Below are 44,120 nucleotides of genomic sequence, written 5' to 3' on the forward strand. Positions count from 1 at the left end.
ATCCCTCATCCCTTCCTCTGATCACCGCTCTCGAAACTCAAATCGACGATCTCAACCCTCAGGCGATCGGTTACTTGTTCGATGTCCTCTTCCAGGCAGGAGCCGTCGATGTCTTTACACAAGCGATCGGTATGAAAAAGTCCCGTCCCGGAATTCTACTGACCGTTCTTTGTCCACCAGAAACGGTTCGGGCGTGCGAAACAGTTTTGTTCCGAGAAACAAGCACTCTAGGAATTCGGCATTCTACCCAGGTGAGATCGATGCTGGATCGAGCGTTTCAGCTTGTGGAAACTGAGTATGGACAAGTGAAGATCAAAGTGGCGTCAAGAGAAGGTGCAATCATCAATGTTCAACCGGAATATGAAGACTGTGCTGCGATCGCCCGTCAGCACGGGTTAGCGTGGCGAGAAGTGCATCGCTTGGCGTTGCAGAACTGGTATGGTCAGCAGCCTCAGTAAATGTTTAGAACATCAAGCAAATAAGGCTCATCGTTACACGGTTACTAAGTTATTTTGCAGAACTTTGCCGCTCTCAAATCTACTTCAGAGTGGCACGCCCTGTTAAATCTACGCACTTTTTTCGTCAACAAAACCGATTCTTAAGAATTCTTTCCGTGGGTTTACTGGCCGATCGCAGTGATACTTCAAAATACGGCTACTTCACCCCAATAAGAGATAATCCGATGATGAGTGATGATCGCTCCACTTTGCCAAATCCTGTGAGGGCGCTTTTCTCCGACTCAACCGTGTGGCAACGTAGAAGAACATGTGCAACTTCCAACCGGGCGGCAACTACTCTAGACAAACCTTACGAGGCCAAAACTTACAGGGAGTCGATCTCACTGATGCTGACTTAAGCGGCACTGATCTTCAGGACGCAAATCTGAGCGATGCCAATTTAGAACGGGCAAATCTCAAAGGAGCAACTCTTACCAATGCAAAATTGCTCCGAGCGAATCTCCAGGAAGCCTCTCTTCAACGCTCTTGCCTTTCTCACGCCGATTTGAGCGACGCCAACTTAGACCAAGCCAAACTCGACCATGCGGTGATGGACTACGCTGTCCTCGATCGCGCCTCACTTCAAAGAGCGAGTCTCAATCATGTCAAACTCGACCACGCGAGTCTTCGTCAGGCGACGCTTTGTGAAGCTTCAATGCGGCTCACAAGTTTAAACCACGCTGTGCTTGAGGAAGCAGATTTAAGCCTAGCGATGATGGCAAACGCCTTTCTGAGAGAGGCGAGTCTCAAGAAGGCAGTTTTACAAAGAGCGAGTCTAACCGAAGCAAATCTCAATCGATCGCACCTGAATGACGCAGATCTATTTAATACGCTGCTAATGGGGGCGAACTTAGAATCTGCCTGTTTAGAAAATGCGAATTTGCAAAATGCAACCTTACACGGTGCGTATCTTAGCCGCGCCAACCTGAGAAGGGCAGACTTGAGCAACGCAGGGTTACGTCGCGCCAAGCTCAGAAGTTCGGATCTGAGTTTTGCAACCCTCAGTCAAGCTGAACTACACGGCGCACATCTCAGCTTTGCCAGATTGCATAAAGCCAATTTGAGCCAAGCTAAACTAGAGGGCGCTGATTTAGCAGGGGCTGACCTTAGGGGTGCTGATCTGCCCAATGCATCTCTTAGTCGAGCAAATTTAACCGCCGTAAACTTGAGCCGAGCCAACCTCACCAAAGCCAGACTCAACAGTGCCAATTTAAGCGAGGCAAATTTGTATCGCGCCACCTTAAGAGAAGTGCATTTTGGCGGAGCAAAACTAGCAGGAGCGAATCTAACCTATACCGATTTGAGTCAAGCGCTACTGCGACGAACCAATTTGAATGACGCTGATCTAAGCGAAGCAAATCTGCAAGAGGCGGATCTCAGCCGTGCTTTTCTGAGCGGAGCACAACTTCATCGCGCTGATTTAAGCCATGCTCGTTTAGGAGGAGCAAACTTGCTCTATGCCAACCTAGAATCGGCAAATTTAACGAGCGCAAATTTAAATCGAGCCTACCTGATTTACAGCAACTTCAGTGGAGCTACCTTAGCAGGGGCGAATCTGCGATCAGCGAACTTAACTGGAACCCGACTCAAGGACGCGAATTTAGAATCAGCAAATTTGCTAGGGGCACTCTGGACGAGCGAAACGGATTGGACAAATGCTCAGATTGGCGATGATCGAGGCTATGCGCGATCGCAAGAGCAATCTCTCTTCGCTCAAGGTGCCCTGCGTCAACTGGCCGAAGCCAGTGTTGCCATCGAAGAAGCAAGAATTGATCTCGACGATCGCTTGTCGTGCCTTGAAGATTTACTAGAACGATCGAAGTATCTGCTCAGGCGGTTAGAGCGTACTGCCGAGAAACTAGATAGCCAGACACAACCAGATCTGATTCGCGCCATTAGGACGCGAATTGTGAACTTTGACGAAAATTACGATCGCGCCGTGAACGAAATTAGAGATTACCAACAGTGCATCGAGGCATTAAATGAGGAAAGCCTTCAGCCAGACATCGTGAGAAACTTACTTTTTAGAATTCACCAAAGCATCACTCAGTTGAATCAATACGCAGAGTTGTTTGAGCGGTTATGGGCCCACCAAATTGAAATCAATCACAACGACATCGTGATTGACCTAATTGTGATTGACCCAACCGATTCCTGTGATGAAGACGAGCCAGAGGATGAAGACGAGGAATGAGGCTGAAATGATCTTTAGATTGCCAGCCTATTTTATTCCTGTGGATGCGATAGGTTCGCGTCGGGACATGGCAGTGCCGTGCCCGTGGGTCTGTAGCGAGTATGTTTGAAATGGCGCTAGTCTCCTTTGCTGGGTGGAAGCAAGTTACGAGTGATGACGTAACAGAGTCCTGCACAACCAGACACTAGCGCCACCAGAAGCGCATTCTCCATCGGTTCTGAATAGGCTTCTCGGATACCAAAGGCGGGCAACGACACTAACGCCATCAGCCAAAACGGCGCGGTTCTTGCGGAGTTGCGCTTTGCGCTAATCGCCATCGCTACAATCAACGACCAGAGCGCGATCACGCGATCGTTCAACGCATATCTGAGCCGACTCCGCGCTTCATCGGCTACAAAATCCGCTCTTCCAATTCCGCGCCGATTTAGGTAGTTCTCAGTCGATTGAACCGAGGACTGGGCTAAATGGGCATGGTGATCAGCCTCAGCTGACGCCATTGGCGCAATTTGAATTGCCATCTCATCAATGTTGTGCCGATTAAGATACTCTCCAGTGGACAAAGCCATAACACCTCAACCTATCCGTAATTTCAGGAAAGTGACTCCTCATTCCACAGGATCAACTCCGTGGGTTAGATTGCTCTAACCATCTCGATAGGTTCGCTGAAGTTAATCACCGTCCTGAAATTACAAGTGGATTTAGAAAGGTTGGATCTGGAAAGCTGAAGTTAGAAAGATGAGCCTGAACGAGATTGAGAAATTGTCTAACAAGGTGTCTAACATACTGAAAATGTAAGTACTGAAAATTAAGTAATGACGATCTCTTTGATCACGCGATCGTCTTGCACAACCCCAAGGCTCCGACCTTTTAGCTTCTCTTCGTGGGCAATGCCGTAAAGAGCTAGACCAGTTCGCAGCACCTCCGCCATGTTCTTATCCTCAGCTTCCGCCAGTTCTTGAAGTAACGTATATGCTTCTTCAGAGAGGTCAAGATTTAGACGCTTTCTGACCTTGGATGCAACATGCGGCTTAGTTTTATGGTTTGCCACAGAAGCGTTTTTGTTATCCGCCATAACTATCCTTTTTCGTCTCGACTATGCGTTCCCAGGCATTTCCCGATTCATTGAATTTGAGGCATGAAACCAGGGCAGTAGGGGGGATCTGACTACGACTGGCGTTTGGCACAAACTCTGACAAGAATCAATTCGAGCATTATTGAGCAATTATTCTGCTAGGTGTAATGCCTGTCCTTGATCTTCCATACAACTCTACTTTGAAGTTCAAAATTTGTATCTGTTAGTAGACAGAACTACACAGAATCTACATAATTATTATATCTCTTGCTTAGTCTTGTTTGTGGGTTAGAACTTAGATAGAACCCTGTTTCCAGCAGTACGATAGAACAATGAAGCCTGCACCAAGCTGGCAATCTAGCTTAGTGCAGGCAAAAGGGGATTTAAGGCTCGATCATCCTACTACAAAAATCTGAGTTGGGAACCTCTTCTCCGTCTTTGCTGGTTTGGGCAAGCTGAACGAAGAGGATAGACGAGGCGCCGAAGGAGCGTGCGATCTGCTGACGAGTCATCTTAGGCTGACGGCGCAGCAAGTGTTGGATGGAAATGCGATCGCGCGGATGCGGCTTAGAGCAAGGCGTTGCCCACCGAGACTTTACCCACTGCGAGCAGAAGCAACCTGTAGAATCAGACCTTCGATTTGAACCCCTAGTGAACCTGCGGTTTTCCATAAGATTCTCCTACAACAATTAGGCTACGTCTGAAGCATTCGTCAAACCATTAAGCGAAACTGGCTCAACTACCAAAGTGATGTTGATCGTTTCGATGACTCGCACTTGGGTTCCGGCGGGCAATACGATGTCATGGGGGCAGACGGCATCCCACCAGGTAGCTCGGTACTCCACGCGACCCGGCTGCTGAGGGTGAATCGTCTTTGACACGGTGCCGATATCGTCCCGCAGGCGGTATTGCGATACTGCTACGGATAGAGTTGCAAATTCTAGAGAATTCTGAGGTTGCTTTGAGCGAAAACGCTTGAACAAATTTAGGAAATTGGGAGCTTTCATTCGTTCCTCCGTGAAGATTTAGTTAGGTTTCACGATGAACTAATCGTTAGCAAGCATAAGAGCGCTCTGAAATAGACTCAATATAAATCGAGCTTGCATTCAGTTTTTCTAACCGTTCCTCACATCGTCTGCACCCTTTCAATGCTGTGGATGTTGCATCATGATGATATAAACCTTGGATGAAAAATCAGCTTTATTGGCGGATTAATTGTAAATATAATCCTATTTTAATGGTGTGTCAATTACCCCAAAAGATACATAAAATTTGTGCAGCATCATTAACCAAAGCGAACGGTCGGTTGCTGCGCTAAAATTGCTCACGAAAAAAGCCAGATATCACATCTGGCTTAACTACCTGGATATTCACTTCTACAGACTGTGCATTAATCCATGTTGCCTAACAGAAATCGCCTTGCCAAGTCTCTTAGCATGTCTTGCTATCAGACGAATGGTCAACTGTAGATTACTACCTACTGGACTGTAGACTGCCTACTAATTAGTCTGCTGCCTTGCCCTTAATGCCTTCGCCAGTGCGTCTTGAGCTAGTAGAAACCGTGTCTCCTGCGCCCACTACATTGTCTTTCACATCGCTAGCACCCTTGCTGATGCGATCGCCCAATTCCTGTGCTTTCTCAACCGCACGCTCACCGCTTCCGACAACGCGATCGCCAGTGGCTTTGAGTTCATCCTTACCATCATCAAGAAAGCGTCCTTTCAGCTTGTCTCCCACCTCTTGCGCCCGTTCTGGGCCACGGCCATTGTCCCAAACCTTCTCCGCGTAGTCTTTCGGGCTCTTTGCCTTCATAGCATCAGCGTTGTCAATCAGCTGCTGTACCCGGCCCTCGGTGCCCTCAACCGCTTTTCCCGAAGGGGCTGCATCGGTGAAGTTGTTCATGCCGCCTTCGTAGGGCTGGTTTTGCCCAGCAGGATTAGGGCCACCATCGCCAGAAGGTGTTTTGACCGAATTAGACATTTTTGCCTGTGCTGGACCGCTACAAGCTGTGTTGAAGAGTAACACCGCGCCCATCAGAAAGGCGGTTAGAACTTGTGTCAGACGAATGGATTTGATGAAAGACATGATTTTGCTCATAAGATTCTCCGTGTAATTTCAAGTGATAGCGGTTTACTGACCGATTGCTGGATTTGCCTTTGCTTCAGGACGAGCGGAACCTTCCTCTGCCGTCTTCTCCAAAAATGTAGAGGCATCTTTGAAGGCTTCATTAACTCGCTCTAAAATTTTTGCATCAGGATTGCTGCGCTCAAGCATAGGTTGCTTGTCGTTTGGCAAATCTGACAAGTTTTTCGGGGTTCTGTAGCCAATATCTGGATTGCTAGCTTCAGAGGTTCGATCTCCCGGATAAAGTAAATCTGAAGAGTTACTCTTAATCGAGGTACTTGCAATCACGCGATCGGAAAGCAAGTTCGATTGAGGCTTACCGTTTACTTTAGGATCAGTAGACATTTTGTAATTTGTATATCCGTCCCCATTCTTGGTGTGAGGGTTGTTGTTGCCCCCCATCTGAACAGGCAGATTGTTTGGACGTGCGCCCTGAGCAGTTTCATTGCTACAAGCCGTGTTTAATAGCAAGATAAATCCTGCGAAAACAGTTACTAAGAACTGTCCTACTCTTAGTTTTTTCAAGAATTCTGCTAGTCTTTGCATACGCTACTCCTGCTAATTTAAGCCTTAGTAATTGGGCTTAAAACTTCCACATAGACAGTGACGGGTCAAATTCCCCTTTCAAGGAAAATTTGGCTCCAACTTAGTAGGCTCAAACAGCCTAGAAGCCGAAACCTGATTTGCGTCAGTTGTCATTCGCGTATCAACAGTACAAAGCCAGAGACAAGGTACGCCTCTAACGTAGGTTCCATTCTCTGAAGGATGGTGGGTAGAGAGATTCTAACTTCGGACAGAGTTTAACGACATCGAAACGGCGGCAACCGGTTTTCCAAGCTTTAGAGAAGTTCGGTTTGCGGAGTCCCGAGGAGGGCATAGCCTGCTGTAAAAGGTTGCCTTTGTGACTTAAGGTTAGATCGGAGCAAACCTGATGGGACGCTATGAAAGATCTGCGATCGCGGCTCGCTTGGGTCAGTCAACCTCGATTCAAGACCGGAATACGCTGGCTAATTATTGGCGCAGTGTTGTATTTCTTAACAAGAACATTACACAATCATTGGCAAGAAGTTGCTCAAATTCGGATTGAAAGAGCTGGCTGGGCGAGTTTAGCGATCGCAACCGGGATTACACTATTTGCTCACATGTTCACTGGCTATGTCTGGACGTGGATTTTGCAGGAACTGAGGCAACCTGTGAGCGGTGCGTGGGGAGTACAGGTTTATCTCAAAACGAATCTTGCTAAATATTTGCCTGGAAATGTCTGGCATTTCTATGGACGAGTTTCGGCGGCTAAGAAAACGGGCATCGCGGTAGAAGTTGCGACGTTGAGTGTCTTGCTAGAGCCTCTGCTGATGGTTGCTGCCGCTTCTACTGTGGGGCTGGTTAGTTTCTCGCAACTCGATATTCATAGATTTGCGCCCCTTGTGCAAGTTGTCCTTTTGATCGGAACTCTGAGCGTGGTGCATCCACGGGTTCTAAACGTCTTGCTCCAACAAGTGGCAAAGCTTAAAAAAACCTCGCTCAATTCTGCTCCAACTCGGATTCGACGCTACCCTATATTGCCATTATTAGGAGAAGTCGGATTTCTGCTCCTACGATCGCTCGGATTTATCGCTACGTTCCTCGCGATCGCGCCTGCTAGAGTAGACCAGTTTCCGCTTCTCGTTGGCTCGTTTACCTGGGCGTGGCTGATGGGGTTCATCATTCCGGGTTTGCCTGGAGGAGTTGGAATTTTTGAAGTAACTGCGATCGCAATCTTAGGACAACATTTCCCACCTGCCCAAGTTCTAAGCACAGTTGCCCTTTACCGTTTAGTTAATACATTAGCCGAAACCCTTGGAGCAGGACTCGTGATCATCGACGAAAGACGGCAACTTTAGCATTCTTACGTTGAGTTCAGAATAGAATCGTTTGAGCTACTGATTGTTTTAGGTTTCTCTTAAAGTTCATCAATAATAATAAAGTTCATCAATAATAACTGCCTTAGAAGAACTTACGATTTATTCGCACTCGTTATTACTTTCTAGAACAGAACTTTCTAGAACAGAACTTTCTAGAACAGGAATTGACTTCGTTTGTGCAAAAATTCGGTAATCATCTAACGCTAGATCTGTCTGAACTGATGGATCTGACTCATCCATCTTAACCAAATTGTAATGAACGTTTTCTGCATAGATGGTGAACGTCACATTGAAGATCTCTAGAAAATTGACAATCCATCGACACTCCTCTTCTGGATAGTCTTCGTAGTATCGAATTAGTTCCGCAACCCTTGCTTCAAGGTGATTTCGAGAATTTCTACAAATTAGAATAAGCTTGAGAAGCAAAATCACCAAGGTCATCGGATTGCCTGGAGAAAGCAAAAGAATAAAGAGTGAAGATGGGTCTTGCTTATTTTCAGTGGTAAGGTATTCAATAATTCGATTGCACGTTCTAAGAATTAACGCGTCATTAATTAATTCTTCATCATAGTCTGAATAAAGTGCACTGAGTTTCTCTGCCAATCTACTTTGTAATGCTTCTGCAAATGCGCTTTTTTCGGTTGAAAAAATTAGGTACTTCTGTAGGCTTTTTTTAAACTCTTGATAGCTTAAGTACTGAGTTTGTTTAAGAAAAATATTTGCCAAATTAGCATAGCTAAATCGTCCTCGCTTGGCAACAATTGTTTTTATTAAGAGCAGAGCATTTTCACCTAATTCGGTAGGATTTTTAGGAACTTTTTCAGGACTTCTTGCCGTTTGAGACTTAACAATATACATTGCTAAATCAAACTTAAATCGCTCTTTTAGACGTTTTGCTAATGCTCTTGCTGCTTCTCGTTGCTCAACTGGATTCTGTGGATCAACAAATTGAGGAACTAATAGATATGATACATATCGATTTGTCCAACGTTTCTGAGTATTTTGCTGCTCATCATATCTTGAAGCAAATAACTTTAAATCCTCGTAATCTTTACTTTGACTAAAATTGGTAACCCAGGCCTTTAACCGTCTTAAGGTTGGAGAAATCGTTTGCTGTTGAAGCGTAGAAGCCGTGAAAAGTTGAACCAAGTCTTGAATTGACTTGTAATGGCGTGCTGCATCCCAGTTGTTTACTAGAATGTAACAACAGCGCTTTAGCGTATTTCTAAACTCCGTTTCGTCGTTCTTAAGAACAAGCTCGTATACTGCCTGAACTGTGTGTGAACTTGTCGAGCCAACCTGACAGAAAAAGAGCCGCTTAAACTCTAATAAAACTTCTTCAGGAGGCCATTTTTTAACAATCTCTAGTAAGAATTGATAGAGAATTTCTTGCGAGGGTTGAGCCTTTTGTTCAAGGTCAGAGCGTTGCGAAATAGAACTGTTTTCCAATTCAGTTTCGACAGAATTGCTCTGTGCCCCATGCTCAGGCGGTTTAGCCTCCTTTGGTAGCGACTGCATGCCCCTTGCGTCAGCCGGATAGTTGCTCTGATTGTCTGACGTTGTACTCATGTCTATCTCAGCATCAGTTTATGAGGTGTGCCGACCGTTTTGTCCTGTAAGATGAGCAAAACTAACCTGGAGTATTGCCCATCGGACTGCTCTGACTTTACGCCTACGCGGATCTTGTCTCCTACCCTTCAGTAATGCCCACAGAGGTCGCGATCGCATCACTTACAGCCAAATCAAAAAAGCTGAGATTTTATGAAAAGATGTAGGTTTCAATCTAGATCAACCTTAAAAGGATGGGGAACCGTACCCTTCTTCAGCCGTCTAACCGATTTCTAAAAAACTTCTCGTGCGCTTATGTCTCGTTCAAGCTCCCTCCGTTACTATATTTTGACGCGCCTGATGCTGGCTCCGCTGATGCTGTGGCTGATCACCACACTGGTGTTCTTGTTGCTCAGAGCGACACCTGGAGACCCGATCGACGCTCTCTTAGGTCCTCGCGCCCCTCAAGCGGCAAAAGATGCCTTGCGCGAGCAGTTGGGATTAAATAAATCACTGCTATTTCAGTATTTCGACTACATGGGATCGCTGCTGCGTTTCGACTTGGGTAAATCGCTGACAACGCAAGGGCAGAGCGTTTGGGAAATTATTACCAAGTTCTTTCCAGCGACGGTTGAACTCGCGATCGTCAGTATGGCGATCGCGCTGATTGTGGGAATTACCGTTGGCGCTATTTCTGCCTCGCGCCCTAATACGCGGCTCGATGCAGGGGGACGGCTATTCGGAATCGTGACCTATTCTATTCCGATGTTTTGGTTTGGAATGCTGCTACAGTTAGTTTTCTCAGTGCAGTTGGGTTGGTTCCCTTTAGGGACTAGGTTTCCGGTGACCGTTTCTGCACCTGAAGGACTGACAGGACTGTATACGATCGATAGCTTGCTGAGTGGAAACATTGCTGGATTTTTTACTGCACTGTACTATTTGGCGCTTCCAGCCATTACATTAGGCGTTCTGATTAGTGGAATTTTTGAGCGAATTGTTCGGGTTAATTTGAGACAGACTCTGCAAGCAGAATATGTTGAAGCGGCGAGAGCGAGAGGAATTCCTGAATCAAAAATATTGATCAATCATGCGTTAAAGAACGCATTGATTCCGGTCATTACGATTTTAGGATTAACGCTTGCTGCAATGTTGGGCGGCGCCATTCTTACAGAAGTGACATTTTCTTGGCCCGGACTTGCTAATCGGCTCTACCGCGCCATTGCTCAACGGGATTATCCAACCGTTCAAGGAATTGTTGTTTTCTTTGCAGCGATCGTTGCGATCGCAAGTATCGCGATCGACATCATCAACGCTTACATTGATCCACGAATCCGCTACTAATAATTATCTGCTACCCATTAAATGCGGGGAGATGAACCAAAACGATTCATCTCCCCGCTCGCTGTCAGGGTCTTATTTCTCTAAGGTACTACCGGGGCAAGCATTCCGTTGGGATCGGTGCAGCAGCCTGATTAGAGGTCGTCGAATTATTAGACATAGAACTGTTGTTCATCGTAGAACTATTGTTCATCATAGAACTGTTGTTCATTGAGTTGTTCATCGAAGTGTTCATCGAACCTGAGTTCTGATTGCGTCGCAGATTCGCATCAATGTTCAGCGATGCTTCACGCCCTGAGGTTCCAGCAGGACCGTTCGCCCGATACGCAACAGCTGCACTAGGATTATCTCCAGAGAACTGTCTATACTCACCTTGCATCGAGTTGCCTGCCGAAGCACTTCTCATTGAGTTGCCCATCATTGAGTTGCTCATTGAAGTACTTCTCATTGAGTTACTCATCGAACCTGAGTTGCGATCGCGCCTTAGGTTGGCGTCAATATTGGCGCTTATTTCGCGCCCTGAGGTTCCAGCAACACCATTTGCCCGATACGCAACAGCCGCACTGGGATTGTCACCCGAAAACTGTCTGTACTCGCCTCTTGTTGAACCATCCGTCGAGCCGGAAGCCATAGAATTCGACGTGTTATTCGACGTATTGTTAGACTGCTGACTTGAAGAAGTTTGAGCATCAATAGACGTCGTTACTTGGCGTCCTGTCGTCCCTTTCGGACCATCGCCAACAGCCGCACCAGTGCTATTAGCTTGAGTCGATTGCGGTGTAGAAGAATTATCTCCAGTCGTTGAGGAGCCGCTCACAGGTCCGCCAATCCCGCCATTGACATAACCTGCACACCGATCCGACGTTCCATTCGCGGGAGTGCGATTAGAAGGGGCTTCGTTAGGAACAGACTGATTAGGACTGAGAGTGGGGCTTCCTGAGGACTGTGCTAAAACAGGCAGACCTAATAATGCAGAAGCACTTGCTGCTCCTAACAGAGCAATAGCTTGTTTCAGATTAAATGAATTCATCGGACGCTCCAAAATTCTTGGTATGTAATAAGTGAAATGTAATTTTTGTTACTGTTTAAGAGTAAGAGCTACAAGTAGGAAGATTCTCTGTCTTTGGAATCAATTGCTCTCTCTCTTCAGTTGGATTGCGCTTAACAGGTTCTAAAATTTAACTCTAGCTTGATGTTATTTGGTTAATCTAGACTTAGGCTGAAAGCTAGTTACTCTCTTGCAATCTGTACTTGGAGGCTCATAATGATTGAGTTATATCAGTTTGAACTATCGCACTATGTCGAAAAGATCCGGCTGATTCTGGATTACAAAGGGTTGGAATATCGAAAGATTAATGTCACTCCTGGTATTGGGCAGATTGAGTTATTTCAGATGTCAGGTCAGCGTCAGGTTCCGGTGCTAAAAGATGGTAGCGAAATCATTGCAGATTCAACTGCGATCGCAGAATACCTCGATCGGAAATATCCTGAGAAGCCCCTTATTCCCTCTGATCTTAAGCAAAGGGGCTTGTGTTTACAGATGGAGCAGTGGGCAGACGAATCGATCGGGCTAAATGCTCGTAAGGCCCTGATTGGTGCGATTGGCAAAAATCAAAATTTCCGCACTGCCGTTCTTCCCAATTCCACCCCGGATATTCTTAAGACCGTGGTTGGCTCCATTCCAAGCGACTTTTTTAGTGTTCTCGGTCTTGGCGTCGGAATGGGACCCGATGCGGTCAAACAGGCTGAGGCCGAACTGAAACATAGTCTAACGGCGCTGTGTTTTATTTTGCAGGAACAGCCTTATCTCGTGGGCGACGAGCCGACATTGGCAGATTTTGCGGTGGCGGGTTTGACGATGTACATCAAATTCCCGAAGGGTCCTTATCTAGATATTCCCCAGGGGCTAAAAGATCAAGGTGTTCCTGGAATTGCTGATGTGGGAACGTTTGAGCCATTCTTCACATGGCGCGATAAGCTTTACACTGACTTCCGTAAGACGTTTGCTAATACAGGTTATTCGAGTTCTAGTGGCTCTGCTCCAACGTCAATCAATATTGACTAAACAATAACGACAAACAATTTTTATCAATCGTAGAAGCATTCCAAGTAACGTTTCTACGATTGATTTTTGCAAACCCAAACATCATAGAATTCGGTTTGCTCTCGCCGTTCATATTGTTGTCTGAATTCTTGTTTAAATTGATCGCTAAATAGCTTTTGAAGCGGGGGATAGTAGCTGTAAACCTCGAAGGGTTTTTCATTTTTAGGAATTAACCAGCTTTGAATTCGGCATGTTCTAATAGCGTTCAGCGTATTCTCAGGTGTATTGTTGAGTCCTGATGCTTGCATTTCCATTAGTGATGCAGAATCTAACAAATAAGGATTGTTTGCAAACACTAACATAGGTCGGTAAGCCGCTAGAGGGTAACTTGATCCATACCCCATCGCAATTCCATTATCATTAGCCTCACTTTTTCCATAGACTTGCATAACCCGCTTAAGGTCTTGCACAACGCGATTGGCTTTGCCAAGCTCCAAAGGATTACTCGTTCCATTCACCAATCGCAATAACGGCACTTCAGTTGAATATACAGTGAGAGAAATTGATACTATAAATGCCAATGCAGCACTGATACTAAGGAAAGTCACAAATTTAACCCATTGCTTATGGCTGCGCTCATGGGGCTGCGAACTCTTCTCAATCAAATCGCTTAATAAATAAATGAATAGTGGAACAAACGGAAGCATATTATTTTCCAATGCTCCACGCGTTGCACCCGCGATCGCAGTCACTCCAATACAAGGAATAAGAACAAGCAAATATGCTCCGTGCTGCCAGAGCCATTGTTGGAAGTATTGTGCATTTGTGCAGAGCAGTTGCAACGCCGCGATCGCAGTTGGTACACTGATATATCCCATCCACAATAAGTTCTTCGTCACCTGTTCGGGGTTGATCCCTTTGTGTCCGACTTGACGCAGCCAGATTAAATAATTAGTGAGTGAGACATTTGAGCAGAGCATAAAGGGAGCAAGCGCCACGGCTCCAGATCCGATGAACGAAACAAAGGTATAACCAAGTCCGAAGCGTTGGAGTAGCAACACGTAAATCGGTAAGAAATGAAGCAGCGCTGTAATTTTGAGATTAGTGCTGATGCCGAGTGCGATCGCGCTTCCTATAAGAGCGCCCCATTTGTTTCCATAAGCCGCTAAAAATAGTCCCACCGTTGTGCAAAGCAGCAGCAGCGAATCAGGTCTCACCCAAAATGAGGATGTTACAAGTCCTGTTGCCGAGGTTAGAGCGAGAAACCATAAGCTAGTCAATCCACATCCTAAAATTGCCAAACTAAAGTTTAGGCGTTGTTTAAACAGTAGAAAGCTAACAAATAAGCTCAATATTCCTGCTAAACAACCTGCAAGTTTTACACTAAAGAAGCTGGGTTGAAGTACGTTAAGAAATAGCCCTTGAATAATATATAAAGATGAACCGTAATTATTGATATAACGCTCTGCGGCATCAAGGGCAGGATAGAGCGGATGTCCGGTTTGAAAGAGCCAAGATACAGATGCAACATTCGCTTCAGCCGGATCAGCAAATGTAGGAGAAGCAAGATAAGTAATAACGAAACACAAATAATTTAGAATTGGAGCGAATGCAGCGATCACGAAACCAATCTGAACTTTTCGAGACTTAAGATTTAGTCGAGTTTTAATGGGTAGAAGAAGAACCGTAAATATCGCTCCAACCAAACCAAACTGAAGAAACAGTAGCCAAGATTGTTCGATGGGAAGTCTCTGGCTTAAAAATGTTGTTAGGTTTATGAACGGGTTGAACGAATTCATTGTCAGACAGCTTATTTTTCACAAGGCACGTATAGCACAATTTTTAATGTAGAAAGCAAAACAGAAACGATTTGAGATTGGCGTTTTTAGTACATCTGACCCAACATGTTTTAAGATCAACACGTACCTTCTAAACAACACCTCATAATTACGCATTCCAAACTACACATTAGATTATGGATAAGCCATTAGGGTCAGTCATTCAAGGGTCGTTAAGCAAAGGTTTGGAGGTACGGCTTCATCCTGATGTGTCCGTCGAAGAAATGCGAGTTGGTAAGTTTTTGGTAGTTCAGGGAGTGCGATCGCGCTTCTTCTGCATGTTGACGGACGTATCGCTCGGCACTGCAAGTCAACGCATTCTGGCAAATCCTCCCGAACCGAACAATTTCTTTCTACAAGAAGTACTGGCAGGCAGTGGTACTTACGGCACGATCGAACTTTCGCCGATGCTGATGTTCACGCCTCAAGAGGGAACAGAGGTAAAGCCAGCGACGAATGGAAAGAAGAAGACCTCAAAGTTAGCATCGTTCGAGTCCAACACTGGTGAAGCCATAGAATTGCTTCCCGTTAAGACGATTCCAAGCCACTTTAGTCAGGTGTTTGACGCCAGTGAACGTGACTTTCGCGCGGTGTTTGGCTGGGAAGACGACCCCCACCGACGCAACTTTGCGATCGGGCAACCGATTGATATGGAAGTTCCGGTTTGTCTAGACCTCGATCGCTTTGTCGAACGCAGTAACGGCGTTTTTGGTAAATCTGGAACCGGAAAATCCTTTTTGACACGCTTGCTCCTCGCTGGCATTGTTCGCAAACAAGCCGCCGTCAATCTCATTTTTGATATGCACTCCGAATACGGCTGGGAGGCAGCTCGCGAAGGCAAACAGTTCAGCACAGTCAAAGGCTTGCGTCAATTGTTTCCGGGACAAGTTCAAATTTTTACCCTCGATCCGGAATCGACCAAACGCAGAGGCGTTCGAGATGCTCAAGAACTATACGTGAGCTACGACCAAATCGATGTCGAAGATTTGATGCTAGTGCGCGGCGAACTGAATCTTTCGGAAGCGAGTTTAGAAAACGCTGTTATTCTACGAAACGAATTTGGTAAATCGTGGATTAATCGCCTACTGACGATGAGTAACGGCGAAATTCAAGAATTTTGTGAAACTAAGATGGGCAGCAAGTCTTCCATCATGGCATTACAGCGCAAACTGAATCGGTTGGATGACCTCAAATATATTCGCAGCAGTTGTCCTCATAATTACGTCAGTCAGATTCTAGAGGCCATCGAAAGTGGAAAGCATGTGGTGATTGAGTTTGGTTCTCAGTCAAACATGCTGTCGTATATGCTGGCGACAAATATTATTGCCCGCCGAATTCACCAAGCTTACGTGCGGAAAGCAGAGTATTTTTTGCAAACTAAAGACATCAAAGACCGTCCGCAGCAATTGGTAGTCACAATCGAAGAAGCCCATCGATTCCTCGATCCATCTACTGTGGGGCAAACTATTTTTGGTACGATCGCGCGGGAAATGAGAAAGTACTTTGTGACTCTGTTGGTCGTCGATCAGCGTCCATCAGGGATCGATAATGAAGTCATGTCTCAAATCGGAACTCGCATTACTGCTCTGCTCAACGATGAGAAAGACATTGAAGCCATCTTTACAGGCGTTTCCGGCGGGCAGAGTTTGCGATCGGTGTTATCCAAACTCGACTCCAAACAGCAAGCCCTAATTCTAGGTCATGCGGTTCCCATGCCTGTGGTCATCCGCACTCGCCCCTACGACGAAACGTTCTACGCCGAAATTGGCGATACGGCTTGGGAAGAATTGCCCGATGAGAAAGTCCTTCAAGCGGCCCAAGCCGCAAAAGCGGATTTAGGCTTCTAGAATGCGCTGCTCCGTCTTGTCGCGATCGTCGCAGAAATTGGTAATGAGCAATCCTCTGGCGATTGGCAAAGCCAATCGCCGTTTTGTCATGCTGATCATCTCTTGGAGTCCAGTACGAGTAGACATGGATTCCATGCACCGACTTCTGCCCAGACTGATTCAAGAAGTTCCCTTAGATACGGGAGTTTTCCGAGACATCACTATACTTTATATAAATAGAGCTTACATATTTGCGTAAGTTTTGAAACATTTAAATCACAGGCTGAGCGACTTCCGAAGCTCTAGAAACTCGACTATGCAAGCACCACTCAAACGCATCCTGACGGGCGCACTTTTCTTAATTGCTACCGTTATCATTGCCGTTACAGGCTATAGGCTTGCAGGTTGGTCACTACTAGACGCGCTCTACATGGTTGTGATTACCACGTTTGGCGTTGGCTATGGTGAAGTCCGCCCCATCGATACACCGGCGCTCAAAATCTTCACCATGCTCGTGATCGTTGGAGGCACATCTTCAACCATTTACCTCGTAGGCGGCTTCGTACAGATGATCACCGAGGGCGAAATTAATCAAGTATTGGGAACAAGACGCATGACACGTACCATCGAGACCTCAAGGAATCACGTTATCATCTGTGGGTTTGGTCGCATGGGTCAGATTTTGTCGCGCCAACTGATGGAGGCCAAAATTCCCTTTATTGTGATTGACACTAACCCTGAACGGCTCGAAAAAGCAGAAGAGATGGGCTATCTTGTGCGGCTGGGGAATGCTACCGATGAAACGGTGCTGTATGCCGTGGGTATCGATCGCGCCAAAGTATTGGCAACCGTTTTACCGGATGACGCTACTAATGTATTCATCACGCTCACTGCCCGTGAACTCAATCCAAACCTGATGATTCTGGCGCGTGGTGAACTGCCGTCTACTGAGAAAAAACTTCGATTAGCTGGAGCCGATCAAGTTGTACTCCCCGCCACGATTAGTGGGCTGCGAATGGCGCATATGATTACTCATCCCGCAACCCTAGACCTCTTTAATCAAGATGATGGTCAAATGACATTAAATGAATTACTTGCACAGCTAGACATTCAGGTTGATGAAGTTGCGATCGCGCCAAACTCTCCGATGGTCGGAGCAACGATTGGAGACATCGAAGTCCGCAGCAAAGGCACATTTATTATTGTTGCGATTCGTCGTACCGATGGGACAACGCTAACTCACCCTCCTCAGTCCACGGTTCTGACAAAAGACGATGTTGTAATCGTGTTAGGGCATCGTGGCGATACTCCTCAATTTGTCAAAAAATTTGTCGTCAAGCGTAGGATGCTCTACGGCAGTTCTCGTGTTTGGCAGCGCCATTAATAATTTGTGTTGAGTTCCGGAAGGAAGCGTTTTCTATGTACTTGTTGCTCGTTAAACCAGTGATCCCTTCGTAGCTTGTTCAAAACTTTACTAAGCATATTTGTGTATACGGTTATATCAACCTGTTTTCCCAGCGATGCTACTTAGAATAGGAGCCTTCTTCTCCACGAGATTGGGGACTAGCAGCATTGAAATTACGGTACATCCAGCACTTAAAGCAATTTGCAATAAAGAGTCGGGCAAAGCCGCTCTCAGGACTGGCGGTTGAGTAGAAGAATCTGTTAGAAGTGATAGAAGTTACATTGCGCTTTGTAGAACCACTGGTTTAGAGGAATTACTCTAAGAGCGCTGTTGATAGAGTTAGCTGCACTTCACCTTAAATCTTTACCGTCCATGAAAACGCAACTTTTAACCGGTTTGGTAATGGCCACTGCCACGATCGCTGGTACACTTTCTAACACTTCATCTGCGTCTGCCTTCACTTGGAATAGCTCCTGGACACAGCCTACCATCTCTAGCAAAGCACAGTCTGGTTTTGACGATGCACCATACCAAAAATACGTGCAGAAAGAGAGTATTGAAATTCCTAACAGCGGTCAGTATTTGCTCGATCCAACCAAGTTATTTCTGAAGTACGACCACAACGTGACAGTAAGCTTCATCAATGAAGGGGCAGGCTATCGTAACCAGCTTGCCTTCACCTCAACCGGGAAGACAAACACCGCTGGAATGCTGTTTAATGATCTTTCTTGTTCTAATGCCGCAGGTTCAGGCTGCGTTATGGGTTCTAGCGGCGGGAAATTAAAGCTTGGCGATAGCGTCAGTGTAGGGAACATCAAAGGCGGTTCTCAGCTAGATTTCTTCCTGCGAGCAGACGGTGCTAACCGAGGCACCAATGCCAATATTTTCGGCACCCAGACCGGAATGAACGCTGACGGGTTGCAGCATGCTGTCGCTTACGCAGTAGACAAGCGCTATCTCTTGATCGGCTTTGAAGACCTCTATGGTGCTAAAAATGCATCGGGCGGCAAGAACGAAAACTCCGATCGCGACTTTAACGATACCGTTTTTGTCGTTGACATTGGCGAGAAAAACTTTAGGGATCTGACAGGTCAGAGAGTTCCTGAGCCTTCGGTTACGCTGTCTCTTCTAGGTCTAAGTGCAGCTGGTTTAGTAGTGCGTCGCCGTCGCCAGAACAAAGCGGCTGAATAAGCTTTTCTACTCATTTTCACCTCCGTGCGTGGTGGGTAGTCTGTAGCCGAATGCTGCAGGCTACCCTTTTTGTTGGAAAATAGGATTTCGACGTTGTGACTCGCCGACGAGGATAGATCCATGAGCAATACTTCTGCCGCCGAATTCTCTCCATTTAGTATTGGCGGCAGCATTCACGAACACCACTGGAGTTGGAAAGGAAAGCCAGTCACAACAGTCTATGAGGTGTTGGGCGAAGGAAAGCCCATTCTGCTGCTGCCATCCTTGAGTACAGTATCTAGCCGACTTGAAATGAGAGGCTTAGCGGAGCAGTTGGCTCATAAATATCAGGTTTTTGTGCTCGATTGGATAGGATTTGGAGAATCGTCTCGTCCTGCGATCTCGTACACTCCGGTTGTACTAGAAGCTTGTCTACGAGACTTTGTAAGAACTATATTCCAAGAGCCAGTCGTTGTAATTGCGGCTGGACATGCCGCCGGCTATGTTATGCAACTAGCACAGCGGCAACCGATTCCCTGGAAATGGGTCGTGCTTGTCGCTCCAACTTGGCGCGGACCTTTGCCTACCATGATGAACAAGATGATAGGAAATCGCCGTTGGGCGTATCGCTTGGTGCAACGGTTGATCAATGTGCCCATCTTAGGTCAATTCTTGTACTCCCTCACGACCAAACCTGACTTTCTCAAATCAATGTATCGCCGTCACGTTTTTGTTGAGGAAAAGAACCTGACCCCAGATTTTATTGAGCGTAAGTGGCAGGTCACTCAAGCCAATGGAGCGCGATTTGGTCCAGCTGCTTTTGTAACCGGAGGATTGGATCTGGTGAAAAAGCGAGAAGATTGGTTTAACTGGTTTCAGCCTCTTCTAGTGCCTGTCATGATGGTAGTTGGGGAAGACATGCCGCCGAAATCTCGTCAGGAAGTAGAAATTTTGGCGCATTTTTCTAGCGTGCAAGTTCACAGAATGCCTGGTTCATTAGGCTTACACGAGGAGTATCCAGAACAGTTAGCTGAGGGAATTCTACCGTTTTTAGAGAAATATCTTTCTAGGGGGCGTTAATGGTACATAGTTTTGATGTGCCCGAGTGAGAGCCGTCGCAAAAAAGCTCCATCGATAAAACTCTTTAGACGCAACTTTATAATTTATAAACGCAGAGAAAAACAAAGGGGTGGTCATTTTGCCCACCCCACAACCCAATTAAAGGTGAAAGCTGCTCTATTTACTCCGAATCATCTGTTGAACTTGTTGGCGCAACTTTGGATCGTTTCTGACAGCTTGAAAAATCTGACCGAACTGCTGAGGATTCAAGCCTTGATTCTGAACCGCTTTCGATGCTTTAGTTTCGTTGTCCTGTTGGATCTTAACTAATTTCGCGATCGCGCGATCGTAGCTTTGGCGTTCTTTCGGCTGGACAGCCGTTGCTGGCTTCTGCTTTGGCTCATTTTGAGACTTGTAGATCTCATCAAAGCGCTGCTCGGTCAAACCTTCTCCTCGAATGGCTTGCCCTGCTGCCGTTTCTGACGCTTTGCTAATCGTTAAAATTTCCTTCACCGCGTTTGCAAATTTCTGCATATCTGCTGAACTGACAGACGTAGCAGGAGCGGTCTGAGGAGCAGGGGCAGGAGCCTTCTGAGCGCTAGCAGGCAGCGTGCCCACTAGTCCAAGCGCCATGACGCAACCCCCAATCAGAGCACGTTTGAGCATAATTCATCCTCCACATCTGTTTTGACTGAACGGTTTCACTGATCTTAACGGTCGAATTGACATCGGTTTAACTGACATCAAGGTTAACTAAACTCACCCTAGAACTCTCCAACTGTATTTTTTCAACACCCTTCGAGTTCGTTGTGATTTAGCTCTGACCCATGCTACCGATCATTAGTTGTATTCACATCCGTTACAACAAATTGAACGCACGTTCCGAGGCAACTCGATTCCCTCTGTAGATATACCCAGATAACGAGGAAGCCAACTCCCCTGACAGAGATAATTTGACTATGCGATCGCTAAAATTAAAGATCAATCAGCCCACACAGAACCTTCAGTGTGTTTCCCTGTGAGGCAGAAGCTACTGCGTCTATTGTCCTTTTAGTTGAGATGTCTCATGCAGTCTTCTGAGTCAAACTTCTTGCCGCCCGCATCCCACGCGCTGTATGCCCAAACCTCTGTAGGAGATACACCTCCAGAGATTTCTGATTCATCTTCAAATGCAGTCACCTATGACGCGGCCCTTCTGTTGGTTCCCATCGGATTTGTGGCAATCTGGGCAACACTGGTTTGTGTAATTTCTGATACGTGGAAGCTGAATCAAAGAAAACGGAATTCTTTGCCACCAACAGCTCAGCTTCCCTGCAAAAAGTGTAGTTTTTTTCACAATAATCCCTATGTGAAGTGCGCGGTCAGTCCTCATCTTGCGCTGACTAAAGACGCGGTAAATTGCTCAGATTTTCGTCCTCGCGATCGTAAGACCCTCTCTGGCAAGGCAACAGATAATCTTCTTTAGATCTCCTTGTGAATTTTTTCCTGATACTGCCCATACTCAACCTAGAGACATTAGCTAAACGCTCGACGCCGTCTCTCACTGTTTGTATGTGTGGGAAATAATTCAATGAGCCTTGAATACGAGGAAGTTACAAGCGCTCCGACTAGCGCTGATGCCTTGCTAAGTCGAATCACCGATCGCCTGCGCCGCTCTGACGAACTTAGCAGCATTCTAAATGCAGCAGTGGCCGAGATCGGAGTTTTTCTGAGTACCGATCGGGTGAAAATTTATCGGTTTCATCCTGACGGAACTGGTCAGGTGTCTGCCGAATGGTTGCGATCGGAGCGCCTACCATCACTGCTGGGGCTACATTTTCCTGCCGATGATATTCCGCCATCGGCGCGAGAGCTTTTCATTAAGGCGCGGGCACGCTCAATTGTAGATGTTACCAATCACAAGATTGGTCAAAGCGTTGAATGCAAAGCTGGCAATGAGGTGAATTACGAGCAGATTCGCTACCGTGCCGTTGATTCATGTCATGTTGAGTACTTGACGGCAATGGGAGTGAAGTCATCTCTTGTCGTTCCGATTTTGCATCACGATTATTTGTGGGGTCTGCTCGTCTCTCACCATGCAGAACCAAGAGAAATTTTGGAGCCGGATGTACAAACCGTACAGCAGGTGGTTGATTTGCTTTCGGTTGCGATCGCGCAGTCGATGCTGACCACCCAAGCCCGCGAGCAAGCTCACCGAGAAGCATCAATCAATCACATCAACCAATTGCTTCATTCTTTCGCTACGATTCAACCGCAAGCGGCTCTAGAGGCAGCCGTTTCAGCGTTTGGTGGTTCGGGAGGGCGCTTGTGGTTGCATGCAGATGCGTTTGAAGCAAAGGAGATCAAAGTCACCCATTCGCCTAGCCGCTACTTGAGACTTTATCAAACCGGGGTTCAGCCTATTACATCAGAAAATGCGCCCTATCCCTTGATGGAGCAATATAGTGTATGGCAAGAGTATTTTAAGGGGACAGAGGATTCGATTTGGGCGATCGCTGATTTATACAAAGAGCCTAGTTTACGAAATTTACAGCCTGCGTTTCGCCCTACTAAAATTCGCGGGCTGTTAATGATGCCCTTGCGATATCGTCACCGGTTGCTGGGCTACTTGAGTGTGTTTCGAGATGAAGTAGAAGCAGAAATCTTTTGGGCAGGACAGGTTTCGACAGACGAACGACAGACGTTGCCACGCCAGTCCTTTGATGTGTGGAAAGAAACAAAACGCGGACAGTCAGCCGAATGGGCACCTAGTGAGTTGGAGTTAGCTCAAGCATTAGGACAACAATTTGCGACCGCGATTCAGCAGTATGAAACGCATCAGCAATTGCAAATGTTAAATTCTAGTTTGGAAATTCAAGTCGAGGAGCGGACAGCTCAACTGCAACAAGCGACCGAACAGCAGCGAATTCTGTTTGAAGTCGTTGCTAAAATTCGCAAGTCACTTGATTTTCAAACAATCTTTGCAACAGTAACTCAGGAATTGCGTCAGTCACTTAATGCTGATCGCGTAATCGTTTACTGCTTTGATATAGAATCTAAGTTTAACATTGGAGAAGTTGTTGCTGAAGACGTTTTACCTGGATTTCCTGCTGCATTGTCAAATAAAATTCAAGATCAGTGTTTTAGTAAACACTATGCCGTTTCCTATCAACAGGGACGAGTGAGCGCGATCGCAGATATTCACAATTCAGGTCTCAAAGACTGCCACGTTGCTATTCTCGATCAATTTTCTATTAAAGCGAATATTGTTGCACCGTTTATTAAAGGGGGTGAATTGTGGGGGCTGCTGTGCGTTCATCAATGCGACAAGCCACGTCAATGGCAACCGAGTGAAATTCAGTTTGTCACCCAAGTTGCCAGTCAACTCGGAATTGGATTAGAACAGGCTGATTTATTAGCTAAGACTCAACTTCAAACTGAGCAGTTAGCCCTCACGCTTCAAACGTTAAAGAAAACTCAAGGTCAACTCATTCAAACTGAGAAAATGTCTAGTTTGGGTCAGCTTGTAGCCGGTGTTGCTCACGAGATTAATAATCCTGTTAATTTCATTGCTGGCAATCTCAATCACGTCAAACGCTATATTGATGACTTACTCGCTTTGATTCAGACCTATCAAGCTTGCTACTCAAATCCGGCGTCTGATGTTTTGGAACACATTGAAGAGATTGATTTAGAGTTTTTGGTTGAAGATTTGCCTAAAACTGTTGCTTCAATGGAGATTGGAACCGATCGTATTCGTCAGATTGTGCTGTCGCTGCGAAATTTCTCGCGCCTCGACCAATCAGAGGTCAGACCTGTTGATATTCACGAAGGCATTGATAGTACGTTACTGATTCTAAAACATCGGCTCAAAGCAGATGGCGATTATTGCGGTATTAAGCTAGAGAAACAGTACGGCAATTTACCGTTGGTCGAGTGCTATGCCAGCCAGCTAAATCAAGTGTTTATGAATGTTCTCAGTAATGCGATCGATGCATTAGAAGACGCAATCAAAGAAGGTCTCGATCGCGCACCGATCATTTGGATTAGCACAGGATGCCTGAGCGAAGACCGCGTTGTCATCCGTATTAAAGATGATGGATTAGGCATTCCACCGGAGGTAAAAGCGCAAATTTTTGAACCCTTCTTCACAACAAAACCAATTGGTAGAGGAACGGGTATGGGACTTTCGATTAGTCATGAAATTGTGGTTGAAAAACATGGTGGCGTCTTCAAATGTGATTCTAAAGCTGGGGAAGGCACTGAATTTTGGATTGAAGTTCCTGTTAAACAAGCACAATTAGCGCAAAGTGCAGTGCCCTCAGAGCCGCGAAGAATTGTTTGAGTAAGGTCATGTCATTTGAGTGAGGTCAAAGCATAGCAGGTTGTCCGCCCAATACATTGACCTGCTACAGCATCTGCTGCCAATCTAATTTTTGCGTCAATTCGTCTTGCCCCACAACAGTTCTCTTCGACGTTCATCGCATCTCCCCTTGTAAGCAAGCACTCTAAGTTTGTCGCGCCTAACGTGTGTTGCAAACGGCATCTTCCCTCAAACCTTCAATCTTGAATTTTGCAAAAACTGGAAGTACGGAACATGAAGCGGAATCGGGCATGGCTCCTGCTGACGGGACTAGTTGCAGTACTCTGGGGGACTGCGTTAATGGCCGTTAAAGTCCTAACGACGCTACCGACCTTTCATTGTGAAACAGTGGATGAGCACTCATTTCTGACAGCGCGATTGCACTGCGCCCAAAACAAGGCAAATCAACAGTCACCTTCAGGGTTAGCAGCAGCCATTCAACAGGTAGGAGACATTTCGCCTGAGGAGCCGTTACACAGTGTTGGACAGGAGTTGGTGGAGTCTTGGCACGAACAGCTACTCGCGTTAGGAGAAGCCGAATTTCAAGCGGGAAATTTAAAGGAAGCGATTCGGATCGCACAACTAATCACTGAACGTTCGTCCATTTACACTCAAGCTCGCGATCGCATAGCGCATTGGAAGGCGACGGAAGAAACAGCAGCAACGATTACCCAACAAGCTACCCGTCAAATGGAAGAAAGGCAGTGGGGGCGAGCGTTTCAAACGGCGCATCAGTTGCAGCAGATCAAGAGCGACTACTGGGCAAAGCAAAAATATGCGGTATTGGTGCAGCAGATTCAAGCGGATCGCGAAGATCGGGATTGGCAGCTCAAGACTCCTGTAGAACCTAAATTGCCGCTTCGAAACCAACCAGTCCTCCCGTCTGAGGCTGCAATGCAGCGATCGCAGGCTTTGGCTCAGCCGCAACTCCCATTTATGCCTCTAAAGAAACGGCAGACGACTATACCTCCTGGGGCAGTAGAGGCGAAGGGCGATATCAAGCTAGAACGCGATCATTCAGCATTCGATGCAAAGCCTTCTACTGATCTAGAGCCTCAGTTATTTCTTCCAGTAGAGGAATCAAAAACTTTGGAAAGGCTTGAGCTAAGTGCTGTTCAGGCTAGAGAAATTGAAACTAAAGAAAGAAGCGCTCTACAAGCACCTTAAAGTTGAGCAGTTGTGTCAGTCAGACGGTATGCCAAAGTATACGAATGGAGCAAGATCAACCTGTGCCTGACGGTTCCGCTAAAGTTCTCGTGACGCTTAATCAAACGGTAGCCTGAACCTATCTAAGCGATCGAGAAAGGCTGGTAAGTTAGGTGGACGTAAGAAATAGCGTATCAAGAACTCGGAGATTCTGAATAAGCCGTCTTTTAGGTTCACGGACTTAAACTCAATAAGGTCAAAACCTGATTGATCAATTTCCAATTTGACTCAAGAACTGTATTCAGTAGCCACCCTAACCATAGGCCCTCCCAACACACCAATACAATTGTCCAACCGACCTGCGATCGCTCCACCCCATTCGACTCCATCCGAAATCTTGCGCCGCCCACCGCCCATAACCAACACCCAGCAATCGCCAAGCCCAACGCAATCGGCGTTGCAGTTTGCCTTATCGATGCGTTGGCAACTAGACTTACGATCGCGGTAACGCCTGCCAAAATTAACACTCGCAGCCCAAGCATTCCTAAATCGATCGATAGCACGGTCGCGATCGCTCCGCACCCCACGATGACTCCAAGCCAGATCCACCAGAATGCGCTGTAAACGCTCAGCAACCAGCCAAACAAAATGTGAATCACTAATAAAATAATCAAGGATGAGAAGGGTAACCGCCTCACGCTCTCCTTAGAAAATCGCATCACAAAAAAGCCTGTGAGCATGATTCCGAGCATTACCATTAGCACCAGGCGTAACTCCGAAGGAATCGCAACCGCTACTCCGGTCGAACTAATCGGACTTGAAACGGCGGATACATGACGAGTAAGCAACAAAAGAAGTGCGATCGGCATTACCACCAAGTGCACGACCCGCCAATACCTCACTTTCTGCCAAGGATATCGTCGGGCTTGTTTAGAATTAGAGCGTGTTTCGGATAGTCTCAAGGCGTCTTCTCTAACAGATTGGATAACTCAAGGATAAAGGTCTTGTGTTACCTTAGATAAGTTGTCAAATTCACACATCCAGGATTTCGGGTGGTTGGATAGTAGCCAGTGGTCAGTGGGCGGCACGGATTTGATCCCCTAACCCTCTTATCCTTACTTTCTAAACTACTTCTGGATTGAGGATGAACCCGAATAAGGAAATACACAATGCCAGTTGTTTCATTAGCTCAATTGCTTGAGTCAGGCGTTCACTTTGGGCATCAGACCCGGAGATGGAACCCCAAGATGAATCCCTACATCTTTACCGCCCGCAATGGCGTTCACATCATTGACTTGGTGCAAACCGCTCAGTTAATGGACAATGCCTACAACTACGTGCGTACCGCATCCGAACAAGGGAAAAAGTTTCTATTTATTGGAACCAAACGGCAAGCCGCAGGCATCATTGCTCAAGAAGCCTCTCGTTGTGGTGCATACTACGTGAACCAGCGTTGGCTCGGTGGAATGCTGACCAATTGGACAACGATCAAAACCCGCGTTGATCGCCTTAAGGACTTAGAGCGCCGCGAAGAAACGGGTGGATTAGATTTATTGCCTAAAAAAGAAGCGGCAGTCTTACGGCGTGAGTTAGAGAAGCTTCAGAAATATCTGGGCGGTATTAAACTAATGCGTAAAATCCCCGACGTGATCATCATGGTTGACCAACGCCGGGAATATAATGCAGTTCAAGAATGTCTCAAGCTGAACATTCCGATCGTGGCGTTGCTTGACACCAACTGCGACCCCGATGTTGTGGATATTCCCATCCCTGCTAATGATGATGCGATCCGCTCAATTAAGCTGATTGTCGGTCGGTTGGCAGATGCCATCTACGAAGGTCGTCATGGTCAACTCGAAGCAGAGGATGACTACGAAGATTACGAAGGCGCTGAAGATGAGTACGACTACGATGAAACCGAAGCGGAACCTGAAAGCGAAGGAGCAACCGCATAAGGACTTGAGGGGAGTAGCTAGAGCGGTGTCTGTTTTAGCTACTCCAAGCAACTAGCAATTGAAAGCACTGGAAAAGTAATATGGCAGACATTTCAGCAAAGGACGTAAAGCAACTGCGCGATAAGACTGGCGCAGGCATGATGGACTGCAAAAAAGCCCTCGCTGAAAACGGTGGGGACATGCAGAAGTCAGTCGATTGGCTGCGTAAAAAAGGCATTGCCTCGGCAGACAAGAAAGCGGGTAAGACTGCCGCAGAGGGCCTAGTTGGCAGCTACATTCACATTGGTGGACGAATTGGAGTTCTGGTAGAAGTTAACTGCCAAACCGACTTTGTAGCTCGCAACGAGGCGTTTCAAGAATTAGTCCGCAGCATTGCAATGCAGATTGCGGCGAGTACTGAGGTTGAGTACGTCAGAATTGAGGACATTCCGTCAGAGATTGCTGAGAAAGAGAAAGCGATCGAGATGGGCAAGGACGATTTGGCAGGCAAACCGGATAATGTCAAAGAAAAGATTGTTCAAGGTCGGATTGATAAGCGCCTCAAGCAAATGAGCTTAGTTGATCAGCAATACATCAAAGACCCGAATATCACGGTTGATGAGTTGGTGAAGCAGCACGTCGCTCAGCTTGGTGAAAACATTCGGATTCGCCGCTTTGTTCGGTTTGTATTGGGTGAAGGCATTGAGAAGGAAGAGTCTGATTTTGCCGCAGAAGTTGCGGCTCAGATGGCAGGCAGCAAGTAGTTCTCCAATTTAGTTAGAGAACACAAGCCTTTAAACTAAAAAGCAGGGAAAGAAGTTCTTTCCCTGCTTTTTTATTGCTGCAATCAGCACAAGGTTCAAACTCTATCTAAAGGATTGCGCTCGTCATCAGCCGTGATTCAGAGTGATGCTTTGCGCGAATCGCGATTAGACCTGACCCTTAGTTCGCTTAATATGATCCAAAATGCGCTGAGTTCGCTCAGGAGAGCGGACTGGCTTCGCTTGTGAGAAGTCGTTGGTGCTACGACCAAGATGCTCCATGATACGTTTCTTGCGATCGTCTGATAATGCCATTCGATGAAGCCGCCTAAATTAGGATCTACTTTCTGTATTCTGACGTATTTATAAAGATTTTTGATATCTCAATCGCTCTATTAGAAGTTTCTAGACAAGGAATAAAGCTTTTGAGATTGCACTCAATCTTGATCGTAGAGATATCGTTGATAGACATTAAGCCAGATCAAGGCTCTTACTGATCTGGCTTAATTGAAGGTTACTGCGCGAGTTGAACTGCCCGTTGTGCGATCGCATCCGCTGTAATCCCGTTGACCGCCAGTAGCTCGCTTGGAGTGGCGGTTGTTTCTCCCCGCTTCCAGGCAAAGGTATCTCGCTTTGCTGTGCTTCGCAGCATAATTGGCTCCAGCATTCCGCTTACGCCCCCAGCAATGCCAATTAGCACATCGCCGCCAAACAACTGCTCAAAGGTGGCATCATCGATAAACTCGCCGTCTGGCTCAGAGCAGATTTCCCAGGCAACATCATGAGCGCGGTAGAGCCGACGCGGGTTGACTACTGACACGACTCGGACAGAATAACCTTGCTCCTGTAGATTAGATGCCGCTTCAAAAACCGAGGATAGGATTAGATCTCCAACGACTGCTAGTACGATCGTTTGAGGCAGTGAACCTGCTAACTCTTGCAGCACGATCGCGCCCTCTTTCAAGGCTTGTCTGGTCTGTCCAAACGTCGTCCGAATCGGCAACGGCGACTTACTAGAGGTAATCACAATGCCCTTGTTTTTCGTCGTTAGTGCCCACTCGTAGCAGGCTTGAATGCTGTTCGCATCGGGCGGAAAAAGCGGAAAGACGTTGCCGTTTCGCATCATGGCAGCAAAGTAGGCTTCGATTTCAGGGCGTTGATGCGTCCAGCCGTTGCGCCCTTGTTCTAACGCGCCTGCGGTAAACAGCGTAATGGTCGAAGGGGTGGGGCGACGTAGTTCTGCCATCGCTTGGGTGACGGTTTGCCAAATGGGTAAGCCATTGATCGCGAACGATTCGTATGAACACCACAGCGTTCGAGATCCCATGAGGGCAAGTCCGGCAGCAAGCCCGGCGCACGCATCTTCACTCAGCGGCTCATACACCTGACCCTTAGGGGACTGGAAGTAAAGCGCGTCTTCGGTGGGGTGAATAATTTTGAGCGCTTGGTTGATATTGGCAATTCCGGAGGCTTCGTTGCCATCGGCATTGGTGACGAGGAAATTGCGATCGTGCTTTCCTACATGTCCGACTAATTGCCCCATTGCAGTGGTCGAAACCTTTGCGTCACCGCCCACCTCATATTCTTCCATCGGCAACTGACCTAATTCTGGCAACGGCAGCACCGATTCGGTCACAACGATTTTACTGGCTGGGCCGCCGCCCGCCCGTTCACAGTTCGATCGCACCAGCGCCCACGCTTCTGGAGTAAGCGATAGGTTTTGCAGCGCTGCCACAATGTCGTCATGGTCTAACTTGTGATGCGCATACAAATTGTGAGACTTCGAGCCTCGCGCATGCACGCCTGCTCCTTTGAGTTGCTTGAGAATGAAGACCGTCAGCATTCCGCCTAGAGCAGATTTTGCCGCTTTATCTGCCGCCGTGATGACTGCTTTGGCAAAGTTAATGCGTTGCTCTAGCGGAAAGAGGGTGCTATCGGCATAGGCTCCAGGTTGATTTTGATCGTCAAACTCCTTGGCATCAACTAACACCACGTTTTCAAATCCATTGCCCTTCCAGTAGGCGATCATTTCTTCATTGGATTTGAGCGACACCATGCTGTGATGCTCTTGCGAATAGCCGTTCCAAACTAGAATGGGCAAAAAGTTCGTGACTTCCGGAAACGCCGTGTTGAAGTGCGCCATCGAACTCATGATGTAGGGTTCGCCCAAGCCGCCATCGCCGACGGTAAACGGAAACAACGTATCGCGATGTAAGAATGCGGCGGACATCGCGAAGTGTTGTCCCTGTCCTAACGGCCCGGCAGGGGAGAGAATGCCTGGAATAAACCCGGAGAGGTGTCCGAGTAGCCCGTGCTTTTCGCGGAAGCGATCGCGCAATTGCTGCACCGTTTCGATGCCCATATCTTCAAGTGAGCGATCCAAAAACATGGCGCAATAGAATCCGGGCGCGTGATGTCCCACTTCTGTCAGGATGTTCTTGTAACCCAGCATCACAAACGCAGCATAAGCTTCGGCTTGACTGGCGAATCCGCCGGGGTGACCAGAGGCTTTGCTAGCGGTCATTTGCACCACGAGATAGCGCAGCGCGTCAGCCGTTAGAAGCGTTTGATAAGCGGCGGTTGGATCGCTCGGATCTGCGATCGCGCGTTTGCCTTCTGCGATCGCGCTGGTCTTGCCATACGTCTCAAACCCTGGAACACTGTCGCTGAAATATTGAATACCTTCGCAAAACGCAGGCGCGGTGGAGGGTGAGTTAGGAGTAACGGCGGTCATGCTGGTGGTTCCTGCTGGATGTAAGTTGCCTAACTCATCATGGTACACACATCATGGTACAGAGCCAGTTGACCAACAAGAAATTCTGGCATCGAACATCACTCGATTAGCGCTCCGCTCGTGGCGATTCACTCTGCAAAGATCTTTTCTGGGTTCTGCTAGAGGAGCGATTGACCGGGTTCATGGCTCGTTCTAAATAGCTGAACCCCTGAGAAGAAAGCAGCGTTAACGCCAAGTACACCAGCGCCACCACTGCATAGAGTTCAAAAGGGCGATAGTTTTCGGCAATAATCAGTTGGCCCTCTCGGAGCAGCTCTGCATACCCAATGATAGTCACTAAACTTGTGTCTTTCAGTAGCGTGATAAACGTGTTGCCAAGCGGCGGCAACATCCGTCGAAACGCTTGAGGCAGAACAACGTGCCGGAGGGCTTGCACCGAATCTAATCCCAACGATTGAGCCGCCTCCGACTGTCCGACCTCGATCGACTGAATGCCTCCCCGCACAATCTCGGCAATGTAAGCAGCACTATTGCAGCTCAGGGCAACGATCGCGGCGGCAAATTGATTAAAGGTGAAATTCAAGCCCGCAGATTGCAAGAGCGCTGGAAAGCCAAAATAAATCATCAGAATTTGCACGAGAAGCGGCGTGCCTCGAAAGAAGTCAATATAGGCTCTTGCTGCCCACCGGACGGGTGCGAGGGCAGACAATCGGGCAATGCCGATCAGCGAACCGCCGATCAATCCAAAGAACACCGAGACGGCGGCGAGTTGTAGCGTAATCAGTGCGCCTTTCAGCAGGGTGGGGAGTGCGTTGAGAATGACACTAAGCGATCCTATCGGTGTCTTCTGAGCAGTTTGAGCGGTTCCAAACGCAGATTCTGGCAATTGAGGAGGCTGAGCGTTAAACCATTTTTGATAGATCTGGGCGTAAGTCCCGTTTTGCAGAATAGTCGTGAGCCCCCCATTCACGCGCTGCAAGTTTGGGGAATTGAGCGGTAGCGGAATGCCATAAAACTCTTCGGTCAGCAGTTGACCGACAATCTTGATTCCTTGGAGATTGCCTGTCTTAATCGCATATAGCGTTACAGGCGAGTCGTTGACGACGGCATCCACATTGCCATTTTTTAATTCCTGAAGAGCTAAGACAGCAGCATCAAACGTGCGAACTTTGGCTCCAGGAACCGCGCTGGCAGCTTTCGCTCCGGTTGTGCCGATCTGCACCGCGATCGCTTTCCCTTTCAAATCATCGAGCTTGGTAACTCCCGTCGTTCCGTCACGAACAGCGATCGCGAGTCCCGCTTTAAAGTAAGGTCGTGAAAACGCAACGGCTTGCGATCGCGCTTCGGTAATCGTCATCGCCGCGACGGCGGCATCTGCGGTTCCGGCTTGCAAAGCGGGAATGATGCCATCAAACGGGATACTTTGAAACTTGACGCCGAACCCGCCCGCTTCCCCCACCGCTCGGATTAGATCCACATCAAAGCCTTGAAAATCGCCGTTGGAGGCTTTGAATTCAAACGGTGGAAAAACAGGCTCTACCGCAACCGTTAAAACAGGTTTATCCTGAGATTTGACTGCACTAGAGATCAGGAGAAAGCAGACCAAACCAAGCAGCAGCGATCGCAGAATTCTTTTTGCCCGAAGCTGAATCATGAGTGAAATCTCTACTAGTGGGGAGGTAAAGCAGAAAGTATTTGCTTAAGAATGATCTATTCTCCCTGATCGCAATGTCTGAAGTTCTATATCCTTAACGTGATCATGAATCCCTCGCGCGCGATCGTATTTGAGCAAGTTGAGAAAAACTTTGGTTCCCTGAAAGTCCTGCGGGGGATTAGTGGCTATGTTGATCGCGGTGAAGTGTTTGCGGTCATTGGGTCTTCTGGATGTGGTAAAAGTACGCTGCTGCGCTGTCTCAATCGGTTAGAGACGATTGATCGCGGTGAAATTATCATCAACGATCTGAATCTTTCTCACGTCCACCTTAGCTCTAAACAATTGCGTCAGTTGCGATCGCAAGTCGGCATGGTGTTTCAGCAGTTTAATCTGTTTCCTCATCTCAGTGTGTTGGACAATTTAACGTTGGCTCCTCAGCAAGTATTGGGTCAGTCACGATCGCAAAGCCAGGAACGAGCGCGGTTTTACCTCAACCAAGTCGGCTTGGCAGACAAAGCCGAGGTGTATCCAGAGCAGCTTTCGGGCGGACAGAAACAGCGCGTCGCGATCGCTCGCAGTCTCTGCATGGAACCCAAGGTGATGCTGTTTGACGAACCCACGAGCGCCCTCGATCCGGAACTGGTGGGCGAAGTGCTAGAGGTGATGCAAAACCTGGCTGAAAACGGGATGACGATGGTGGTTGTGACTCACGAAATTCAGTTTGCTCGTGAAGTGGCGCATCGAGTCATGTTTCTCGATCAAGGCCGTGTTGCTGAATCAGGCGTCGCTCGTGAAGTCTTGCGAAATCCGCAGAGCGATCGCCTCCGCACTTTCTTGAGCCGGATGCGCCAAGGTGCAGCGATGGATGATTGAGAGCAGAAGACTTTTGTAAGAAGTCTAACAGGGCTTACGCACTGGGTATCGTCACGACGCTGAACCTGAACTTAAAAACACGAACCCGATTCGTTACGACAGAAACGTTGTTGGTCACGAAAGGCACCCAGTTCATCACGAAAGAAATCCGATTCGTCATGAAAGGCACCCGGTTCGTCACGAAAGGCACCCGGTTCGTCACAAAAGAAACGTTATTGGTAATGACCCATGAATGCAAAATCTGCAACGACTTGCCTTGCGTAAGTCCTGTCTAATTTGTCATGTCCCACTGATGTAACAGAAAGGCATACTCAAAAGCAACTTCTTTAAGGCGATCGTACCGCCCAGAAGCGCCTCCATGTCCGGCTCCCATATTTGTTTTGAGTAGCAGTACGGGATGATCTGACTCTGATTGAGTTGGAGTTGCTCGCACAAATCGCAGTTTTGCTGTCCATTTTGCAGGTTCCCAGTACGACACACGGGGATCGTTCAACCCTGCCGTGACGAGCAGAGCAGGATAGGCTTGCGCCGTGACATTATCGTAGGGAGAGTACGCCTTCATGTAGTCGTAAAACTGTTTGTCGTTTGGGTTGCCCCATTCTTCCCACTCGGTCGCTGAGAGCGGCAGCGAAGTATCTAAAATGGTTGTCACCACATCCACAAACGGCACTTGCGCGATCGCGGCTCGAAATAACTCCGGGCGTTGATTGATCACAGCCCCAACCAACAATCCACCTGCACTTCCGCCCGAAATTGCTAAATGTTCCGAATCCGTCCAACCCTGCTGAATCAGCGTCTCAGCACAGGCAATAAAGTCGCTAAACGTGTTCTGCTTGTGTAAAAACTTGCCGTCTTCGTACCACTTACGTCCGAGTTCTGACCCGCCTCTCACATGCGCGATCGCTAACACCACGCCGCGATCGAGCAGTGATAGGCGCGTCGCCGAAAACGAATCTGGGTAGCTGAAGCCATACGAACCGTAACCCGTTAGCAACACGGGATTTTGTCCAGTCCGCTCAACGCCAACTTTGTAGACAATGGACAGCGGAACGGCGGTGCCATCAGGTGCAGTGGCTTGGAGTCGTTCGCTGTGATAGTGAGCGCGATCGTATCCGCCTAGCACAGGCGTTTCTTTCTTTAACTCCCGCGATCGCGCATCGAGATCGTAGTCGAAGATTGAAAAGGGCGTTACCAGCGACGTGTAGCCAAACCGCAGCGTGTGAGTGTTGAACTCTGGATTCACCGATTCTGACACCTCATAGGTTGCTTCTGGAAAAGAAACCGTGTGTTCTTCGTCGGCGGAAAGCTTGCGAACACGCACTTTGGGTAATCCGGCTTCGCGCTCGTAAATCACCAAATGATCGATAAACGCGCTCACGCCCATCAAAAACACATCTTCTTGATGCTCAATCACCGTTTGCCAGTTCTCACGACTGGGATTCGCAACCGGCACTTTCATCAGTTTGAAGTTGAGCGCCTCTTCATTGGTAACGATATAAAAAGCATCGGTGTGATGCTCAACCTCATACTCGATGCCCGTCGTCCGGGGACAAATCACCTGAAACGCTCCCGTTGGATTGTTGGCATCTAAATAATGCACTTCAGAGGTGATCTTACTGCCCAAATTCAGCAGCAAATAGGCCTCACTCCGGGTCTTGTCGATGCCTAGAAAATACGCCTCATCGGGTTCATGAAACACTAGCGGATCATCACTAACAGGCTGACCCAGCGAATGCCGAAACAGCTTGTACGGACGCTGAGCAGCGTCTACCTGCGTATAGAACACCGTTTGATTATCGTTGCCCCAAGCAAACGAAACATAGGTGTCGGGAATGCTTTCTGAATAGAGTTGACGAGTTGCTAAATCGAGAAAAAACAAGGTGTAGCGTTCTGCACCTGTGGTATCGATCGCATACGCCAAAATTTGATGATTTGGGCTGACTGCAAACACCCCTAAACTAAAATACTCGGCTCCCTTAGCAAGTTGATTTTGGTCAAGCAGCACTTCTTCAGGCGCATCGAGCGAACCTGGTTTGCGGCAGTGAATTGGGTAGGCTTTCCCAGTTTCGGTGCGCGTGTAGTAATAAAATTCGCCTCGACGGTAAGGAACCGATAAGTCATCTTCCTGAATGCGCGACAGCATCTCGTGGTACAACGTCTCTTGCAGCGCTTGGGCGGGCTGCATCATTGCCTCTGTGTAAGCATTTTCAGCTTCGAGATAGGCAATCACTTCCGGGTTGTCGCGATCGCGCAACCAGAAATAATCGTCTACCCGTTCATCGCCATGCAGGCTGTGAACGTGAGGATGCCTTGGAGCAATGGGAGGTGTGAGCGTTGAGGTGGGATCTGAATAGGTCATGGAATACACGATTGAAGGGTAAACAAAAACCGATTAAACATCTTGATCTATGCTCTCTTGTTCGGTGCCCTCTTGTTCGATGTCGCCTAGCGCTATTTCAAAATTTGCTTCGGGAGATTCAGGCCATTGCATTTGAATCAACCTCAATGCATACTGCTGTTCTGCAATATCACGCTTCTTAATGTCGAGTTTGATCTGCCCAAGGTGTGAGAACTAAGAACAACCCCTTTAAACCGTAATCGATCGCCAGTCCAATGGCCCCAATTAGCAAAATGCAAAACAATACTTTCTCAGTTTGCAAAAATCGTTGGGCTTGAATAATTCTGAACCCCAAACCACTTTGAGCTGCAACCAATTCGGCAATCACAAGATAGTTCCACGCACCAGAAATGTTAACGCGTAGCGTATCTAACACACTAGGAAACGTTGCTGGAACAATAACTTTGAACAAAACATCTCGTCGAGTTGCACCCAGCGTGTACGCCACGTTGATCATATCGCTGGGAATAAATTTAACCGCATCAGCAACCATAATCGCGTTGTACAACACAATCCCAAGCGTAATGATTAAGATTTTGGATTCTTCACCCAACCCAACCCAAATTACAATCAAGGGCACAAATGCTGTAATGGGCATGTATCGAACGGCTCCCACAAGCGGCGCAAACAGACTATTCATACTGTAAAACGTGCCCATTGCAATGCCCATAGGTACCCCTACGATCGCGGCGGCCAAAAAGCCAGCTAGCACCCGGCTACAACTCACGATCACATCTGCCATCAAATTGTTGTTCACGAACATGTCAATTCCAGACTGCACCACCGTTGTTGGAGTAGGCAAGAACATGGGCGGCACGAGCTTGGCATAGCTGACGATCGCCCATAGCAAAAGCGGAACAGCAAGCGAAATCGTGAAGATTAAGGCGGCTAACCGACGCGAGAAACCCTGGCGAATGCTCCAGAAAACAGAAGGCTTTAAATAACAATATTGACGATCAGGAGAATTCGTTGAACTGAGGCTCACATCAGGCATTGGGGTCGTCCTCTATGAAGAAATTAGGCAATTTAAGTAGTTCTACACACTCAAATCTGTTCTACACGCTCAAATCTGTTCTACACACTATAATTGTTCCCCGCTTCATTTCTACAGGGCAAACTAGTCTTATAGCTAAATTGACTCTATGACGCGATTGGCTCCCGCCAAGCTCCAAGGATCGTGACGCATCCATTTCTCCATTTAACTGGTAAGGTAATGCTAACTTCATTGCTCAATCTTGGAACCTTGTCATGCTGAATACCCGCTCTCAGAAGTCACGGGATCACACTCAGCACCCCATCGAAGCCAATGTGACGCTAGATCCTAAGCTTGAGATTCGGGGCTTGTTCAAGTCCTTTCCGGCTCAAGACAGATCAATACTCGTGCTAGAAGATATCAATTTCCAGATTTTTCCACGAGAATTTGTGTGTTTGGTAGGGGTATCCGGGTGTGGTAAATCAACGTTGCTCAACATTGTGGCGGGGCTGGCACATCCTTCATCGGGAAGTGTGTTGGTCGATGGACGAGCCGTGACTGGCCCTGGCTCCGATCGCGGCATGGTGTTTCAAAACTACACGCTTTTTCCTTGGCTGACCGTTTCTCAAAATATTGCGTTTGGGTTGCAGCTTCGCAAAATGCCCAAGACTGAACAGCGCGATCGCATTGATCACTATCTCAATGTGGTCGGTCTGACGCCGTTTGCCAAATCCTATCCAAAACAGCTTTCGGGTGGCATGAAGCAGCGAGTTGCGATCGCGCGGGCGTTAGCCAATGAGCCAGCCGTTTTGTTGATGGATGAACCCTTTGGAGCGTTGGATGCTCAAACCAAAGAGCAGATGCAGCAATTTTTGCTGGAACTTTGGGAGCAAACCCATGTCACCGTTCTAATGATTACTCACGATGTAGAAGAAGCTATCTTTCTGTCGCAGCGAGTCTATGTTATGAGTACGAGTCCAGGACGAATAAAGCTAGAGGTTCCGGTGGATTTGCCAGAACACCGTGAGTTAGACCTAAAGTTATCGGCTGAATTTGTCGAAATCAAACGACAAATCTTACATTCACTACGCGAGTAAGCTAACGTCATCTACTCCAAATAAAACGTTATGGGCGAACAGCAGGAAACCCATTTTGCAACGTGGCTTTCGAGATGCGATCGGAGGGACAACCGGGTGTTCTTCTTGCCTCTAGATACTCAACAATAATTTGCTGATAGCGTTCTTTACCAAAGATTTGGTAATGCCCTGGATACACAGTTTCAATGGAAAGATTTTGCAAGCGTTCATAACTTGCAATGTAAGTGGAAATGTGGCTGCAATGAAGTTCGTCTAATAAATCGCCATCGTAAATCACATCACCGGAAAACAAGTCTTGAGATTGCGAGTCATATAATCCAATACATCCAGGAGAGTGTCCTGGTAAATGCAGCACGTTAAATGCGCGATCGCCTAAATCCAGCACATCGCCTTCTTGTAAAATTTGGGTGGGTTCTGCTCCTCGAAGCGTGTATTGCTCAACAGTAAATTCAGGAGTCGGCAACTGATCAAAATGCTCCTCCAAAACAAAGCCTTGTGCAGAGGAGCATAGCGCTTCGTAGTCGTCTCCGGCTCGCAAAGCATCGGCTTCTGCGGCGTGAATGGCGCGATGCTCAAACTCGTGCATTCCACCAGCATGATCAAAATGAATGTGAGATGCGATCGCTAATAACGGTTTGTCAATCAGAGATGCAATATGCTGGCGTAAGCTAGATACTCCTAATCCTGTGTCAATTAACAGATCGCGATCGCGTCCTTTGATCAACCAAAGGTTAGCTCGATTCCACCAGTAGTAATGGGGTTCGGTGATCAAATAGAGTGAGTCATTGATTTTCTGAGTAGAAAACCAGCATTGACTGACGCGCTTTTTCTTCATTCTCGCAACCTCTCATGATCGATTGATAAAAGCAGTCTTTACGGTTAACCAAAAGATCCTAACGCAATTCTTATAGCGCTGATGCCAGCATTATGCGATATGTTAACTGAGATTAATTCCGCTAAGATTCAAGCGAATGTCAATTTCTTGACATTCGCAATCCTAAAATTAATCAGAAAGTAGTTGTTTACTTACAACGCCAGCACGCGATCGGAGGACGTGACCCAACCGATCGCCCCATTTTCGCCCAGCAATACGTCGATTGCCGCTTGATGCTCCTGGAGACTCAAAGCCGCGCAACAATCTTCTAACAACAAGCCATAAAATCCTAAATCACTGGCGTGTCGATAGCTTCCCAAAACACAGCATTCTGTGGTAACTCCTGTAAACAGCAAATGAGTAATGTTGTGCTGACGAAGAACCGCTTCAAGAGCCGTTGAAACAAACGCCGAGTGAGCAGGTTTATCGAGTTGCACTTCTGTCTCTAAGGGCTGCAACTCGTCAATTAAAGCGCATCCTCGCTCTCCTTGAATCAAAAATCGTCCTAATTTTCCAGGAGCACCGAGCGGGTAGCCTGCATTCTCGTAGCGCAGTTTTTTGGATGGTGCTGCATCTGAAAGATCAGGCTTATGGCTCTCTCTCGTGTAAATCACTAACACTCCATGCTGTCTTGCCCAATCGATCACGGCTTGAACTCGGGGAATGATGTTGCGAAGGGGTGCAATATCAGCGCCCATGACACTACTGCAAAATCCGTCGGGATGACAAAAATCATTTTGCAGATCGATCACCAGTAGAGCAGTGCGATCAAGCGCGATCGCAAACGGATGTTGATGAGTTTGAATTAGCATACTAGAACTCATTTCGCTTTTGCGCTCAACGCTGTGACAAATTGCGGATCGACAAATTTAGACATATCAGGAACGGTTGGAACCTTGTTTTGATTCTTGAGAAATGTCGCTAAATTGGTCAGTGGTTTCAATAACGACGCATCGCTATTGGAATTTTCTAGCATGGTTAGATTCGTTGCCAGATTAGGAATTTGAATGCCTTGAAGTTGCTGCGCTAGCTCATCTGGCGTCACGTTGAGTTGCTTTGACATAATCGCCAACCCTTCTTGAGGATTGGCTTTGAGAAATTCCACGCCTTTGAAATGACCTTCAGTAAACGCCGCCACTGCGTTTGGATTGGACTGGATCACCTGATTGCTGAAAATATACAAATCTGCGATCGCGGTTGGCTTCTGCTTGGAACTGTAGATCACTCGTCCATCTTTCTGTGCTTTCAGTGCCTGATCGCTAAATGGAGAAAACGAGTAGGCAATGTCAAGATCGCCCTTCTGGAACGCTGCCGCCGCTGCATCGGGAAGAACATTCACGATCGTCACGTCGTTCTCACTCAAGCCCGCTTCCGCTAAAACTTGCAGCACGAAGAAATGTCCAATTCCGCCGAGTTCCGCACCAATTTTTTTGCCCTTAAAGTCCTGAATGCTGGCAACACTGTTGCGTGCTAAAACAACATCTGCACCGACAGAGGTATCTCCAACCGCCACAATTTTGAACTCTCCTCCTTTAGCAGCCAAGGTGATGGCCTCTGAGGACACCAGAGCAAGTCCGTCTAGCTTTCTTGACAAAAACGCTGGAAATCCAGCGAAGGTAGATTCAAGGACTTGCAGTTTCAAATCTAGCCCTGAGTCTTTGAAGAATCCCTTCGCTAGAGCAATGTATAGAGGAGTGAAACCAATCCAAGTATTAAGGCCCAAGGTCAGGGCAGTCGTAGAAGCATTAGAAGACGAGGCCGTGCTTGAAGAGGTAGAAGAACGACAGGCATGCAACCCGACGCTCGCGATCGCGCTGGTGGCAAACCAAAGCGCTTGTCTTCGGGTGAACTGATTGCGTTTGAATGACTTGTTCATAAGTGCCGCGTTCAGAGATGGATTGATAGAGATGAATTAGTAGAGACAAGTTGAACACTGAATTTGGACAGCATCGACTGTTGCTCCAAGCTGTTGCTCCAAGCTGTTGCTCCAAAGGATTAGCAATCCTCCAAGCAGCTAATTGAGTAACCTCAGGATGGTAACACTAAAAAAGAAACTTCAATTCCACCGTAGAATGTCTCTAAATTAGGGTTTCCTTGCTCGTCAATAACTGTTCCTTGTCCTGAAAAAATGCGCTGTACCCGGAAGCGATGGTAGTTTCGCAACAGTTGAGGCAAGGTGATGTAATGCACCTCGTTGCCAGAATAGAGTTCGCGATCGAGTTCGTGCAAGCGATGCCAGGGGCACTTCATTAAGGCGTGGTGAGCATTGTGATAGCCAAAATTGAGCAACAACAAATTTAACCACCAATAGCGCTGAGAAACCAGATTCGAGAACGTATTTGTCTGTTCATGAGCGCGATCACGTTTTGGCAGCGAAGTTCCAATAGGAAAAACCTCATAAGTATGCTGGAAAGCATCTACAAATCGGAGTACCGTAATCATACCAATGTAGGCTAGAAAATATAACAGCAATGCTTTTAGAGATACTAATCCTAACGTTATGAATAACGCAACTCGCGTTATCAACGTTAATAAAACTCGCGTTCGTTCATACTTGCGCCCATGAATTCGGAAAGGGGCAGAAATCGCTTGAAATCGTGGCAAAAATGCCAATGCAGGAATATACATCCATTCCAACGCTAGTAATGGCAGCCGTATAAACGCGGGTAGAGCATTTAAGAATGCCGCTAGATCAAATTGGCAAAAATCAACGCGAGCAATATGGTGATCTATATGTAGCTTTGTTAAGTCTTGAAAGCGAGCATAGCAACCACCATTCAGCCACAGCATGATATTGCCCGCGATCGCATTCCACTTCATGCTGTCAAAAATCGTTCCGTGCATTAGTTCATGAGTTAAATAGGCAGAGATGATCAGGCTGTGCATCAGGAACAAAACGCCTACAGCATTGAGCCAGCCGTTACTCTGAAGAACTAGCGCAATTCCACCTATGTAGCTTCCAATGGTATAAAGAAATGCGATCGCATTCCAAACTGGTTTGTCTTGATGCAAGAAATGCTGAACATTAACAGGAGTTAATTCCTTCATACTGCTGCGAGGCGTTGATTGAATTTCCATTATTTATCCCTTAAACAATCACACAAGAAAGCACACAGACAAGAAACTACAAGATCACAAAGCCCGGCAGAACAGGGATAGGCAAGGTTCTAATCAATTTGCTCTTAGGGTTTTCTTTCAGACTGCGCTTCCTGAACACAGTGCCTTACTGATCGATTAAAGCGATCGTGGTTGCAGGTTGTTAAAGGTAGGGATTGAATGATGCTAAGACGTAGATCGGGCTGGGTAATTGTTTTGGCATACGCCTGGTTTAAGTACGGTAGATAGGCTTTGCGATCGTTCAAATGCACCTGAAAAAACGCGGCACTTAACGCTCTAAGATAATCCCGACCTGTGGCGGGGCTTGGGCCACGCATAAAGTCTGGTAGTTTATCGATGTACTGATCCTCGCTACTTGAGTAATGAGTCCCCGGAACCAGCACCGCCAGATATTTCTGGGATGTGTTTACCCACGCAAACGGGTGAATTTGGTCGTCGATCGCAGGACTCATCAAAATATCATGGCTCCCCGATACAATCAGGGTAGGAATTGCCACTTTTCCCATCCCTTCTTCTCCATAAATCGCACTTGTCAGTGGGTATGCCGCCAGCACTGCTTTCACCCGTGGGTCGCGGAGGCTTTTCTGGGTGGAGGACAACGATTTTGCATAACACTGAAGCGGCAAAGACGCGCTGAATAAAAAGGTTTCAGGTTGACATTCTGTTTTCAACTGCGCCTGATTGATTTCTGCCCCCGCGATCGAGAGTGCAGTTGTGCCACCAAAGGAAGCTCCCATTACGCCAACCTTTTGTAAATCGAGTCTTGCCTTCCAGTCTGCATCAGTTGTTACCAAACGCTCTAGTTCATCCAGTAAATAGGTAATATCTGATGCCCGGCTGATGAACTCAATCGGGCTAATCACATCACTCAGTTGCCCTTCTAGAAACGCCCGGCGATATTCTAAGTTGCTACCCATGTGTTCAGGAAGCGCAACTGCAATTCCGTGGGATGCAAGATGGCGGGCGACATATTCGTTGTTGAACCGCTTTGCCCCAAAACCATGAGAATAGACAACAAGAGGAGCAGGCTGAGCACTGTTTTCAGGGAGGTAGAAGTCAACCAAGAGTGGGTAGGGCTTCCTTATGCCTAGCGGTGTAGGTCGGCTCTCATTGATCGTGAATGTCAATGTTTTCTTGGTCACCTTGCTCAGACCTGGTTGGCGCAAGTCTGACAAGCGAGAAAAATCGACCGAGGCTTGGGCCGCCGCTTCTCGATCTGCTTGTTGAGCGATCGCGCTCACAACCCTGTCTCTGTAGCGCGATCGCTCAGTAAATTCTTTGGTGAACTGAAGCACTGCCCTGATGTCTACGCGAATCTCTCGGTTGGGAAAGTGCCGCATCACGTTGATCAAGGTTAACCCATTTGTTCGATCGGCGGCGGCCAAAATTACCGCTGCTCGAATGGCATGAAATCCATTGCTTTGGCGATCGCTGAGGATAACCGTGCCCAATCGTTGAATGAGCGTTTCGACCATTTGTGTATAAGCCGCACGAGAGACAACTACTGGGCTGTAATTCAACCGTTGCTGTAAGGCTTGGCGGAGTTCTGCTAATTGGGTCGAACTCAAGCGACGAGCAATAAAGGCAAATTCACTTGTTACAGTTCCCTCGTTTGCAAACGTTGCTAAATCGTCTACAGAAACATAAAATTCGAGGGGTGCATAGGAAAAAGTCAGCCGCTCTGCACTAGCAGCGGGCTTTGGGCACAATGCAACGGGCAACAGTCCTAGGCTCAGCACAACTCCAGCTTGCAGTACCAGAGCCATCGATTTTTCTTTCATTTCTAACTGTCCAATCCTCAACGCTCATCATTTACTTAGGTTTAATGATACGTCGTTGCCTAGTTAGTGAATGATCGAGGCGAGAACAGCACAGTTAAATATCTGCAGGCTAAGTTAAGAAGTCATGCCTTTTGATCAATCTAATTTAGCAATCTAAACCTGGTGATGTTTTAGATATGGGGCTAATCTGGTGATGTTCTAGACGTGAGGACAATATAGTTAAATTGCTCGCCCAACTTCATAGTGATTGATGAATAATTGTAGTTGATGAACAATTGTGGTTGATGAACATTGTCGGGTTCATCTTCAGCACTCATGCCATATCTCGGATGCGATTGCCATTCATCGCCATATCTACAATTTGTTGTTTTACATCTACCAAGTAGCCCCGGTAGGAATACTTCACGACAAAGCAATGCC

38 protein-coding genes and 1 pseudogene (1 of these 39 only partly in view) are annotated in these 44,120 nt (G+C 47.2%); 16 read left to right on the top strand and 23 right to left on the bottom strand.

The window, feature by feature from the left end; translation table 11 throughout:
- Positions 1–458, top strand: partial view of a nickel pincer cofactor biosynthesis protein LarC gene (gene larC / locus AC5I6P_RS11685; RefSeq protein WP_495693930.1) — the 3' end only. The gene continues 898 nt to the left of window position 1, outside the view; the window shows 458 of its 1,356 coding nt (coding positions 899–1,356); its start codon lies off the left edge, out of view; its stop codon occupies positions 456–458.
- A gap of 307 nt (positions 459–765) precedes the next feature.
- On the top strand, positions 766–2,691 hold the full coding sequence (locus AC5I6P_RS11690) for a pentapeptide repeat-containing protein (RefSeq protein ID WP_495693931.1): 1,926 nt from the start codon (positions 766–768) through the stop codon (positions 2,689–2,691).
- 116 nt (positions 2,692–2,807) lie between these two features.
- On the opposite strand, the gene AC5I6P_RS11695 is transcribed toward AC5I6P_RS11690, so the two are convergent.
- The 6 genes from AC5I6P_RS11695 to AC5I6P_RS11720 all read right to left on the bottom strand — a co-directional run bounded on the left by AC5I6P_RS11695 (position 2,808) and on the right by AC5I6P_RS11720 (position 6,433).
- Positions 2,808–3,257: a hypothetical protein gene (locus AC5I6P_RS11695; RefSeq protein ID WP_495693932.1), complete on the bottom strand. Its 450-nt coding sequence runs from the start codon at positions 3,255–3,257 to the stop codon at positions 2,808–2,810.
- Between the two features lie 239 nt (positions 3,258–3,496).
- On the bottom strand, positions 3,497–3,763 hold the full coding sequence (locus AC5I6P_RS11700) for a hypothetical protein (RefSeq protein WP_495693933.1): 267 nt from the start codon (positions 3,761–3,763) through the stop codon (positions 3,497–3,499).
- Positions 3,764–4,146: 383 nt separating this feature from the next.
- A complete protein-coding gene (locus AC5I6P_RS11705; protein WP_495693934.1) occupies positions 4,147–4,434 on the bottom strand; it encodes a hypothetical protein in 288 nt (95 codons plus the stop codon).
- 18 nt (positions 4,435–4,452) lie between these two features.
- Positions 4,453–4,770: an NfeD family protein gene (locus AC5I6P_RS11710; RefSeq protein WP_495693935.1), complete on the bottom strand. Its 318-nt coding sequence runs from the start codon at positions 4,768–4,770 to the stop codon at positions 4,453–4,455.
- 496 nt (positions 4,771–5,266) lie between these two features.
- On the bottom strand, positions 5,267–5,860 hold the full coding sequence (locus AC5I6P_RS11715; protein WP_495693936.1) for a DUF6658 family protein: 594 nt from the start codon (positions 5,858–5,860) through the stop codon (positions 5,267–5,269).
- Positions 5,861–5,893: 33 nt separating this feature from the next.
- Positions 5,894–6,433, bottom strand: a complete 540-nt coding sequence (locus tag AC5I6P_RS11720) for a DUF6658 family protein (RefSeq protein ID WP_495693937.1) — start codon at positions 6,431–6,433, stop codon at positions 5,894–5,896.
- Positions 6,434–6,828: 395 nt separating this feature from the next.
- On the opposite strand from AC5I6P_RS11720, the gene AC5I6P_RS11725 reads away from it, so the two are divergent.
- Entirely contained in the window at positions 6,829–7,767 is a 939-nt protein-coding gene (locus AC5I6P_RS11725) for a lysylphosphatidylglycerol synthase domain-containing protein (protein ID WP_495693938.1), read from the top strand.
- A gap of 120 nt (positions 7,768–7,887) precedes the next feature.
- Here AC5I6P_RS11725 and AC5I6P_RS11730 read toward each other — a convergent pair whose 3' ends face one another.
- Positions 7,888–9,306, bottom strand: coding sequence for a Sll1247 family protein (locus AC5I6P_RS11730; protein ID WP_495693939.1), 1,419 nt, complete (start codon positions 9,304–9,306; stop codon positions 7,888–7,890).
- Positions 9,307–9,651: 345 nt separating this feature from the next.
- Here AC5I6P_RS11730 and AC5I6P_RS11735 point away from each other — a divergent pair, with 345 nt between their 5' ends.
- Positions 9,652–10,677, top strand: a complete 1,026-nt coding sequence (locus AC5I6P_RS11735) for an ABC transporter permease (protein ID WP_495693940.1) — start codon at positions 9,652–9,654, stop codon at positions 10,675–10,677.
- A gap of 88 nt (positions 10,678–10,765) precedes the next feature.
- Here the strand turns inward: AC5I6P_RS11735 and AC5I6P_RS11740 are convergent, their stop codons facing one another.
- Positions 10,766–11,704: a hypothetical protein gene (locus tag AC5I6P_RS11740; protein WP_495693941.1), complete on the bottom strand. Its 939-nt coding sequence runs from the start codon at positions 11,702–11,704 to the stop codon at positions 10,766–10,768.
- Positions 11,705–11,938: 234 nt separating this feature from the next.
- Here AC5I6P_RS11740 and AC5I6P_RS11745 point away from each other — a divergent pair, with 234 nt between their 5' ends.
- Complete coding sequence (locus AC5I6P_RS11745; protein ID WP_495693942.1) at positions 11,939–12,739, top strand: glutathione S-transferase family protein; 801 nt, start codon at positions 11,939–11,941, stop codon at positions 12,737–12,739.
- A gap of 53 nt (positions 12,740–12,792) precedes the next feature.
- On the opposite strand, the gene AC5I6P_RS11750 is transcribed toward AC5I6P_RS11745, so the two are convergent.
- Complete coding sequence (locus AC5I6P_RS11750; RefSeq protein WP_495693943.1) at positions 12,793–14,340, bottom strand: ArnT family glycosyltransferase; 1,548 nt, start codon at positions 14,338–14,340, stop codon at positions 12,793–12,795.
- Between the two features lie 353 nt (positions 14,341–14,693).
- Between AC5I6P_RS11750 and AC5I6P_RS11755 the strand changes: the two genes are divergently transcribed.
- Positions 14,694–16,403, top strand: a complete 1,710-nt coding sequence (locus AC5I6P_RS11755) for a helicase HerA domain-containing protein (RefSeq protein WP_495693944.1) — start codon at positions 14,694–14,696, stop codon at positions 16,401–16,403.
- Here the strand turns inward: AC5I6P_RS11755 and AC5I6P_RS11760 are convergent.
- Positions 16,392–16,529 carry a hypothetical protein gene (locus AC5I6P_RS11760; protein WP_495693945.1) on the bottom strand — a complete coding sequence of 46 codons (138 nt, stop codon included), beginning with the start codon at positions 16,527–16,529 and terminating at the stop codon, positions 16,392–16,394. The genes AC5I6P_RS11755 and AC5I6P_RS11760 overlap by 12 nt on opposite strands.
- 169 nt (positions 16,530–16,698) lie before the next feature.
- Here AC5I6P_RS11760 and AC5I6P_RS11765 point away from each other — a divergent pair, with 169 nt between their 5' ends.
- From AC5I6P_RS11765 to AC5I6P_RS11775, 3 genes are all read left to right on the top strand, one after another.
- On the top strand, positions 16,699–17,766 hold the full coding sequence (locus AC5I6P_RS11765) for a potassium channel family protein (RefSeq protein WP_495693946.1): 1,068 nt from the start codon (positions 16,699–16,701) through the stop codon (positions 17,764–17,766).
- Positions 17,767–18,159: 393 nt separating this feature from the next.
- A complete protein-coding gene (locus AC5I6P_RS11770; protein WP_495693947.1) occupies positions 18,160–18,978 on the top strand; it encodes a DUF4114 domain-containing protein in 819 nt (272 codons plus the stop codon).
- A 120-nt stretch (positions 18,979–19,098) separates the two neighbouring features.
- Positions 19,099–20,037: an alpha/beta fold hydrolase gene (locus AC5I6P_RS11775; RefSeq protein WP_495693948.1), complete on the top strand. Its 939-nt coding sequence runs from the start codon at positions 19,099–19,101 to the stop codon at positions 20,035–20,037.
- A 156-nt stretch (positions 20,038–20,193) separates the two neighbouring features.
- On the opposite strand, the gene AC5I6P_RS11780 is transcribed toward AC5I6P_RS11775, so the two are convergent.
- Entirely contained in the window at positions 20,194–20,682 is a 489-nt protein-coding gene (locus AC5I6P_RS11780; RefSeq protein ID WP_495693949.1) for a DUF4168 domain-containing protein, read from the bottom strand.
- A gap of 400 nt (positions 20,683–21,082) precedes the next feature.
- Between AC5I6P_RS11780 and AC5I6P_RS11785 the strand changes: the two genes are divergently transcribed.
- From AC5I6P_RS11785 to AC5I6P_RS11795, 3 genes are all read left to right on the top strand, one after another.
- Positions 21,083–21,481: a hypothetical protein gene (locus AC5I6P_RS11785; RefSeq protein WP_495693950.1), complete on the top strand. Its 399-nt coding sequence runs from the start codon at positions 21,083–21,085 to the stop codon at positions 21,479–21,481.
- A gap of 105 nt (positions 21,482–21,586) precedes the next feature.
- Complete coding sequence (locus tag AC5I6P_RS11790) at positions 21,587–24,340, top strand: GAF domain-containing sensor histidine kinase (protein ID WP_495693951.1); 2,754 nt, start codon at positions 21,587–21,589, stop codon at positions 24,338–24,340.
- A gap of 252 nt (positions 24,341–24,592) precedes the next feature.
- Complete coding sequence (locus AC5I6P_RS11795) at positions 24,593–25,525, top strand: hypothetical protein (protein WP_495693952.1); 933 nt, start codon at positions 24,593–24,595, stop codon at positions 25,523–25,525.
- 212 nt (positions 25,526–25,737) lie between these two features.
- On the opposite strand, the gene AC5I6P_RS11800 is transcribed toward AC5I6P_RS11795, so the two are convergent.
- Complete coding sequence (locus AC5I6P_RS11800) at positions 25,738–26,466, bottom strand: hypothetical protein (protein WP_495693953.1); 729 nt, start codon at positions 26,464–26,466, stop codon at positions 25,738–25,740.
- Positions 26,467–26,673: 207 nt separating this feature from the next.
- Here AC5I6P_RS11800 and rpsB point away from each other — a divergent pair, with 207 nt between their 5' ends.
- Both rpsB and tsf read left to right on the top strand, forming a co-directional pair.
- Positions 26,674–27,459, top strand: a complete 786-nt coding sequence (gene rpsB, locus AC5I6P_RS11805) for a 30S ribosomal protein S2 (protein ID WP_495693954.1) — start codon at positions 26,674–26,676, stop codon at positions 27,457–27,459.
- Between the two features lie 80 nt (positions 27,460–27,539).
- Positions 27,540–28,202 (top strand): translation elongation factor Ts, encoded by a 663-nt coding sequence (gene tsf, locus AC5I6P_RS11810; protein ID WP_495693955.1) that lies wholly within the window; start codon positions 27,540–27,542, stop codon positions 28,200–28,202.
- Between the two features lie 165 nt (positions 28,203–28,367).
- Here tsf and AC5I6P_RS11815 read toward each other — a convergent pair whose 3' ends face one another.
- The 3 genes from AC5I6P_RS11815 to AC5I6P_RS11825 all read right to left on the bottom strand — a co-directional run bounded on the left by AC5I6P_RS11815 (position 28,368) and on the right by AC5I6P_RS11825 (position 32,587).
- Entirely contained in the window at positions 28,368–28,514 is a 147-nt protein-coding gene (locus tag AC5I6P_RS11815) for a hypothetical protein (protein ID WP_495693956.1), read from the bottom strand.
- A 199-nt stretch (positions 28,515–28,713) separates the two neighbouring features.
- Complete coding sequence (locus AC5I6P_RS11820) at positions 28,714–30,933, bottom strand: phosphoketolase family protein (RefSeq protein WP_495693957.1); 2,220 nt, start codon at positions 30,931–30,933, stop codon at positions 28,714–28,716.
- A 106-nt stretch (positions 30,934–31,039) separates the two neighbouring features.
- On the bottom strand, positions 31,040–32,587 hold the full coding sequence (locus tag AC5I6P_RS11825) for an ABC transporter permease subunit (protein WP_495693958.1): 1,548 nt from the start codon (positions 32,585–32,587) through the stop codon (positions 31,040–31,042).
- Between the two features lie 105 nt (positions 32,588–32,692).
- Between AC5I6P_RS11825 and AC5I6P_RS11830 the strand changes: the two genes are divergently transcribed.
- Entirely contained in the window at positions 32,693–33,460 is a 768-nt protein-coding gene (locus AC5I6P_RS11830; RefSeq protein ID WP_495693959.1) for an amino acid ABC transporter ATP-binding protein, read from the top strand.
- A gap of 271 nt (positions 33,461–33,731) precedes the next feature.
- Here AC5I6P_RS11830 and AC5I6P_RS11835 read toward each other — a convergent pair whose 3' ends face one another.
- Entirely contained in the window at positions 33,732–35,819 is a 2,088-nt protein-coding gene (locus AC5I6P_RS11835; protein ID WP_495693960.1) for a S9 family peptidase, read from the bottom strand.
- Positions 35,820–35,997: 178 nt separating this feature from the next.
- Positions 35,998–36,852 (bottom strand): ABC transporter permease, encoded by an 855-nt coding sequence (locus AC5I6P_RS11840; RefSeq protein ID WP_495693961.1) that lies wholly within the window; start codon positions 36,850–36,852, stop codon positions 35,998–36,000.
- Positions 36,853–37,106: 254 nt separating this feature from the next.
- Between AC5I6P_RS11840 and AC5I6P_RS11845 the strand changes: the two genes are divergently transcribed.
- Positions 37,107–37,928, top strand: coding sequence for an ABC transporter ATP-binding protein (locus AC5I6P_RS11845; RefSeq protein ID WP_495693962.1), 822 nt, complete (start codon positions 37,107–37,109; stop codon positions 37,926–37,928).
- A 28-nt stretch (positions 37,929–37,956) separates the two neighbouring features.
- Here the strand turns inward: AC5I6P_RS11845 and AC5I6P_RS11850 are convergent, their stop codons facing one another.
- The 6 genes and pseudogenes from AC5I6P_RS11850 to AC5I6P_RS11875 form a co-directional block, all read right to left on the bottom strand.
- Positions 37,957–38,763, bottom strand: a complete 807-nt coding sequence (locus AC5I6P_RS11850; protein WP_495693963.1) for an MBL fold metallo-hydrolase — start codon at positions 38,761–38,763, stop codon at positions 37,957–37,959.
- A gap of 191 nt (positions 38,764–38,954) precedes the next feature.
- Positions 38,955–39,614, bottom strand: coding sequence for a cysteine hydrolase family protein (locus AC5I6P_RS11855; RefSeq protein WP_495693964.1), 660 nt, complete (start codon positions 39,612–39,614; stop codon positions 38,955–38,957).
- An 8-nt stretch (positions 39,615–39,622) separates the two neighbouring features.
- Positions 39,623–40,678, bottom strand: coding sequence for an ABC transporter substrate-binding protein (locus tag AC5I6P_RS11860; RefSeq protein WP_495693965.1), 1,056 nt, complete (start codon positions 40,676–40,678; stop codon positions 39,623–39,625).
- 152 nt (positions 40,679–40,830) lie between these two features.
- Complete coding sequence (locus tag AC5I6P_RS11865; protein WP_495693966.1) at positions 40,831–41,880, bottom strand: fatty acid desaturase family protein; 1,050 nt, start codon at positions 41,878–41,880, stop codon at positions 40,831–40,833.
- A gap of 104 nt (positions 41,881–41,984) precedes the next feature.
- The gene (locus tag AC5I6P_RS11870; protein ID WP_495693967.1) at positions 41,985–43,700 is read right to left on the bottom strand and encodes an alpha/beta hydrolase; all 1,716 of its coding nucleotides are present in this window, start codon (positions 43,698–43,700) and stop codon (positions 41,985–41,987) included.
- 316 nt (positions 43,701–44,016) lie between these two features.
- A pseudogene (locus AC5I6P_RS11875) lies at positions 44,017–44,120 on the bottom strand (IS1 family transposase); the annotation flags it as partial.

The organism is Myxacorys sp. (assembly GCF_059501405.1).

Coding starts and splice junctions, on each gene's coding strand:
- AC5I6P_RS11690 (WP_495693931.1), top strand. CDS start 766: ATGTGCAACTTCCAACCGGGCGGCAACTACTCTAGACAAACCTTACGA.
- AC5I6P_RS11695 (WP_495693932.1), bottom strand. CDS start 3,257: ATGGCTTTGTCCACTGGAGAGTATCTTAATCGGCACAACATTGATGAG.
- AC5I6P_RS11700 (WP_495693933.1), bottom strand. CDS start 3,763: ATGGCGGATAACAAAAACGCTTCTGTGGCAAACCATAAAACTAAGCCG.
- AC5I6P_RS11705 (WP_495693934.1), bottom strand. CDS start 4,434: ATGGAAAACCGCAGGTTCACTAGGGGTTCAAATCGAAGGTCTGATTCT.
- AC5I6P_RS11710 (WP_495693935.1), bottom strand. CDS start 4,770: ATGAAAGCTCCCAATTTCCTAAATTTGTTCAAGCGTTTTCGCTCAAAG.
- AC5I6P_RS11715 (WP_495693936.1), bottom strand. CDS start 5,860: ATGAGCAAAATCATGTCTTTCATCAAATCCATTCGTCTGACACAAGTT.
- AC5I6P_RS11720 (WP_495693937.1), bottom strand. CDS start 6,433: ATGCAAAGACTAGCAGAATTCTTGAAAAAACTAAGAGTAGGACAGTTC.
- AC5I6P_RS11725 (WP_495693938.1), top strand. CDS start 6,829: ATGAAAGATCTGCGATCGCGGCTCGCTTGGGTCAGTCAACCTCGATTC.
- AC5I6P_RS11730 (WP_495693939.1), bottom strand. CDS start 9,306: ATGCAGTCGCTACCAAAGGAGGCTAAACCGCCTGAGCATGGGGCACAG.
- AC5I6P_RS11735 (WP_495693940.1), top strand. CDS start 9,652: ATGTCTCGTTCAAGCTCCCTCCGTTACTATATTTTGACGCGCCTGATG.
- AC5I6P_RS11740 (WP_495693941.1), bottom strand. CDS start 11,704: ATGAATTCATTTAATCTGAAACAAGCTATTGCTCTGTTAGGAGCAGCA.
- AC5I6P_RS11745 (WP_495693942.1), top strand. CDS start 11,939: ATGATTGAGTTATATCAGTTTGAACTATCGCACTATGTCGAAAAGATC.
- AC5I6P_RS11755 (WP_495693944.1), top strand. CDS start 14,694: ATGGATAAGCCATTAGGGTCAGTCATTCAAGGGTCGTTAAGCAAAGGT.
- AC5I6P_RS11760 (WP_495693945.1), bottom strand. CDS start 16,529: ATGTCTACTCGTACTGGACTCCAAGAGATGATCAGCATGACAAAACGG.
- AC5I6P_RS11765 (WP_495693946.1), top strand. CDS start 16,699: ATGCAAGCACCACTCAAACGCATCCTGACGGGCGCACTTTTCTTAATT.
- AC5I6P_RS11770 (WP_495693947.1), top strand. CDS start 18,160: ATGAAAACGCAACTTTTAACCGGTTTGGTAATGGCCACTGCCACGATC.
- AC5I6P_RS11775 (WP_495693948.1), top strand. CDS start 19,099: ATGAGCAATACTTCTGCCGCCGAATTCTCTCCATTTAGTATTGGCGGC.
- AC5I6P_RS11780 (WP_495693949.1), bottom strand. CDS start 20,682: ATGCTCAAACGTGCTCTGATTGGGGGTTGCGTCATGGCGCTTGGACTA.
- AC5I6P_RS11785 (WP_495693950.1), top strand. CDS start 21,083: ATGCAGTCTTCTGAGTCAAACTTCTTGCCGCCCGCATCCCACGCGCTG.
- AC5I6P_RS11790 (WP_495693951.1), top strand. CDS start 21,587: ATGAGCCTTGAATACGAGGAAGTTACAAGCGCTCCGACTAGCGCTGAT.
- AC5I6P_RS11795 (WP_495693952.1), top strand. CDS start 24,593: ATGAAGCGGAATCGGGCATGGCTCCTGCTGACGGGACTAGTTGCAGTA.
- rpsB (WP_495693954.1), top strand. CDS start 26,674: ATGCCAGTTGTTTCATTAGCTCAATTGCTTGAGTCAGGCGTTCACTTT.
- tsf (WP_495693955.1), top strand. CDS start 27,540: ATGGCAGACATTTCAGCAAAGGACGTAAAGCAACTGCGCGATAAGACT.
- AC5I6P_RS11815 (WP_495693956.1), bottom strand. CDS start 28,514: ATGGCATTATCAGACGATCGCAAGAAACGTATCATGGAGCATCTTGGT.
- AC5I6P_RS11820 (WP_495693957.1), bottom strand. CDS start 30,933: ATGACCGCCGTTACTCCTAACTCACCCTCCACCGCGCCTGCGTTTTGC.
- AC5I6P_RS11825 (WP_495693958.1), bottom strand. CDS start 32,587: ATGATTCAGCTTCGGGCAAAAAGAATTCTGCGATCGCTGCTGCTTGGT.
- AC5I6P_RS11830 (WP_495693959.1), top strand. CDS start 32,693: ATGAATCCCTCGCGCGCGATCGTATTTGAGCAAGTTGAGAAAAACTTT.
- AC5I6P_RS11835 (WP_495693960.1), bottom strand. CDS start 35,819: ATGACCTATTCAGATCCCACCTCAACGCTCACACCTCCCATTGCTCCA.
- AC5I6P_RS11840 (WP_495693961.1), bottom strand. CDS start 36,852: ATGCCTGATGTGAGCCTCAGTTCAACGAATTCTCCTGATCGTCAATAT.
- AC5I6P_RS11845 (WP_495693962.1), top strand. CDS start 37,107: ATGCTGAATACCCGCTCTCAGAAGTCACGGGATCACACTCAGCACCCC.
- AC5I6P_RS11850 (WP_495693963.1), bottom strand. CDS start 38,763: ATGAAGAAAAAGCGCGTCAGTCAATGCTGGTTTTCTACTCAGAAAATC.
- AC5I6P_RS11855 (WP_495693964.1), bottom strand. CDS start 39,614: ATGCTAATTCAAACTCATCAACATCCGTTTGCGATCGCGCTTGATCGC.
- AC5I6P_RS11860 (WP_495693965.1), bottom strand. CDS start 40,678: ATGAACAAGTCATTCAAACGCAATCAGTTCACCCGAAGACAAGCGCTT.
- AC5I6P_RS11865 (WP_495693966.1), bottom strand. CDS start 41,880: ATGGAAATTCAATCAACGCCTCGCAGCAGTATGAAGGAATTAACTCCT.
- AC5I6P_RS11870 (WP_495693967.1), bottom strand. CDS start 43,700: ATGAAAGAAAAATCGATGGCTCTGGTACTGCAAGCTGGAGTTGTGCTG.